Source organism: Erwinia psychrophila (assembly GCF_039023475.1).
GTDB lineage: Bacteria > Pseudomonadota > Gammaproteobacteria > Enterobacterales > Enterobacteriaceae > Erwinia.
Genome location: NZ_JBCHVB010000002.1, coordinates 460824 through 516894, shown reverse-complemented (window position 1 = coordinate 516894; position 56071 = coordinate 460824). Strand labels below are relative to the sequence as shown.

Genomic DNA, 56071 nt, shown 5'->3' with positions numbered 1-56071 from the left:
GCGCCAGCGCCGAGGCCACATAGATAGATGAAATCGTACCGATGGACACACCAATCAGCATGGTCAGCGAGAAGCCTTCCAGCAGTGCCCCACCGAAGATATAGAGCATCAGCACCACAACCAGCGTGGTTGCGGAGGTCATGATGGTACGGCTCAGCGTCTGCGTCAGCGAGACGTTAACGATATCGTAAGGTGTGCCGCGGCGGATTTTGCGGAAGTTCTCACGGATACGATCCGATACCACGATGCTGTCATTTAGCGAGTAGCCGATAACTGACATCAGCGAGGCGACGATGGTCAAATCAATCTCAATATGGAACAGAGAGAGAATGCCCATGGTGATCACCACGTCATGCGCCAGCGCCAGTACTGCGCCCAGCGCCAGGCGCCATTCGAAGCGGAAACCGACGTAGATCAGGATAGCAATCAGCGCCATCAGCAGAGCCATACCGCCAGCCTGCGCCAGATCGCTGCCCACGCTCGGGCCAACGAACTCGATGCGCTTGACGGTGGCGTTCTGCCCGGTCGCCTGGTTGATGATGGTCACCACCTTGTTACCCAGCTCCTGACCCGCATTCCCCTCTTCAGGCGACATACGAACCAGCACGTCACGGCTGCTGCCGAAGTTCTGCACCTGCGGCTCTTTGATGCCGGATTGCTCCAGCGAACTCCGCAGCGTATCCAGCTCCGCCGGCTTTTCGAGCGTAATTTCAATGACCGTACCGCCGGTAAAATCCAGACCCCAGTTAAATCCTTTCACGCCCATGATCGCCAGCGCGGCGACCAGCAGCAGGCCGGAAAAGGTAAAGGCCAGTTTGTCCCAGCGCATAAAGTCATGCACTTTACGCCCGTAGTTTAATTGTTCAACGCTATAGTCCTGTGCCACAACGCACTCCTCAGATAGACAGCTTGTTGATGCGTTTGCCGCCGTACAACAGGTTTACGATGGCGCGGGTACCGACAATGGCGGTAAACATGGATGTCAACACGCCGATAGCCGTCGTGATGGCAAAGCCTTTAATCGATCCTGTGCCCACGGCGTAGAGAATAATCGCGGTAATGAGCGTCGTAACGTTGGCATCGATAATACTGGAGAACGCGCCTTTATACCCTTCATGGATCGCCTGCTGAACGGAACGTCCGTTCTTCAGCTCTTCCTTGATACGCTCGTTAATCAGCACGTTGGCATCGACCGCCACCGCCAGCGTCAGAACGATACCGGCAATACCTGGCATGGTCAGCGTGGCGCCCGGCAGAAGAGACATTATCCCGACGATCATAACCAGGTTAGCCACCAGCGCGGTTGTCGCGATCACGCCGAATTTACGGTAGTAAACCACCATAAAGACGATAGAAGCGATCAGGCCCCAAAGACAGGCTTCCAGCCCCTGGTTGATGTTCTGCTGACCCATGGTTGGGCCGATCGTGCGCTCTTCCACGATCTGAATCGGCGCAATCAGCGCACCGGCACGAAGCAGCAGCGAAAGCTGACGCGCTTCATTCGGGTTGTTGATACCGGTAATGCGGAAGCTGTTACCCAGACGTGACTGAATATTCGCCACGTTGATCACTTCTTCCTGCTTCGCCAGGATGGCGCGACCGTTAGCATCCTTTTTGCCGCTGTCTTTGTATTCCACAAAGAGCGTGGCCATCGGCTTACCAATATTGTCCTTGGTGAAGTTGGACATAATATTGCCGCCCGCGCTGTCCAGGGAGATATTTACCTGAGCCTGGTTATATTCATCCTGGCTGGACGTGGAGTCGGTAATATGGTCACCGGTGAGGATAACGCGTTTATAAAGGGTAATCGGCTGACCGTCGCGGGTATTTTTCACCTCTGAGTCGCCCGGGACGCGGCCATTTGCGGCGGCGGTAGGATCGACAGAAGTATTAACCAGACGGAATTCCAGCGTCGCCGTAGCGCCCAGGATCTCTTTCGCCGTGGCGGTATCCTGAATGCCAGGCAGTTCGACCACAATGCGGTCAGCGCCCTGCCGCTGCACCAGCGGTTCGGCAACGCCGAGCTGGTTAACGCGGTTACGCAGAATATTAATATTTTGCTGAACGGCATATTCGCGGGCTTCGCGCAGACGTTCATCGCTCATGACCGCGCGCAGTACGTTGCTGCCGGAGTTGCTAATGACCAGATCGCGATGGCGGCCCGTCAGATAGCTGGAAGCTTCATTGCGTGCGTCAGCATCGCGGAAGCGAATTTCAAGACCGTAGTTATCGGTTTTGCGTACGTTGGTATAAGGAATGTTTTTATCACGCAGATCGCTTCTGAGGTTATCGATATTCTGCTCCTGGAGCTTGCCCAAGGCGGTATCCATATCGACTTCCATCAGGAAATGCACGCCGCCGCGAAGGTCAAGACCGAGCTTCATCGGCTCAGCGGCAAGCTTTGATAACCAGGTTGGCGTGGCGGGCGCAAGGTTAAGCGCGACCACATAGTCATCGCCAAGCTCGCGACTGATAGCGTCACGGGCGCGCAGCTGCACGTCTCCGTTAGCAAAACGCGCCAGGATGGCGCCATTTTCCAGCGCAATTGATTTGCTCTGAATGTTGTCTTGTTTTAAAGCAGCCTGGATCTGACCCAGCGTTTGCTCACTGGCGGCGCTACCGCGCGCACCAGTGACCTGAACAGCCGGATCCTCACCATAAAGGTTGGGAAGCGCATACAGCAGACCGACGAGTAACACGACGATCAGCATGATGTACTTCCACAGAGGATAACGGTTTAACACGGCAGTTCCCTTAGGGAAAACAAAAAATTAAAGCGCCTTCATCGTACCTTTCGGCAGAACGGCAGCCACGAAATCACGTTTGACCACAACTTCCGTTGTATCGTTCAGCGCGATAGCCACATAGCCGGTTTCAGCCACTTTCGTTACGCGACCCACCAGTCCACCGGTGGTCAGCACTTCGTCACCCTTGGAGATGGAATCCATCAGTTTTTTATGTTCTTTTGCCCGCTTCTGCTGTGGACGCAGGATCATGAAATAGAAAATCAGACCGAAAACCACCAGCATGATAACCAGTGAATAAGGACTTCCCTGTGACGGTGCTCCAGCGGCAGCGACTGCGTCAGAAATGAACAAACTCATTAAATTCCCCTCTTTGTTTAATTATCAGACGTTTAACGGCGGAACCGCCTTGCCCGTCCGGTCATAGAAATCGGTAACAAACTGCGCTAATTTACCCTCTTCAATCGCCTGACGTAAACCCGCCATCAGGCGCTGGTAGTAGCGCAGGTTATGAATCGTGTTCAGTCGCGCGCCCAGAATTTCATTGCAGCGATCGAGGTGATGCAAATAGGCGCGGCTGTAATGGCGACAGGTGTAGCAATCACACTCGGCATCAAGTGACGACACGTCATCTTTATATTTCGCGTTGCGGATTTTCACTACGCCATCGGTCACAAAAAGGTGGCCGTTGCGGGCGTTGCGGGTAGGCATTACGCAGTCAAACATATCGATGCCGCGACGTACGCCTTCAACCAAATCCTCAGGTTTGCCGACGCCCATCAAATAACGGGGTTTATCCTCAGGGATCTGGGGACAAACATGCTCCAGGATGCGGTGCATATCCTCTTTTGGCTCACCCACCGCCAGGCCGCCCACAGCGTAACCATCAAAGCCAATCTCCACCAGCCCTTTTACGGAGACATCTCGTAAATCTTCGTAAACACCGCCCTGGATAATACCGAAAAGCGCGTTTTTATTCTCAAGGGAATCAAAACGATCGCGGCTTCGCTGCGCCCAGCGTAGTGACATCTCCATTGAACGCTTAGCGTAATCCCAGTCGGCCGGATAAGGCGTGCACTCATCAAAGATCATGACGATATCGGAACCGAGATCGAACTGGATCTCCATCGACTTTTCAGGATCCAGGAAGATCGCATCGCCGTTGATAGGGTTTCTGAAATGGACGCCCGCCTCGGTAATTTTACGGATGTCGCCAAGGCTGAACACCTGGAAGCCGCCGGAATCGGTCAGGATAGGCCCTTTCCACTGCATAAAATCGTGCAGATCGCCGTGCAGCTTCATGATCTCCTGGCCGGGACGCAGCCAGAGATGGAAGGTATTGCCGAGGATGATCTGAGCGCCGGTATCCTGAACTTCTTCAGGGGTCATGCCTTTTACCGTGCCGTAGGTGCCCACCGGCATAAAAGCGGGGGTTTCCACCACGCCGCGATCGAAGACCAGACGGCCACGGCGCGCGCGCCCGTCGGTAGTATCTAATTCGAACTTCACGTTGCCTCCACCAGAGAAACAGTCTGATGTGTGATTAAAAGGAGCGCATTCTATCAACCATACAAGCTGCCGCACAAGCCAGCCCGCAAAGTAAGCCTCTATTATGCGTGGTAAGATCATTAATCTGCCAAAGCGCATCACACTGTAAGTAAGATGCGCCCGGAGAATTACTCATAGCGACAGCGCTTGCGGTTAGCTCCGCTATCTATATAGAGAGGCTGCTCTGCCCGTGTTGCGCAGGACTACTTGCCCACCTGCTCATCAATGGCCTGCGGATTGCGTGTAATGAACATCGCATCCCCGTAGCTGAAGAAGCGGTACTGTTCCGCCACCGCCTGCTGATAGGCATGCATGGTGTTGCGATAACCGGCAAACGCCGAAACCAGCATAATCAGCGTCGATTCCGGCAGATGGAAGTTCGTCACCAGTGCATCAATCACCTGATAGCGGTAGCCGGGATAGATAAAAATTTTGGTATCGTCAAAAAACGGCGCGATAAGCGCTTCACCGGCCGCCTGTGCCGCGCTCTCCAGAGAACGAACCGAGGTTGTACCCACGGCGACAACGCGATTGCCCCGCGCCTTACAGGCCAGCACGGCATCCACCACGTCCTGCGGCACCTCGGCATATTCGGCGTGCATGATATGATCTTCAATACTGTCAACGCGAACCGGCTGGAACGTCCCGGCCCCTACATGTAAGGTGACGAAAGCGGTCTCAATCCCTTTCTCACGCAGCGCTGCCAGTAGCGGCTCATCAAAATGCAGCCCGGCGGTGGGCGCAGCTACCGCACCCGGGCGCTGACTGTAGACGGTCTGGTAAAGCTCGCGGTCGGATTCTTCATCCGGGCGATCGATATAGGGTGGCAACGGCATATGGCCGATATCATTCAGAATATCCAGTACCGGTCGGGCATCATCAAAGCGCAGTTCGAACAGCGCATCGTGCCGCGCCACCATGGTCGCTTTGACGCTGTCATCGTCGCCCAGCAGTAATTCTGCACCGGGTTTAGGTGCTTTAGAGGCGCGCACATGGGCCAGCACACGCTGTTCATCCAGCATCCGCTCAACCAGCACTTCAATTTTTCCACCGCTGGCTTTACGGCCAAATATCCGCGCCGGGATCACCCGCGTGTTATTGAACACCAGCAGGTCGCCGGGATTGAGCAAGTCCAGCAAATCGGTAAAGACCCCGTGCGTCAGCTCGCCGTCCGGTCCGTTCAGAGAGAGAAGACGGCATCCGCTGCGCTGAGCCTGCGGATAGTGGGCGATCAAAGATTCGGGCAGTTCAAAGGAAAAATCGGCAACGCGCATGGTCATTCACTGTCAGGGAAATCAGGGCGCATAGTCTAGCTGAAAACCAGCCAATTCTAAACAATCAGCGCAGCCAGGGTGGCATTCCCGTGAGCGACCGCCACTGACAGTGGTCAACATCAGCGTCGATGAGCTTACTTCAGTAAGTGATTCGGGTGAGTGACCGCCGCTAACACAGGTATAACGTCAGAGACGAAGAGGTTCCTCCACAGTATCTGGCGTTATACCAAGGCAGCAAGGGAGGGAATCCCGATGAGCTTACTTCAGTAAGTGATTCGGGTGAGTGACCGCCGCTAACACAGGTATAACGTCAGAGACGAAGGAGGTATACTGATCGCATGAACTTTCTTGCCCACCTCCACCTCGCCTCGCTCTCTGAGAGCTCGCTGCTCGGCAATTTGATGGCCGATTTTGTTCGCGGTAATCCTCGCGACGTCTGGCCTGTTGCCGTTGCTGAGGGCATTTTACTGCATCGCCGCATTGACGTGATGACGGATTCTCTGCCGGAAGTCCGGGCGGCGAAGGCCTTTTTCCGTGATGAAACCCGGCGTGTTTCTCCGATCACGCTGGATGTTATCTGGGATCATTTTCTTTCTCTGCACTGGGATAAACTTCAGCCGGAAATTTCCCTGCCAGCTTTTCTGGCTCATGCCGAATCTGTGATCGCCCCCGAATTGTCCAGCACGCCGGTGCGCTTTCAAAACCTTAATAACTATTTATGGACTGACCGGTGGATGGAGAAATACGCCGACGCTTTTTATCTTCAGGGCGTGCTGAGCGGCATGGCCAGCCGCCGTCCGCGCCTCATCGCGCTGGCGGACTCCTACCATGACTTTATTGATAATTATCAAGTTCTTGAGGATTTCTTCTGGCAGTTTTACCCGCGAATGGTGAAACTGGCTGAACGAAAATCGCTCTGAATAGGCAAAAGGGATTGCCCTTTTGCGGAAAAAGGTTAAGGTAGTGGGCTACCTTGAAAGTTAATCTATTTGATAGGTATAACCTATCTGAATAATCGGCGCTACGCGCTGGTTCCCGGACGGACGCCCCCCGTATACTGCTGGCGATTCGACTTTTTAATCCACTTATCTCTACAGGAGTGAATATGGTCCTGGTAACTCGTCAAGCCCCCGATTTTACTGCCGCAGCCGTGCTGGGCAACGGTGAAATCGTTGATAACTTCAACTTTAAAAAACACACCGCTGGCAAAGCCACCGTTGTGTTCTTTTGGCCAATGGACTTCACGTTCGTTTGTCCTTCAGAACTGATCGCCTTCGACAAGCGTTACGAAGAGTTCCAGAAGCGCGGCGTGGAAGTGGTCGGCGTTTCTTTTGACTCCGAGTTCGTGCACAACGCATGGCGTAAAACGCCAATCGATAAAGGCGGTATTGGCGAAGTGAAATACGCCATGGTTGCTGACATCAAGCGTGAAGTTCAGAAAGCTTACGGTATCGAGCATCCGGACGCAGGCGTTGCGCTGCGCGGCTCTTTCCTGATCGACAAAGCCGGTGTGGTTCGCCACCAGGTTGTTAACGATCTGCCGCTGGGCCGTAACGTTGACGAAATGCTGCGTATGGTTGACGCGCTGCAGTTCCACGAAGAGCATGGCGAAGTGTGCCCGGCTCAGTGGGAAAAAGGAAAAGAAGGTATGGGCGCGTCTCCAGACGGCGTTGCTAAATACCTGTCCGAGAACGCGACCAAGCTGTAATCGTTCGCTTCCCGAAGAAGGCTCGCTCAGGCGGGCCTTTTTTTATGCCTGAAACGCGGTGGCTGGCTGCCGTTTAGCAGCATTAGCTACGGCTCGGCGGACTTAACAAGCCGGCAAAAAGAGCTGAAGGAAAAACAGACTGCCGGAGGGGATCGACGCGGAATGACGGGAAGTCTATGTCTGGCGGGGAAAACCAGACGCATGAACGGTTGGTCAGGCACAGGCAGAAGTTCTTATCCCTAACGTATACGGCGTGCAGCAGCAAAACAGAGCAGTGGGACCGGCAGGGTAAAGAGCAACAGCAGCCACAGCAGCACATAAACGGCATCAATACCGTCGTTTTGCAGATTGTTATAGAGCTGTACCGGCATCCCCTGAGGGAAATAAGCGAATATCATCACGATGCCAAATTCGCCCATAGCGCGTACCCATGCAAGTGCGGTGGCAGAAGCGAGGCCCGCCGCGGAAAGCGGTACCGAGAGCCGCCAGAAGCGCTGCCACGACGAGGCGCCCAGCGTCTGTCCCGCGTCTAACACTTCCTCAGGCACGCCCGCAAAAGCTGAGCGCGCTGTAGTAATAAAGTAAGGGAGCGCGCCGTACCACTGCGCCAGAATAAAAGCGGCAGGATTATTGACCAGCGTCCAGCCAAACCGGCTCAGCATCTCTCCCGGTAGGCTATAGGGCCCGTAAGCGCTCACCAGCAGAATTCCCATCGCCAGCGGTGGCGTCAGCAGCGGGATCAGCACCAGCACTTCAACAATCGCTCTTGCCCGCCCCTTTGCCTGCGACAGCCACCAGGCGACCGGCAGCCCGCTGACAAAAATCAGCAACACCGCTACCGCTCCCAGCCCAAGTGAAGTCCTGATAGCGCTGCCATCGCCCCATGCGAGACGCAGATGCTGCCAGTGCGTCACGCCAATAAGCGTAATAAAAGGCACGGCCAGCAGCATCAGGGCCGGCAGTGAAAGCCAGAGTGAAGTGGCATAGCGTCTTTTCATTGCGAACAGATTACGCCGCCTTTTGGCCCGGCATACCCATACTGCCTGAATATTTTCTGCCCGGCATCACTCTGCATAAAATGGATAAAGGCATTACCCGCCTCCGCACCATGAGGGGCGTTTTTCAGCACGGCTGCATAGTAAACCAGAGGCTGGGCACGTAGAACTTTGTCCTTGCCGGCACTGTCTTTCACGCTGAAGCTGACGGTGTCGTACCATTTTTCCTTCATGGCCGGATTACTCAGGTTGATTTCATCCGGCAGCGCCACGTAGGGCAGATGTGCCGAAATAACCTCGCTTTCATAACCCGCTGCCGCATCAACCTGCCCACTTTCCAGACGCGTCAGCAGACCGCCTTCGAGATGCGTTTGCGCCGGATTCTGGTAGCCGCCCAGGATTTTGTCCGCTATCCCCGGCTCTCCGGCATATTTTTCAGCCAGCAACAGCGTAAAGATAATATTCTGGCCTTTGGGATCGTTAACAGGATCGGTACGGCCAAACCTGACGCCCGGCGTCGCCAGAACTTTTAACCAGCTGGCATCGCTCCCTTTCGCCTGGGCAAACCGCTGAGCGTACTTTCCTTTTGGGCTGTAAGCTACCACCATGCTGGTACTCGCCACCGGCATCGCGCTGTCAATGAGCCCGGCGTCCTTGAGAATTTGCATCGGGCCGGGCGTGATGGAGACAAACACATCCGCCGTAATTTTCCGGCTGGCCAGCAGGCGTGCCATGCCGTAGGCGCCCTGCCCCTGTCCCTGGTAATTTCCTTTCTGCCGATCCGCAAACGCTGGCCCCAGCGCCCGATCCATCACTTTCCCCATCGATCCGGCATAGGTGACGCGAATGTCGCTGGCGTAAGCGTTCAGGTTAAAGCAGGTTCCGGCCGCGATAATCAGCCCAATAAGTGCCCGGTTTTGCATTTCTCTTACCGTTATATAATTAAGTAGATAACGATTATCGGCATTTGCCTGCGCCCGACAAGGGAAAATTTATTGCAAAATATAGCGAAAGCCACCGGCATGGGCTTTAAGAATGGGCGCTTGTCTGCTTCCGGGCCTCATCTGAACCGGGCCGGGCGACGCTGTACTGGCGCCTCTTCCGTAGGTCAGCGGCCCCGTCAGAAGAGAGCGGTATAAAAAAAAGCCCCGTCGCTGCCAGAAAATGTCCTGACGGCGGCGGGGCTTTTGATTCAGGCGCTTATCCGCGCACGCTGACTCTTTTGCGGACAAACAGCCAGCTCACCAGCAGCAGGGCCAGCCAGCCAATACCGACATAGAGTGAGATGCGGGTATCCGGGAAGTAGCCAATCAGGCCAATGATAAAGGCCAGGAAAAGGATCCCCACCAGTGCGGTAAAGCGGCCACCCGGCATGGCGAATTTCAGCGCCTTCGCCTCTTCTTTCGTCAGCGAGCGGCGGAAGCCTATCTGGGCAAACAGGATCATAATCCACACCCAGACGGTGGCAAAAGTAGCCAGCGAAGCGATCACAAGGAAGACTTTTTCCGGCATCAGGTAGTTCAGATAAACCGCCACCAGCATCGCCAGCATCATCACCAGCACCGTCACCCAGGGAATGCCACGGCGGGAGACTGTGGTAAACATCTTCGGCGCATGTCCCTGTTCCGCCATGCCGTGCAGCATACGCCCCACGCCGAAGACGTCGCTGTTAATCGCCGAGAGCGAAGCGGTGATCACCACGAAATTCAGAATGGTCGCCGCGGCCGCAATGCCCAGATGCTGGAAAGTCAACACGAAAGGACTGCCGTTGGTGCCGACCTGGTTCCAGGGGTAGATCGACATAATGACGAACAGCGTGCCGACGTAGAACACCAGAATGCGCAACGGAACGGTGTTGATCGCTTTAGGAATAGAGGTTTCCGGGTCTTTCGCCTCTCCTGCCGTGATGCCGATGATTTCGATGCCGCCATAGGCGAACATTACGATCTGTAGCGACAACACCATACCGATAACGCCGTGGGCAAAGAAGCCGCCGTTGGTCCACAGGTTGTGGATGCCGGTTGGCTCGCCGCCATTACCAATGCCCCAGAAAATGATGCCGATTCCCGCCACGATCATAATAATGATGGTGGCGACTTTGAACAGCGACAGCCAGAATTCCACCTCACCGAACACCTTGACGGTTGCCATATTGATCGCGCCGATAATCAGCACCACGCTCAGCACCCAGATCCAGTGCGGCACGTCCGGAAACCAGACGCTCATATAGATGCCAAAGGCGGTGACGTCGGCAATAGCGACGATCAGGATTTCGAAGCAGTAGGTCCAGCCGGTAATGAAGCCAGCCAGCGGCCCAAGGTAATCCTGAGCGTAACGGGAGAAGGAGCTGGCCTGCGGGTTATTAACGGACATCTCACCCAGGGCGCGCATGATGATGTAAGCGATGGCCCCGCCAATAATATAGGCGAGGATCACGCTTGGGCCGGCCATTTTCATAGCATCAGCAGAACCGTAAAAAAGGCCGGTTCCAATAGCCGACCCCAGGGCCATAAAGCGAATGTGGCGGGTACTCAGTCCCTTTTTGAGCTTGTTCGTGGTCATTTCTTCTTTCCTGTGGTTCCCCTGCTGCCGGAACCACAGGGGTAATAGGTATAGCTTACTGCTGGTGCGCACTTACCTGCTGACGGCCCAGCGCACGATCGTAAAACGCGACCAGGACCAGCATCGCCAGCGAAGGCGGCAGCCAGGAGAGTCCCTGCTCCGCCAGCGGCAGGCGCTGAACGAAACCGGGCAGCAGCGAGGCCAGCGCACTGCCTTTTGCCGCGTCGATGATACCAAACAGCAGGCTGATCAGCATCGTTGGGGCAATAACGCGTGCGCTTTTCTTCCACCATTTTAAGGTGAAGCTAAGTAAAATCAGTACGATACACGGCGGATAGATGGCGGTCAGCACCGGCACGGAGATCTGAATAAGGTGGCTCAGGCCCAGATTTGAGACCAGCATGGAGAACAGGCCCAGAATAAAGACCAGCTGACGATAGCTCAGCGGCAGGTATTGCTCAAAAAATTCCGCACAGGCGCAGGTCAGGCCAACGGCCGTAACCATGCAGGCCACAAAAATCAGCGCGGCCAGGAACAGGCTGCCCGTATTGCCAAAGGTGTGCTGAACATACGCATGCAGAATGGCCGCTCCATTCGCATTCTGATCCACCAGGCTCGCGCTGTCGGAGCCCAGACGGAACAGGCTCAGATAAACCAGCGTCAGGCCGACACCGGCGATCAGTCCCGCCAGAATGGTGTAGCGCGTTAACAGTTTCGCATCGCTAACCCCGCGCGAACGTGCAGCGTTAACGATCACGATGCCAAAGACCAGCGCACCCAGCGTATCCATCGTCAGGTAACCGTTGACGAAACCGCTGGAAAAGGCGGCGTGCTGATAGGCATCGGTGGCGGGTGCCATGCCATCCGCAGGCCACAGCAGAGCGGCCACGCCCAGCACGGCCAGCGCGATGATTTTCAGCGGTGCCAGGAAATGCCCGACCGTATCCAGCAGTTTGCCAGGATAGAGGGAAATCAGGATAACCAGCGCAAAGTAAAGCACGCTATAGATAAACAGCGGCAGCGCACCATCGCCGGTCAGCGGCGCGATGCCGACTTCAAAAGAGACGGTGGCGGTACGCGGTGTGGCAAAGAGCGGGCCCACGGCCAGATAGCAAACGGTCGCCAGTACGATGCCGGCCGCTTTGCCGATAGGCGAACTCAGCGCATCGATACCGCCGCCGACGCGCGCCAGCGCGATAACGGTAATAACGGGAAGCCCCACGGCGGTGATCAGAAAGCCAAGCGCGGCAATCCAGACGTGTTCACCGGACTGAATGCCCACCATAGGCGGGAAAATGATATTGCCGGCTCCCACAAACAGGGCAAACGTCATGAAGCCCAATGCGAGGATATCTCTGGTAGTTAAACGATTAGTCATAGTCAGCGGTATTGCCTGTACTGGTGTGAATGAAGTCGCGATGTTGAGTTAACCACCCTGTCTGCTCTGAAAACGCCGTCATATCAAGCCGGTGCAGGTAAAAATTCTGCCGTGCGGCGGTAAATACAGCGTAATTGGGCGGATTTTAATCTTTTTACAGGGAGGTAACGTAAAAACGGCGCTAAGTAAACCGTTTATAGCGGTGAAAGGCAATACGGGATCGGAAAAGCAGAGCGATATAGCGTAAAAACCGCGGCATACAGCTTTTCGCTTCAGTTTATCGCCAGGATGCCTTACATGATTTGCATTCTTTTTGCTCAGGGCGGGGTTACTTCCTGCACATATGCGGGGAAAGATGCACAAAAGGCGCGATTTCTCGCGCCTTTTTCACATTCTGGCGCAGGATCACCAGATTTCGTTGGCAATATCCACCACCAGACGCAGTTTCGCCCACTGCTCTTCTTCGCTGAGGCTGTTTCCCTCTTCCGTTGAGGCAAAGCCACACTGCGGGCTGAGGCAGATTTGATCCAGGCTGACATAGCGGGACGCTTCTTCAATGCGCTTTTTCACCGTTTCGCGGCTTTCCAGTTCACCATTTTTGGTGGTGATCAGACCCAGCACCACCTGCTGTTTGCCCGGCTTGATAAAACGCAGCGGCTCAAAGCCCCCGGCGCGCTCGTTATCATATTCCAGAAAGAAGGCGTCAACGTTGACGCTGCCGAACAGGATTTCGGCCACTGGCTCATAGCCACCTTCAGAGATCCAGGTGGAGCGGAAGTTACCACGGCAGACATGCAAACCGATCGTCAGGTCGTCCGGCTTCCCCTCAAGCGCCTTGTTCAGTACCTGCGCATAGATCCAGGCCAGCTCTTCCGGATCGTCGCCACGTTCGCGGATCTGCGCTTTCTGATCTTCGGAGCAGAGATAGGCCCAGACGGTATCATCCAGCTGCAAATAGCGGCAGCCCGCATCATAGAAGGCTTTAATCGCATCGCGCCAGGTGACGGCAAGATCGTCAAAATAGGCGTTCAGGTCGGGATAGACGCTGGCATCAATGGCCTTGCGACCGCCGCGGAAGTGCAGCACGCTGGGGCTGGGAATGGTCATTTTCGCCACCGCGTCGCCGCTGATACTTTGCAGATAGCGGAAATCTTCCAGCATCGGATGATTGCCGAAGCCCAGCTTACCCGTTACGCGAACGCTGTGCGCTTTGGTCTGCACGCCGTTAAACTGGATGCCCTGTTCCGCTTCGTACCGCTCCACGCCTTGCAGCCCGTCGAAAAAGTCGAAATGCCACCATGCGCGCCGGAATTCACCGTCGGTAACAATACGCAGTCCGCTTGCCCGCTGATGTGCAACCACATCGCGAATCGCTTCATCTTCAATACGGCGAAGCGCTTCAGGCTCAATTTCGCCTGCCTGAAAACGTTCGCGCGCCTCTTTAATGGCGGCTGGACGAAGAAAGCTGCCGACAACCTCGGCGCGGTACTGGGCGGTATCTCTTTGCATGTTGGGTCACTCCTGGCCTGCGCGACGGGGCGCATAATTTACCGTTGAAATAATTACGTTTCGTTATAAGTAGACTTCTGGATGTCCATATGGCTTAAAGGGAGCATGTCATGAGAAAGATTCAGGTGCAACCGAGGAAAATTCAACAGAGTTGAATAAAATTCATGTTGGGGAAAGGCAAGCCAGCTGCATTGCTCCGGCACCGCAGCTGTCAGCAGGATCAGGAGCGATCAAGCATCGCGAGCGCTGCCGCGCGCTGTGCTTCCGAGAGGGGAAGATAGCCGGCCTGATTGACCAGCGTCTGCCCCTGGGGAGAAAGCGCCAGCTGCAGGAAGGCCGCCGTCAGCGGTTCCAGCGGTTTTCCCGGCGCTTTGTTGATATAGATGTAGAGGGGGCGTGCCCAGGGATAACGCCCGCTGCGGATGTTTTCAGCCGTGGGCATAATAAAATCCTGCTCCTGCCGCGCAACCGGCAGTGTTTTTACGCCGCTAAGGTGAAACCCCATACTGGCGTAGCCGATGCCGTTCAGCGTCGCCGCCACCGCCTGCACCACGGCCGCTGAACCGGGATATTCCCCCACATCGTTACGAAAATCGCCGTTACAGAGCGCCTGCTGCTTGAAAAAACCCCAGGTTCCGGAGGCGGAGTTGCGGCCAAAACGCTGCAGCGGCCGGGCCGGCCAGCCTGGCTGGGTAAGATTTAGATCGCCCCAGTTCGCCACGGCAGAAAGCGCCCCGCAGCGGCGGGTGACAGAAAAAATGGCGTCGAGCTGCTTCACGTTCAGGCCAGGCAGCGGGTTATCCTGATTGACCACCACCACCAGCGCATCCATCGCCACCGGCACCGCGAGGGGCGGATAACCGTAACGGGCTTCGAACCGCTGGCGCTCCTCCGCCTGCATCGGACGGCTCATCGCCCCCAGCTGCGCCGCTCCACCCGCCAGCGCCGTCGGCGCCGTGGAGGAACCGGCCGCCTGGATTTGCACGTTCACGCCCGGAAACTGGCGGTTAAAACGTTCGCCCCATAGCGCCATCAGATTCCCCAGGGTGTCCGAACCCACGCTGGTAAGATTACCGGCTAACATGCCTTCTTTTGCCTGCGCGAGCGTGCTGCACAGCAGCACCGCGACCAGAAACAGCCTTTTCATTTCAGATTACCGCTTTCGATTCCGGAAGCGCATTCTGGGCCAGATCGTTGCTGACAATCAACCGTGGCGGCAGCAGGAAGCTGAAACAGGTCTCTTTACCAGGCTCGCTTGCGATCTCAAGCCTGGCGCTATGGTGGCTGAGCGCGTGCTTAACGATAGCGAGGCCCAGCCCGCTGCCGCCGGTTTGCCGGGAGCGGGCCTTATCAACGCGATAAAAACGCTCCGTCAGGCGGGGAATATGCTCGCTCGCAATACCAGGGCCATTGTCAGAAACGCTGAACAGCGCGCCGTTTGGCGTTTTCTGCCAGCGAATCTCAATGCGCGTTCCGGCTGGGGTATGGTTTACCGCATTATAAACAAGGTTCGATATGGCGCTGCGAAGCTGTTCATCGTTGCCAAAAACCTGCAGATGGGCGTCAATAGTGAAATGAATGTCATGACGCCCCTGGCTGAGCGTTTCCGCCTCGCGCTGGAGAAGATGCAGCATTGCTGGCACGTTGACCTTTTCCTGAAGATCTAAGGCCGGCGCCGCCTCAATACGCGACAGCGTCAGAAGCTGCCCGACCAGCCCCTCCATGCGTCGTGTCTGCTCCTGCATAGTATGCAGTGCTTTATCACGCACCGGGCCTTCCAGCACGGCATCATTCATCATCTCCAGATAGCCCTGCAACACCGTCAGCGGCGTCCGTAACTCATGGCTGACGTTAGCGAAAAAGTTGCGTCGCGCGCCCTCCAGCTGATGCATTTGAGTAACGTCACGCGCAACCATCAGCCACTGCCCTTCGCTGTAAGGCATAACGCGAAATTCAAGATGGCGGTGATTGTTCAGGACCAGCGTCAGTGGCCGTATGAAATCCCGCTGGCGCAGGTAACGGGTGAATTCGGGATAGCGCAGGAGATTGAGGATGTTCTGGCCGTTGTCCTCCGGCCAGCGCAGGCCCAGCATCTGCTGAGCCAGACCGTTACACCAGAAGATGGTGCCCTCTTCGGTGGTCAGGACCACCGCATCAGGAAGGGACTCCGCACCGCTGCGAAAGCGTTTGATCAGATGGCCAAGTTCCCGGCGGCGGCGGCGGTTACGCGCCTGCATCTGATAGAGACCATAAAATAGCGGTTCCCAGCTGCCGCGTCCGGCGGGGGGCGTCATACTACGATCGATCCACAGCCAGTGGGACAAACGTAGCAGGTTATTGAAATGCCACCCCAGTACGCCCAGCATCGACAGCAACAGCAGCCAGGGCAGATAGCCCACCAGTAGCCCAATAATCAGTGCGGGCAGGCTGGCGAGGACCAGCTCAAGCAGTAATCTCTTCCAGGAGAGGCGTTCTAACACGGTTAACACTCCAGTGCGAACGATCAGAAGCGTGCAGAGAAACGATAGCCTGTTCCGCGAACCGTCTGCACCATACGATCGTGCCCGGTGATCTCCAGCGCTTTACGCAAGCGGCGAATATGAACGTCAACGGTACGATCTTCGACGTACACGTTAGTGCCCCAGACGTGATTAAGCAACTGCTCACGGCTGTAAACCCGTTCGGGATGGGTCATAAAGAAGTGCAGCAGCTTATACTCCGTTGGCCCCATTTCCAGCGGCTGGGTTTCCGACATGACGCGGTGCGATGAGGGATCCAGGCTCAGTCCCTGCATCTCAATAACCTCTTCCACCGCCATGGGTGAAATCCGGCGCATCACTGCTTTGATGCGCGCCACCAGCTCTTTGGGCGAAAAAGGCTTGGTAATATAGTCGTCGGCACCCACTTCCAGCCCGCGAACCCGATCTTCTTCTTCGCCCCGCGCGGTCAGCATCATCACCGGGATATCCCGGGTCATCGCTTCCCGCTTCAGGTGTTTGATAAACTGAATGCCTGAACCGCCGGGCAGCATCCAGTCAAGCAGGATCAGATCGGGCCAGGGTTCGATCAGCTGGCCGATGGCGCTGTCATAATCTTCCGCTTCTACGGGTTGATAGTCATTTTGCTCAAGAACGAAACACAACATCTCACGGATCGGGGCTTCATCTTCAACGACCAGAATGCGCTTAGCCATTATTGCTCCTGCTGCTGTGACGGAATGTCACTGGGGTTTGCGGCGACATTATGCGTCAGTTTTATGACAGTTTTATGAAAAAAGCACGAGGTACATCGCCGTTTTATAACACTTTTATTCATCCCGAAACGTCATTCAGACTGGGGTTTTAGCGTTGGCTGTTTATAATCGACGCTTCCGGTATGCATCTTCAAAGGATCCCATGCGACTTATCCATACTTCCGACTGGCACCTGGGCCAATTTTTTTACACCAAAAGCCGGGCGCCCGAGCATCACGCCTTTCTCGACTGGCTGCTGGCGCAGGCTATTGCGCATCAGGTCGATGCCATTATCGTCGCAGGGGATATTTTCGATACGGGATCGCCGCCAAGCTATGCGCGCGAACTCTACAACAGTTTTGTGGTGAAGCTTCAGCAGGCGGGCTGTCAGCTGGTGGTGCTGGGCGGTAATCATGATTCGGTCGCCACGCTGAATGAATCCCGCGAGCTGCTCGCCTGCCTGAATACCCGGGTGATTGCCGCTGCCAGCAGCGATCCGGAGGAGCAGGTGCTGATGCTGAACACCCGTGACGGCAAGCCGGGCGCCCTGCTCTGCGCTATTCCTTTTCTTCGCCCGCGGGATATTACGCTGAGCCGGGCGGGCCAGTCGGGGCGGGAGAAGCAGCAGACGCTACTGGAGGCGATCACCCAGCACTATCAGCGCTGCTGGCAGGCGGCGTTGCGGCAGCGGGACAAGCTCGGCCTGGCGCTGCCAATTATCGCCACCGGCCATCTGACCACCGTGGGCGTAACCAAAAGCGATGCGGTGCGGGATATCTACATTGGTACGCTTGACGCTTTTCCTGCTCAGGCCTTTCCGCCAGCGGATTATATTGCGCTGGGGCATATTCACCGGGCGCAGCGCATCGCCAGCAGCGACCATATTCGCTACAGCGGTTCGCCCATCCCGCTCAGTTTTGATGAACTTGGCAAAGAGAAGAGCGTGTTTTTAGTCGAGTTCAGCGCAGGTAAACTCAGCCAGGTGACGCCGCTGAACGTGCCGCTGTTTCAGCCGATGCAGATGATCAAGGGATCGCTGGAGGAGATTGAGCGGCAGCTTGCCGCTATCCAGCCACGGGAGGACGGCAAACCGGTCTGGCTGGATATTGAGATCGTCACCCAGGCCTGGCTGAACGATATCCAGCGCCGTATCCACGATATCACCGAAGGGCTGCCGGTGGAGGTGGTGCTGCTTCGCCGGAGCCGGGAACAGCGAGAGCAGGTTATTGCCCGTCAGAATAATGAAACCCTCAGCGAGCTGAGCGTTGAGGAAGTTTTCTCCCGGCGGCTGGCGATGGAAGAGGAGTCGCCGGAGCGGCTTGCCCGGGCGACCCTGCTGTTTAAACAGACGCTGAGTGAAATGGATGATGAGGCGCAGCCATGAAAATCCTGACGCTGAGGTTTAAAAACCTCAATTCACTGAAGGGTGAATGGAAGATCGATTTCACCGCTGAACCTTTTGCCAGCAGCGGGTTGTTTGCGATCACCGGCCCCACCGGCGCCGGAAAAACCACGCTGCTGGATGCCATCTGCCTGGCGCTCTACCATGAAACGTCGCGGCTGGGGAAACTCTCACAGTCGCAGAACGATCTGATGACGCGGGACACGGCGGAGTGCCTGGCTGAAGTGGAGTTTGAGGTAAAGGGGGTCGCCTGGCGTGCGTTCTGGAGCCAGAACCGCGCAAGGGGCGCCGCCGACGGCAACCTTCAGGCACCACGGGTAGAGCTGGCCCGCTGTGACGATAACACCATTGTTGCCGATAAGGTGAAAGACAAGCTGGATATGCTTGCCTCCCTCACCGGGCTGGATTTTGAACGTTTCACCAAATCGATGATGCTGTCGCAGGGGCAGTTTGCCGCCTTCCTGAACGCCGACGCCAACAGCCGTGCCGGGCTGCTTGAAGAACTGACCGGCACCGAAATCTACGGGCGTCTCTCCGCCAGCGTCTTTGAACGGCATAAAAATGCCCGTACGGCGCTGGAGACGCTGAGGGCGCAGGCCAGCGGAATGGCCCTGCTTGACGAAGCGCAGCTTCAGCAGCTCGCCTCACAGTTACATCAGCTAACAGAAGAAGAGCAGGTACTCACTTCACATTATCAGCAGCAGCAGCAGAGACTGCACTGGCATCAGCAAAACCAGACGCTGGAGGCGGCCCTGCACGCGGCGCAGACGGCGGCACAGCAGGCAACCGGCGCGTCCCAGCAGGCAGAGCCGGAACTGGCCCGCCTGACGCTGGCCGAACCGGCGGAGAAGCTGCGTCCCGTCTGGCATCAGCGTAATCAGCTCCGGCAGGACTGTGAGACGTCTGCGGCTGCCCTTAATCAGCTTTCCGCCCAGCGGCAGCAGGCGGCAGAGGCACTGGAAGCCAGCACTGCCCGGCTCAATGCTGCCGAAGCCGCCCGTCAGCAGCATGAGGCATTCAGGCAGCAGCAGGAAACGCTGATTGCAGAGAAAGTGGTTCCGCTGGACAACCTTATTGCCACGCTGAGCGCCCAGAGTGACCAGCTCAGCCAGGAAGTTAGTGAGTACAAACACTCTCTGGAGACGCGCCGCCTGACGCAGCAGCAGAAGCAGCAGACGGAGCGGGATAAACAGGCACAGCAGAGCGGACATCAGCGCTGGCAGCAGGAGCATGCTCGCTTTGCCGCCTGGGGCGAATCGTTGCCGCTCTGGCGTATGACCTTTACCCGGCAGCAGGAAAGCGCTCAGGCGCTGGCGGCCCTCCAGCAGCGCATCAACGGGCAGCAGAAAGCGGTCACCGAACTTGAACAAAGCCTCACCCTGCTCGACCAGCAGGCGCGCCCCCAGCAGCAGGCGATGGAAGAAGCCCGGCTACAGGTCACTAAGGCTGAAAGTGAGCTTGCCGCGCTGGAGATGCAGCATCCCGAAGAGAAGGTGCAGGCGGCGTTAACCCGCCTGAACCAGCAGCGTCCCCTGCGCCAGACGCTGGCGCTACTTCTGCCTCAGTGGCAGCAGCTGGCGCAGCGACACCAGAAGCAGCAAGAGAGTCAGCGGGCGTTACAGCAGCAGCTTCAGGCCGCGGAACAGCTGTTGCACAGCCTGCGCGCCAGCTGGAAAGAAAAGCATCAGCACCAGCTCGATCTCGAACAGCGCTGTGAGCTTGAGCGACGCATTGCCAGCCTTGAGCAGCACCGTGCGCAGCTGGAAGCGGGCCAGCCCTGCCCGCTCTGCGGCGCCTGCGAACATCCCGCCGTTGCGGAGTATCAGGCGCTGCAAACGTCAGAAAACCAGAACCGCCTTAAGGCGCTGATATCTGAGGTCCAGACGCTGCACGATCGGGGAACCGCGAAGCGGGAAGAAGTTAAAAATCTGCAGCAGCAGGCGGAAAAACTGAGGTTAGAGCTGGAGGAGACCGGTCGTGAAACCGCTCGCCTGCACGCCCGCTGGCGTGAAACGGTAGAAGCGCTTTCGCTGACGCTGACGCCGGACAACCTGCAACAGGCGGCGGACTGGCTGAGTGAACAGGAGCAGTCAGAAACCGCGCGTCAGGCCGAACTGAGCCGCATGCAGCTTGGCGTCAGGACGCTGCAACAGCATAAAGATACGCTGACCCGGCACCAGCAGGCGCTGACAACACTTCAGCAGCAGCAGGAACTGACCAGTCAGCAATTACTTACTTCAAACCAGACGCTGGCGGAACTTACCCAGCGGCTGGCCGCTGAAAGCCACACGCTGCAAGAGCAGCAGGCGACGCTTGCGGCCAGCCTGCGGACGCTCGGATTATCCCTGCCTGAGACGGCAGAGCATGAAGGCTGGCTGGCGGAGCGTCAGGCTGAATGGCAGCAATGGCTTCAGACCGGACAGGCGCTGGCCGTTCTGGCACCGGAGCTGGCGACGCTGAGCAGCCAGCAGCAGGCGCTTAGCGAAGAGATAGCGAAAGAGCAGGCGCGGCTGGATGCGCTGGAAAGCCGCCTTAACGCTGAGCGGCTTACCCTGCGTGACCAGCAGCAGCAGCGTCTGGCGCTGTTTGGTGAACGACAGACGGCTGAGGTACTCAGTCAGCTGAAAACAGTGACGCAGCAGCATGCCGGTGAAGCGCAGGCGCAGCAGAAGCAGTGGCAACAGCAGCAGGATCGCCTAAATACCCTGACCGGACAGCATAATTCACTTTCTGAACAGTCAGCCATGCTGGCTGAAAGGCTGACGCAGGCGCAGCAAACCCTGCTTACCGCGCTGGCGGCCAGCCATTTCAGCGATGAAGCGGCCTTCACCGCCGCCCTGCTTGATGAGGCGGAGATTGCCCGTCTCACTGCCCTGAAAAAACATCATGAGGAAGCGTGCCAGCAGGCAGCCACGCTGCTGGCACAGGCTGAAAAAAGCCTCAGGATGCATCAGGCTGAGAAGCCTGATGCAATGACGGAGACAGAGGGCGCGCTGGCGGAGAGCGTGACCGATCTCGCCCGGCGACTGAAGGAAAATGCCCAGCGCCAGGGCGAAGCGCGCCAGCAGCTCAACAGCGATGCCGCCCGCCGCACGCAGCAGCAGGCTTTACTGGCCCGGATAGCCGAACATGAACATCAGGCGGAAGACTGGAGCTACCTGAACCAGTTAATTGGCTCAAAGGAAGGGGATAAATTCCGTAAATTCGCCCAGGGGCTGACGCTGGATCATCTGGTCTGGCTGGCGAACAATCAGCTGGATCGGCTGCATGGCCGCTACCTTCTGCAGCGTAAATCGCTGGAAGCGCTTGAGCTGCAGGTGGTGGATACCTGGCAGGCCGACGCGACACGCGACACGCGTACGCTCTCCGGCGGCGAAAGCTTCCTCGTCAGCCTCGCGCTGGCGCTGGCGCTTTCCGATCTGGTCAGCCATAAAACGCAGATTGAATCACTTTTCCTGGATGAGGGGTTCGGGACGCTGGATGCGGAAACGCTCGACAGTGCGCTGGACGCGCTGGATGCGCTGAACGCCAGCGGCAAAACCATTGGCGTAATCAGTCACGTTGAGGCGATGAAGGAACGTATTCCGGTGCAGATTAAGGTGCGTAAGGTTAACGGGCTGGGCTACAGCCGGCTGGAGACGCCGGGCTGATGGCACAGTAATAAACCGGCAGCCCGGAAAGGCGCATGACCCGCAGCCCGCAAAGGGGTCTGCCACGACGCGAGAAACGACGTGCCGCGCAGAAACCTTTGCCACTTTACTGACGGGGAGCGATTCCCCGTCAGAGCAGATTTCACTGCCGTTTTGAAACTCAGATTTTCGTTGCCGATTTAAAGCGAGGGCCGGTCAGCAGGCCGCCGTTATCTCGCGCCGTCAGCAAGCGACTGCTGGTGACGCCGGCAACGTCATGCGCGCCATCCGTGACGGTGCTGTGAATCTGCTTCACCGCAGCCGCAACAAGGATACCAATCACGCCCGGCCCCGAACTATTGTTGTTTTCAGAATCCGAGGCCGTCGCCAGACCGCTCCAGATTTGCTTGCCGCTGCGCAGATCGACCAGTCTGGCGGTAGCCGAAACCCGGGTTTCACTGTCAACGAGCAGATATTTGGTGCCGTAGTCGGTGATATCGACATAAAGCGCCGCGTCAGCGTTAAAGATACCGTGAAGCTTCTCCGCGCTGAGGGAACGGACATCCGCCGCCGTGGTAACACCATTCTGACGGAAAGTCTCTTCCACAACCGCCACCGGGAAAACATAGTAGCCAGACTCCGCCAGCGGCTGAGTCACCAGCGAAATAAAGCTGTGTGCCGCCTTAATATCCGGCGAGTTATTTTCCGCCGGCAGCACCAGAATAGAAGCAGGCTTGCTCTCGCGAAACGCAGTGTAATCGTAAGGCGCTTTTTTCGCACAGCCGCTCAGCACAACTGCCGCCAGCAGCGTCGCCATCATCATCAACTTTTTCATTTTTTCGCTCCCTGCTTATTACGCATCAGGAAATCCATATAGTGAGCCGATTCAGGAAAGGCCGTTTTTTCCGCATTGAACTGTGCGAACGCCAGGTCCGCGCGGCCAGTATCCACATACAGCAACCCGAGCTGGGCGTGCAGGCCTGGCGGTACCGGCTGATTTTTTGCCTTAGCCTGCTCCATCACCAGATTCAGCGTCTCAATCTCTTTTTCCGGCGAGGTGCTGTGCTGGTAATAGTTATAAAGCGAAGGCTGATAGTCGCCCCAGTAATAGGTGGTGACTTTTTTTGGCGCGCAGGCCGCCAGCAGCAGTACCGCAGCGGCTGCCGGAATAAGTTTTAACGTTCTCATTTTTTTATCCTGTTATTTTGCCGCGCGCCAGGCGCCAGATTCAATACCGCTGACCAGATGATTGACCGCTTCGCGAATCGCCAGATCCATCACCTTGCCGTTCAGCGTCGAGTCGTAGCTGGCGGTGCCGCCAAAGCCGATCACTTCCCGGTTGGATAAGGCATATTCGCCTGCGCCCTGTACGGAATAGACCACTTCCGAGGTCGCCACATCAACAATGTTCAGGTTGACCTTAGCGTAAGCGACCTGGGTTTTGCCGCGGCCAAGGATGCCCCAGAGCTGCTGGTCACCCACTTCTTTACGACCAAACTCGGTGATATCGCCGGTAACCACATAGTCCGCGCCTTTGATATTCTGCGCGCTGCGCTTATAGCCCGCTTCCGCTTTCAGTTCCTCAAGGTTTGCGCGATCCAGCACGTTAAAACGTCCGGTCTGCTGAAGGTGCGTAATCAGGATGGTTTTAGACTGGTTGCCCAGGCGGTCGACGCCATCGGAAAAGATGCCGTTCATATAGGCAGAACGGTTATCAAATTTGCCGACGGCAATCGGGCTTTTCACGCCCTGATAAGCGGGCTGAGTGGCGGCAGTAACCTGCGGGGCTTCAATCGCGCGGGAGGATTCTGTCGCACACCCGGTGAGGGTGAGAGTGCTGAACAGCGCCAGGGCTGCAAGGTTATGATGTGATTTCATTTCAGTTCCGTGAATCAATTGAAAAGCAACCAGCAACTTCCCGCGCCTTGCCATTACATCTCCCACAGCGACGTCAGCGAGTTTGCATCATGATGCCTGGTGAATAATCCGTAAATCACCCGGGATGCTGGATTCTTCTGTCAGCGGCATGCTAACAGGCTAAACTATCGGCCTTGATCGAGAAAACTTTACCTGGCAGGGGCATAAAAATGAATTTTTACCGGGGGTTAGGACTGATGATTGCGGGCGTGGTTGCCGCGCTGAGCGGGTGTCAGAGTGCTCGCCATGGCCTGATGACGGCGGAAGAAATGGATACGCTGGCCCGTTCACAATGCGCCAGCGCGCACGACGCGAACCAGCAGGATTGCGTCTATCTTCGCCGGATGAAGTATGGGATTCAGAACAATTTTTTTGATGTTGAACGCTACCGGGGGCGGGAGTGTGACCTGACGATTGAGTATGGCAGAAACCAGCATTACAGCGTGCTGAGAACCACCGGCGATGAGGCGTTATGCATGAAAGCCTGGGGCGTGGTCAGCAGCGCGGCGGATCTGCCGCCGCCGCCGCCGCATTTCCCGGCGAAAATCATTTTAGCCTTCCGACCCGGCTAATTAACAACGCTGCTGAAAGGCGCCTGCCTCCACGTTCAACAGCGTTTTCACAAAGGTATCAGAGCGGCCAGAGCCAGGCCGCGCCGCGTACCCCGCTGGAGTCACCGTGAACCGCCTTGCGGATCGGAGTTTCGCATTCACCGCCAAAAACCCACCCTTTGATCAGCTGCGGCACGGTCTGATAGAGACGATCCACGTTGCTCATCCCGCCGCCCATCACGATCGTTTCCGGATCGTAGATATTGATCACATGCGCCAGCGATTTTGCCAGACGCAGCTCATAGCGGCTCATCGCCAGCTCGGCAACGGGATCCTGCCGCTCCACCAGCTGGATGATCTCCGCGCCCGTAAGCTCTGTTCCGCTTAACCGCGCGTAGTCAGTGGCGAAACCGGTACCGGAGACAAAGGTTTCGATGCAGCCCGACTTGCCACAGTAGCAGGGGACTTCGTCCCGGTAACGCTGCTCATCCTCATCCATCCAGGGAAGCGGATTATGACCCCATTCCCCGGCGTTACCATTACCTCCGGCATGCGCCTGGCCGTTCAGCGCCACGCCGGCGCCACAGCCGGTGCCGATAATAACGGCAAAGACCGTCTGGCAGCCTGCGGCCGCCCCATCCACCGCTTCGGAAACCGCGAGACAGTTTGCATCGTTGGCGATCCGCACTTCCCGTCCCAGCCGCTTATGCAGATCTTGATCCAGAGACTGACCGTTAAGCCAGGTTGAATTGGCATTTTTTACCCGGCGGGTGAAGGGAGAGAGCGTGCCGGGTATCCCGAGTCCTACACTGCCCTGCTCACCCGTTTTCTCTTCTGCCAGCGCAACCAGCCCGGCTATCGCCTCTATCGTCTGCGGATAATCATCCCTGGGCGTGGCCACGCGATGGCGAAACAGCGTCTCGCCCTGTTCGGACAACGCAATCACCTCAATTTTCGTTCCGCCTAAATCAATCCCGATACGCACTTGTTATTCCTCATTATTTGATGCTTCGCCCTTAACCTTAGAAGGGGGCGGGCGGAAAGGCAATGAAACAGCGCCGCCGATTCGCTATCATGCGCCCTGACGTTGAACTAGCGCGCCCGTTGCGCGCACGGAGAGGGAAAGCAGAATGCTGTGGTTTAAGAATTTGATGGTATATCGTCTGAATCGCGAGATCCCACTGGCGGCCGACGAGATGGAAAAACAGCTTGAGCTCTTCTCCTTCACTCCCTGCGGCAGTCAGGATATGGCCAAAACCGGCTGGGTGTCGCCGATGGGCCCGCGCGGCGACGCGCTGACCCACGAGAATAATGGACAGATCCTGATCTGCGCCCGTAAAGAGGAGAAGATCCTGCCTTCGCCGGTGATCAAACAGGCGCTGGAAGCCAAAATCAGCAAGCTGGAAGCCGAGCAGCAGCGCAAGCTGAAAAAAACGGAAAAAGACTCGCTGAAAGATGAGGTGCTGCACAGCCTGCTGCCCCGCGCTTTTAGCCGCTTCAGCCAGACCTTTGTATGGATCGACACGGTCAACAACATGATCATGGTGGACTGCGCCAGCGCCAAAAAAGCGGAAGATACGCTGGCGCTGCTGCGTAAAAGCCTGGGATCGCTGCCGGTGGTGCCGCTGACGCTGGAAAGCCCGATTGAGCTGACGCTGACCGAATGGGTGCGCTCCGGTGATACCCCAGCAGGCTTTGCGCTGATGGATGAAGCAGAGCTGAAGGCCCTGCTGGAAGATGGCGGCGTTATTCGCTGCAAGAAACAGGATCTGGTCTGTGACGAAATCGCTAACCATATCGAAGCGGGCAAGCTGGTGACAAAGCTGGCGCTGGACTGGCAGGAGCGCGTACAGCTGCTGCTTTCGGATGATGGTTCCCTGAAGCGCCTGAAATTCTCAGACACGCTGCGCGAACAGAATGATGATATCGATCGTGAAGATGTTCAGGCGAGGTTTGATGCCGATTTTATTCTGATGACCAGCGAACTGAGCGCCCTTATCAGTAATACCATCGAAGCGTTAGGCGGCGAAGCTCAGCGCTAAGCGCGCATCAGCGCAAAATAAAGGGCAGCCTGCGCTCCCCTTCAGGCCGTTTAGCCGGGCGCCCCCGACTTTCCCGGCAAAGCCCGCGCACTCCGGCGGGCTTGCCTGCTACCGCTGACCGCCCGTCAGGCTTTCAGATAGCGGCAGAGATAGGATGAGGGTTCCGCCACCTGGAGATGAAACTCCGCGTGGCCCGGCACGTTAAACACCTGCCCCGGCTCGTAATGCTGCCATTCCGTTTCGCCCGGCAGTAGCACCTTCAGCGACCCGCTCACGACGGTCATCTCCTCCGGCTGTCCGGTTCCAAAGGTGTATTCCCCCTCCGCCATTACGCCCACGCTGGCACGTCCTGTACTGGCACTGTCGAAACCGATCGATTTCACTTTTCCGTCGAAGTACTCGCTGACGTTGAGCATAGGCACATCCTTAAATTGTAATCATAGACAAGGTAAAATGAAGGTGTTCCACGCCTGAACAGGGCCCGTTACACCAGCAGTTCTGCCGCCAGCTTTGCCATCAGCATATTGGACAGCAGCACGGGGATTCCCAACAGTTTTTGTAAAAAATCACGATGCCGCTGATGATAGCCGAGACAGTCCAGAACCACGACGTCGGCACCCTTTTCCTGAAGCATCAGCGCCGCATCGACCAGATCGTCGTCGCTGTTTTGCCAGGGGCTGGCGACAGCGAATACCGGCGGCTGGCCCAGGCTTTGCCATTTTCTGCGCTGTTCTGCGAGGTGCTCTTCACGCGCGATAACAATTCCGACCTGATGTCCCCCGGTAATCGCATTAACCAGCGGTGGCAGCAGCCGGTAAGGTTCGAGCAGCGTGGCCTGGCTGGCCTGAAGGTGGCTGAACTCCGCGCCGCCAAGCAACAGAATGGTTTCGTAACCCTGCGCTTCCAGCGCAACAATCTTTTCCTGAAGGGCTTCTTCAATCCGCGCGGCGGAGAGCTGCACATCCTTTCCCCCTTCACCACGCGTCATTACCACTTTCTCGCCGCCCACAGGCCCGTAAAGTCGTAAGATCTCCTCTTCCCGCAGGCCATCCAGCAGCGCAACAGAATAGAGTTGATCTTCGGGCAGTTGTTCAAGCAGCAAAGGCCGGATATCGCGGCGGGCATCGCTCCCCAGAGTTAACGTTGCGAGTGTCTGTTTCATCGTTTTACTATCCGCTGTGGTAGCGTTTTCAGCCAGCTGGCTGCCGGCTGTGCCGTAACCGGACGCCACGGATAGAGAAAGCATAGCATCTGCCTTTGAAAGAGGCTCTGCAACAGAAGGTAAGCAGGGATCAATCTGTAAATCAGTCAATGGATCATCCGGTTAAGCGTTAAAACTGACCCGCCAGCGCATTTCCGCACACCCGGGCCCTGAGTAAGGAAAAATAAAGTGATGGCCGGCCAGGGTCAAGGGGAAGGCCCAGGAAATGCGTCTCTGTGTCAGGACGATATCGCAAAAAGCAGGGTAGTGAAAAAGGATTATCGGCGAGAGCCCGGCAATAACCTGCCGGTTTACTTGAATAAGGCTGACAATGCAGCAGAATATGCTGAAATAATCGCAACCGGTGATTGTGCGGCCTGCGCCGTAAAAGGGTTTTCTGTGGCTTCCCTGCCAGCGATGTTTACTCTTTATCCTTATCTTCGTAACGCTCTTTAGCGTCCTGCGCTTCCTGCTCGGTTTCATGTTCGCTGATAAGCGTATCTGGCTTGGGGTGATCGGCCCGCAGCTCATACCAGGTTACGGTATTTCCTGTCGTTCCCTTTTCCACCGGCACGATATGCGCCTCACGCGGGTATGGAGGTCTGCCTGGCATATAACTCTCCTTCTGGACAATGATAAAAAAGCGACTGGGCGGATAGCCGTGCGAAATAACCCGATCGCACTACTGCCTTAAGTATAGACAGTTACTGGCATTTTTTATCATCTGGAGAAGATCACGGGCTTCCCGAAGGCTTAACCGGCCCTGGCGAGCCGGTTTACTACGCGCTCAGCCTGCCCGGGCCAGGCAAAGCAGCGCCATAATCTCATTCACGACCCGATCGGGTGACTGCATGGCGTTGACTACATGGTGCGCCGCTTCACGGTAAAGCCCGTCACGGGAGGCGAGCACCTCAACCATTTCATCCGCAATCGGACGGCCCGTCAGGGTTGGACGCTGCTCCTGTTGGGGGTAGGCTTGAAGACGGGATGCCAGTATCTCTGCGCCAGCCTGCAGGTAAATCACCTGACCCTGTTCGCGCATAAAGTGGCGATTTTCCGCCGCCAGCACCATACCGCCGCCGGTGGCGATCACTCTGGCCGTCGCCGTTACCGCCCGCAGTGACTCGGTTTCACGGCGGCGAAACCCCTCCCAGCCTTCCGCTGCCACGATATCCGCCACGGTGCGTCCTGTCGCCTGCTGAAGATGCAGATCGGTATCCACAAAAGCGTAACCAGATGCCTCGGCCAGCGCCTGACCAACGGTGGTTTTCCCACAACCGCGTGCGCCAATCAGAAAAAGAGGTAATGACATAGCTGGAGCGTCCTGAACTTTTACGTGGCTCGCTGAGGCGCCGCCGTAGAAGTGAAATGGGTTAATTTAGCGTCGCATCATACCGATAATCGCCGGTGGCGACCAGTAGTAACGTTGGCGGGGCAGCAGGAAGAAAATCGCTAACTCCATCATTTTACGCAGATAAAGTCACACACGGAGCATCTCCGTTGCCCGTTTCTCCCGTTATCCGTCACAAAGCGGCGCAATCATCCAAAACGGCAGGGCGGCGCGGGGCAAATCTTCTGTTCCAGAGGGAAGTGGTGGCTATCATCAGGACGTCCACCACAAGGCTGACAATGACGTCAGCAAGCGGGTTAACAGCAAAACAACGTTTCAGGTGATTCTGCGGTCAGAACTGGCCTGACCGCATACGGTCATTTTTGATTTTTTTGCGCCTGTAGCCACTTATCAAGTTCATTCGCGAACTGCTGGCGGTCGCGCTGATTGAGGGTGGCAGGCCCGCCGGTCTGCACGCCGCTGGCGCGCATGGTGTCCATAAAATCGCGCATGGTCAGGCGCTCACGAATGGTGGCATCGCTGTAGCGTTCGCCGCGCGGATTGAGCGCCACAGCCCCCTTCTCCATCACTTCTGCGGCAAGCGGAATGTCCGCTGTCACCACCAGATCGCCCGCTTCCGCCCTGCGTACAATTTCATTATCAGCCACGTCAAACCCGGCCGGTACGCGCAGCGTACGCAGAAACTTTGAGGGCGGAACGCTGAGCGGCTGATTCGCCACCAGGGTTATCATCATCTGCGCCCGATCGGCCGCACGGTACAACACTTCTTTAATCACTTTCGGGCACGCATCGGCATCCACCCAGATTGGCATCGCCATTTCCTTCTATGTTGAGACGGGAATGATGCTGATCTTGCCGTTCTTTTCCAGAATGGCAAATTTAATCTGATCAAAACGTTCGAGGTTATGGCCACGGGGAACAGAATGCCACCAACCCACTGTTCTGCCGGGTAACCCTTAACCCTTCTCACCGGCTTGTGAACACTGTTGATTAATCTGTCCAGCGCCAGGGTATGCAGACAGGCAGTGACGCTGATGCAAGTATCGCGCTGGCATATAGCGACGAATGACGTAAGCTAGACGCAGTGAAAAACCGAATCAAACAGGGAGCCTCATGATGGAAAAGAAAATCGGCTTTATTGGCTGCGGCAATATGTCGAAGGCGATTATCGGCGGCCTGGTCTCGGCCGGTCAGGTAAAAGCAGAAAATATCTGGGTCTATGACCACAAGCCGGAAACCAACCGGGCGATGCAGGAAGAGTATGGCATCACGCCCGGTGGCAGCGCCGAAGAAGTGGCAAAGCAGGCAGATATTCTGTTTGGCGCCGTTAAGCCCAACGTGATTCTGAACGTGCTGAAAGAGGTCTCTGGCAGCCTGAATAATGAGACGGTAGTGGTCTCTATTGCGGCTGGCGTCACGCTGGCGTCGCTGGCTGAAGTGCTGGGTCACGATCGTAAGCTGGTCCGCGTAATGCCAAACACACCCGCGCTGGTGAATGAAGGCATGACGTCCGTCACTCCAAATGTGCTGGTGACGCAAGAGGAGACGGATGAAATCCTCGCTATTTTCAACGGATTCGGTAAAGCAGCGCGGGTACCCGAATCGATGATCCACGCCGTGGTGGGCGTCAGTGGTTCCGCGCCGGCCTATGTGTTTATGTTTATTGAAGCGATGGCGGATGCCGCCGTGCTGGGCGGTATGCCTCGTGCCCAGGCCTATGAATTCGCCGCGCAGGCGGTGAAAGGCTCGGCGCAGATGGTGCTGGAAACGGGTAAACATCCCGGCGAGCTGAAGGATATGGTCTGCTCACCCGGCGGGACAACCATTGAAGCGGTGCGGGTGCTCGAAGAGAAAGGCTTCCGCTCTGCGGTGATCGAAGCGATGCAGAGTTGCATGGCAAAGTCGGCCAGTATGGGTAAATCCTGAGGGAGAGCAGGGGCGTAACTGCCCCTGCCTTTACTTCTCCACGCGCAGCGCTGTCGCGTTTTAACGCTTACTGGTTCAGCGCGGAGACGGCCAGCGCTTCAGCCTCGTCCATCGTCATCGGCTTCTGCATCCGTTGCACCAGATCGGCCGTCAGCGTATACATGCCACAAGAGGCAACCGCCAGCAATTTCCCCTGATGACCGTACAACGCCACGAAGGTTTTCTCCGCTAGCGATCCCAATAGCCGGTAGTCATCCCACTCACTGGCGTGCCCAAGGTATTCGTAACGAGTACCGAACTGCGCGGTCCAGAAAAAGGGAACGCGATCGTAAACGTCCTCTCTTGCCAGCATATTTTTCGCCGCAATCCTGCCCTGCTGCTCGGCAACCCGGAAATGTTCAATTCGCTGGTAGCCCTCTGCCACCGGAAAACTCACAATATCGCCCGCTGCCCAGACGTGGCTGGCCACCTCAAGATGGTCGTTGGCAGTCAGGCTTCCGTCATCCCTCAGCGGAAGATCGTGAATAAAACCGGTTCCGGGTGAAATACCGGTTGCCAGCAGCACGATATCTGCCGGAACGTGGGTGCCGCTTTTGAGCTTGATGCCGGTCACCTTGCCTTCCTCACCGGTAAGCGCCGCCACTTCGCCCTCAATAAATTTCACGCCGTTCTCTTCATGCAGATCGCGGAAAAAGCGGGCCAGCTGTTCACCAAACGGTTTCCTGAACGGCAGCGGATCGCGGGCGATTACCTGCACATCGATCTCACGGCTGCGCAGGGCAGAAGCCAGTTCCATACCAATAAAGCTGTTGCCGACGATGACCAGCCGCTGGGTTTGCTCCACCTCACCGAGCAGGGTCTCCGCCTGTTCGATGCTGCGCAGCACGTGAACGCCGAACAGCGCCTTCCCTTCAAAACCGGGCCGCTGTGGAATGCCGCCGGTCGCAATCAGCAGTTTGTCGTAATTAAGGATAGCGCCGTCGGCGAACCGCAGTTTTTTCTGATGGCTGTCCAGCTGCTCAACCTCGCCATGCATCCGTTCCACGTACTGTGAGAAATCCTCATCCAGCAGTGCCGGGACCTCATCGATTTTCATTTTGCCGGCAGGCACAAATTTAGTGAGAACGGTCCGGTCATAGGGCGCCTCTTCTTCCCGCTCAACCAGCACCAGCCGGCCTTTGAATCCTTCCCGCCTGAGCGTCCACGCGGCCGCGCTGCCCGCCGCGCCCGCACCAAGAATGACAAAAACCGGCGTCTCTTCACCGGCTGAAAAGTGATAAAGCGGCGGCAGCGGCTCAGGATCTATCTGGACCATGCCGTTGAGCACCCGCACGGGATACCGTTTCAGATCGCTGAGGGCCAGGGGTTCACACATGCTGCCATCTTCAAGGCTGAAGTTAGCTTTATGCCACGGGCAGATCAGCCGGCCATCCTGCACGGCCCCCTCCTCCAGAGGTCCTCCTGAATGCGGGCAGTTTGCCTGCCAGGCCTTAACCTCCTCTCCGTCGCGGAACAGAAGAATATCGGTTTCTCCTATGGGCACACGGACAGGCTTCATCTGGGGGAGATCCTGTAACACAAGGGCATTTTGATAGCTCACACAGCACTCCTTTATTATTTTATGTTCCGCTCAGGGATTAAAAATCTGTAATAAGCCTGGCATTAATAAGGGAACGGAAAATATCCGGTAGGGTAAAACGGTAGGGTAAAACAGATAACCACCTGTTATTGCACTGGTTTAAATGTTTAAGAAATTATTAACGTGAAAGCTGTGAGTCAATGCGTGAGTCACAAACGGGGGCTGTTTTAATGTCTGATGGCGAGATACCGTTATCCGGGAAACAGCGGGGATTGTTTCAGCAACCGCGTTAAGCAGGTCAGCGTAACGGAAACGCGCCGTTAACGCGGCAGCCTGAATCAGATTGGGGAGCGGGCGCAGCAGGTTTTAATGGCGGGGGTGCGTAAGCAGACGCTGAATATAGTTCTCCAGCAGCGAGGTATCGCCGGGATCGATCGTCGCATCGTCCGTCGCGGTTTTTAACGCCGAGCTGATACTTTCATTTATCTGCTGCAACTGGTCGCCATCGATTTTACGCAGGAGCGCGGTCACCACAATCTCCAGCGCCTCAACCTGAGCGACCAGCTCCTTTGACGCTTCTTCTTTTTCCGCCAGTTTAACCAACAGTTCTGCGATGAGGTTTTTCATGAGAATGTCTCAGCGAGTTAAAGCATGACGTTAACACTGACCGGAGAAAAACGGAACAGGTAATTGCGGTGCAATTTCAGCAGCTAAGCGAAAGTATGACGTAAATATCACCGCGGGTGAAACCCCGTCAACAGGCGCATATTCTCCCGCCCGGCGCTTGATATATTCTGTCAAAAACGGCCAGCAGAGACGCTTATTCCTTGCTATTTGCCGCTTTACGCCGCCATACCATCATCAGCTGCACGGTGTTTGCCAGCACCACCACCGCCGTGGCCGCAAATACCCAGCGAAAGCCGCCGATGGCCGAAATCCCCGATCCCATCAGCGGGCCGACGACATTGCCAAGATACATAAAGGACTGGTTATAGCCGAATATACGTCCGGTAACACGATCGCTGGAATGGCGCAGCAGCAGCGTTTGCACGGCAGGCATCATCGCCCCTTCCGCAAAGCCCAGCAGAAAGCGAAGCGCGCCCAGCTGAATGGCGCTGTCTGCCCATGACATCGCCATAAACAGAATAAAGGTCAGGATGAGTGCAGCAAAAAGAATGCGCTGGGCCCCTATCCGGTCGCCCAGCTTACCCAGCCGGGGGGCGGAAAGCAGGGCCGAAACGCCCGGAATCGCCGCCACCACGCCGCTGATAAAGGCAATATTCTGCACTTGCGGCTCAAGCTCCCGCACAAACAGCGTCAGAATGGGACTGATCGAGCCGTTGCACAGCTGGATCACCAGCGTGGTCATAAACAGGCTGATAATAAGCCCGGGATGCGCCAGCGAACGGAACACCATCTGGCCGCTGAGATTATCCTCTTTTTTGATCCGGGCCTGCCCGCCCTCTTTAATCAGAAAAAGCGTGATAAGAAAGCTGGTCAACAACAGCGCCGAAGTGATCAGAAATACCGCCCGCAGGCCAACCCAGTCAGCGAGGAAACCGCCCATCAGCGGCCCCATAATCACCCCACAAATCTGGGCGGTCGACACCATGCTCAGCGCCCAGCCGCTGCGATCGCGCGGCACCTGTGCGGCCACGAGCGCCATTGCATTTGGAATATAGCCTGAGGTGAGCCCCATCAGCGCCCGCAGCAGGAACAGCTGCCAGACATTGGTGACAAACGCCTGTAAAAAAATCACCAACCCCATGCCCAGCGAGGCGCGCAGCAGCATCAGCTTACGCCCCTTTCTGTCCGCCAGGCTGCCCCACATGGGTGACACGATGGCAGAAATCATAAAGGTGACGCTGAAAATCAGCCCTGACCAGAGCGTCAGCGATTCATGATCCGTAACGCCCAGCTGTTCCACGTAGAGAGGAAGAAAAGGGATAATCTGACTGATTGCCAGCCCGGTAAACAGACAGCCAAACCAGACTGAAATGAGGTTAACCTTCCAGGATTCCATCGTGCGATGACGAAGCCTTATGACAACTCAGGGAAATCATAGTGTAACAATAGCGGCGCACTAACGGGTAGTGATTGCGGAGATGAGTGAGATTTAGAAAATTTTACCCTGCAGGGGAAAGCTGGGCTTACTGGTTACACTGTATGGAATCTTAATCGGCGCAGGCGGGTCGGAAGCGATGGGTCAGCAGAGGGGGAATCTCAAACGCAAAAAACCCGCCGGTGGCGGGTTTTCTTTCTCAGTGGCGACGGCGTCGGGTTACCCCATTATCCGTCGTCAGCGAGGTTCTCTCAAAAACTTACAGTGCAGTTACGTTAGCTGCAGCTGGGCCTTTCTGGCCGTTTTCGATAGAGAATTCAACTTTCTGACCTTCTTCCAGCGTCTTGAAGCCGCCGTTCTGGATTGCAGAGAAGTGTACGAATACATCTTTGCTGCCGTCAGTTGGAGAAATGAAGCCGAAACCTTTCTCAGCGTTGAACCATTTTACTAAACCAGTCATTTTGTTAGACATTTGTCTTTCCTTCAGTAAGTATTAAGCCACTAAGGGCACGGGGTTTGTCAACAGGGTGGACTTATGAGGCACTTAAGAAGGAAGTCAGGAAGAAGAGATATCTGAGATAACGCTTTAACTGAAAACTGCTTTACTAAAATTGCTCGCATACGTTGTCTGTTTCAAAACCGACGATGCATTTACTCATAACGCCCAGCCTGATACAACCCCCCATGATGAAATAAGTCATATTAAAATATAAACAATTGATTTATATCGATATTTATTTTTGGCTGTTTTTTGTGCAGGACGAATTCATCACCTCTTCCCCGCCTGAGCGTCCGGTTAAGCGTGCCTGAATAAGCCTGGGTCAGGCCAAACAGTCATCTGTTCAGAAATGTTACGGGCATAGATTGTTAGTCTGACCGCCTCTCGCCTTGCTGGGGCGACAAGCAGAAGCGGAAATATTTCCGATTGTTACTGGATTTATCAGCGCTCACATCTACAGTATTTATTATCTCCACCTGTTTATTTTTCACGCAGCACCGCGGCTTGCCACCCTGGCAAACCGGATCGTTTTAAGACCTTATTCCCTGCTGTGCCGGCATGTTGCCGGGTGCAGGGCAAAGCTTTTCTGGAGGGCGATCATGGGGTATTCCGCACCGGGTGCAGGCCGCGCCATTACAGACTATTTTAACAGTCCGGCCTTTCACGGCCCGAAAGAGAGCGAGCTGCTGGCGGCCATTATGACTGAAGTGATGCGCAGCCGCCGGCCCCGCAGCAGTAAGGCGATGATAGCCAGCGTTATTGCCAGACTTGAGGGCGAGGTGGATGCAGTCAGGCTTCAGGGTTACCGTAACTTGCTGACTCAGCTGCTTGAAGAAAATAACGACGCGTAACGCCTGAGCCTTCCATTACCGTCCCGCCAGCGCAGGTGTCCGCCTGCTGAACCATGCTTTGCTGAATAAACGCTAACGCCTGACATCTCCCCTTTTCACTGCGGCATAAAAAAAATCCCGCACGAAGCGGGAATAAGACAAGCACTACGTTGTTGCAGGGACGGGGAGGTCACCTTTGCTACTTCAATAATCTACCCTGCGGCCGTTGCAGTAATGTGACAGTAAATTCGCACGTCTGCGTCAACCTCTGCCTCTTCATGTTCCGGCCAGATAACCGCCTGCTCAGGCATTCGCCGGGAGAGGCAAATGGGTGGCAGGAAGTTGAAAAAGAGGCGCCCACTGACGGAGAGGGAAACTAAGCCAGCCTCTCCGTCAGGGAAAGCGTTACGCTATCAGGCCGGCAGGCTCCGGTCTGGCTTTCAGCCACAGTAGACGCGGGAGATAGTGCCTTGCTGGTCGCCCATAAAATTGAGCCGGTTGAGGTTGAAATCCATCGTGACGGCGGAGTTGTACGGAATGGCACGAATCGGGTGAGTAAACCTCACGCCGTCGATTGAAGACAGCGGTTTACCTACATACTGCTGGTACTGAGATGCGCCACAGCGGTCCATTTCCGGATCAACTGCGGCCTGGGCGTTCTCTTTATGAGACGCTGACTGGCAACCTGCCAGCATCACCAGCGCTGCGACCATCGCGCCCTTGCCATAAAATGTCATTGTTGCTCTCCTCTGCGTTAATTTTCAGCAAATTCCACAAAAGGTTAACAGAATAAGGACATTGAAGAGAACCGCTTTCTGGCCACCCTTTCTTTTTGTGACGCGGGCCGGAAGGGCATGCATTGTTCACTATCTGACCGGTAACGTGCATTATAATCAGGGTGTGTCCCGGAAAAGGAGCGCATTATGGAACTGGCTATCTTTATTGCCTTTGCCGTTATAATGACCCTGGTTGCGGTGAAAGTCCGCTAGCTGCCAGGCCCGTCTGCAACGGGCTTTCAGACTACTGATAAACGTATAAGCGAGGAGAACCGGCACGTTGCCGATAACCTCGCTTTTTGCTGCTTATGACAGGCTCCCCTCTGCGATAACCGGCTTTTCCAGCTGTTGCAGAAAGATGTTCAGCGGCACGGGGCGGCCAAGGTAGTAACCCTGTCCTTCCTGGCAGGCGATAATCTTCAGCTCTTCAAGCTGCTCGCGCGTTTCGATGCCCTCGGCGGTGACGGTCAGCGAGAACGCTTTACCCAGCCCGATGATCCCCTCAACGATAGAGTATGCCTGGCGGCAATGCGGGAAATCATGCATATAGGAGCGATCCAGCTTCATGCCGTCAAACGGGAAGTTTTTCAGGAAGCCCAGCGAGGCGTAACCTGCGCCGAAATCATCTACCGTCAGCTTCACGCCGATTTTTTTCAGTTCCCGCATAATTTCCAGCGCGCTTTGCGGATTTTCCAGCGTGATATTTTCCGTGATCTCCAGTTCAAGGCGGCTCGCTGCCAGGCCGCTTTTCGCCAGCGCATTCGCCACCCGCTTCGCCAGGTTACCGCTACGAAACTCGACGGGTGAGATATTGACGGAGACATACATCGACCCCGGCAAGCTTAACGCATCGGTACAGGCCCGCAGCAGCACCCATTCACTGACGTCGATAATCAGCCCTGTTTCTTCCGCCAGGGGAATAAAGCAGTCCGGCATGATTAACCCGGTCGCCGGATGCTCCCAGCGGATCAGCGCTTCTGCTCCCTCAGCCCGCCCTTTCTGAAGACAGTAACGCGGCTGATAAAAGAGGCGCAGTTCATCACCCGCGATCGCCAGCCGTAAATTCCGCTCCATTTCACGCCGCTTAAACAGATGCTCGGCCATTTCCGGCGTGTACCAGCTCCAGCGGTTACGTCCTTCACGCTTCGATTTAAAGAGCGCGATATCGGCCAGACGCAGCAGCTCATCAGGCTGATTAGCATCTCTTGGGGCCAGCGCAATCCCGATGCTTCCCCCCATAAACAGCTCCTGCTGACCGAAACAGAACGGCAGCGCAAGCGCCTCAAGCAGCGCCTGGCAACAGGCATTTATCTCCGCCTCACAGCTTAAGCCGGAGACGATCAGAATAAACTCGTCGCCGCCCTCCCGTGAAACCAGATCGCCGGCACTCAGCACGCTGCGCAGTCGATGAGAAACATCGTTCAGTACGGCGTCACCCACCGCGTGGCCCCAGGTATCGTTGATCGGCTTGAAATGATCAAGATCGAGACTGATCACCACCAGCGGACGATCCTGCGTGGGCTGCGTCAGCAGCCTGCTTTGCAAAAACTCCCGCATATAATGCCGGTTAGGCAGTCCGGTCAGGGCATCATGCTGCGAAAGGTAATGAATGCGCGCCTGCGCTTCAACCTCCTCGGTAATGTCCGACACCGTGCCGCGGTAGCCAGTCACCTCGCCGTTTTGCACTACCGGGTTGGCCACCAGGCTACAGATACGCTTCATTCCCTGGGCGGAACAGGAGTAGCAGCGTAGCTGCTTGCGCTGCCCTTCGGTCCGCTGACGGAATATCCAGCTGGATACCGGCACCCTGTCGTGCCGGAGGATCTCGTCAATCGACCTGCCCGTAAGCAAGGTGGTTTCAAATCCGGTGACGGCAGCGAAGCGGGCCGACAGATAGGTGATTTTCCCCCGGCTATCAATTTCCCAAATCCAGTCCGAAGAGGCTTCTGCCACGTCACGGAAGCGCGCCTCGCTGGCGGCGAGTTCGCGCTGGCTGTGGGTAAGCTGCGCAAAGCGGCGATCGGAAATCGCGGCATTATGCATGGCATAGCGGGTGAGCCTTCTTGCCACCAGCGCCAGCACGATTGCCGAAATAAACAGCACCGGCAGAAGATAAATCAGCAGGTTTTGGCCGGGCTGGCTGCTATCCCAGCGGATGATCAGCGGCGCAGACTCGGCGATATCCTCCTGCAAATAGGGCTGCGCTTTTTCATCCTGCCCGTTCACCATGATGCGGGCATTTTTTACGCCTACCGAGTCACCAAAGGCTTTCAGCTTTTCAGGGGTGAACCGGTTTACGAAGATCAAAACTGAGGGTGGGCCCGGGATCGTTTTCAGACCGGAAACCTTGCCGTTTGTAATGGGCGCTGCAGCAATAATGGCGGGCGTCGTCCCCACCATCACATTCTGCGTTAACGCATTTTCGTTGCTGGCAAGGGCGCGAACCCGGCGGACAAGCGAGGCGGTTTGCGTCCCAAGCCAGCTTTCCAGCTGGATGTTCTCCAGCTTGCCGTTGATCACCGCGTAGCGTGTGATCCCCCGACCGTCCACCACGAAGACCCCTTCATAATGGTATTCGCTGTACAAACCCGGGCCAAGGTTTTGCTCGTCAAACGCCCAGACGGTATTCACCTTCAGGTGCAGGTTGTTCCACGCTTCGCCCCAGAAAGCATAATCCCGGACGTCGGTCATTATATGCTGACGGCTGTTATTCCAGGCGTTCTCTAACAGGGCACTTTCCTGGCGGACGGCGGCTTTATTCTGTTGCCAGGCGATACCGACGACCATCAGCATCGCCATAGCCATGACGCCGCTCAGCAGCAGCGTCAGAGAGGTCAGCAGGCGCCGGGTAAAAACCGTCGTGTTCTGATCGTCACCGGCTGCCAGGTTACTCAGTTCAGGAGGATGACTCATCTACTTCAAACCTTATCCAGTGGAATGTGCCAGAAATCCTTCTCCACAGGCATTAAATAAAATCGTGCTCCGCTTATTATCCGGGCACGATGGTTATTTCTTTATCGGCTTAAAGGCTGAACAATTTAGAGCCCGCCAGGGGTTTATCCTGCTTATCGACAGCCTGTGGCGAGCTTGTTACCATCCGCTCATTTCCGGCGCAGGGGTTTATGCGATGAACCATCCTTCTGAAAAAGTGAACGCCACCCTGCGCTGCATTGGCATGTTTCTGATCTGGTACTCCCTGACGCGGGTGGTGAGCGCACTGCCGAATTATGCTGAACTGCGGGCGAGCGGCATGCTGATGCCGGTACTTTGCCTACTGGAGTTTGCCGTACTGGTGCCGCTTTATGGCTGGTACTGCCGCCGCTATCAGGATATTCCGCTGGGCGATATCCGGGCTGGCCAGGCGGCGTTGTTCAGCCTGCTGCTGCTGGGGCTGATTTTTTCCCAGTCGTTCTATTTGCAGGAGGAAGCCTGGACCAGCAGCCAGATTGGCGCCGATCGGAGCGGCATGCTGCCGTTTGTCCTTGCGGTGGTGCTACTGGCACCGGTTTACGAAGAAATTCTGTTTCGCGGATTTGTACTACAGGGCCTGCTGACCTGGGCGCCCGACCAGCGTCTGGCCTGCGCGCTTCTGACCTCCATCGCCTTTGCGGCGGTGCACACGCAGTACGCTCACCCGCAAACGCTCATCGCCCTGATGCTGCTCTCCCTACTGCTTTGCTACGCTCGCCTTCTCTCCGGCGGGCTGAAGCTCCCCCTTTTCCTGCATATGCTGAACAACCTTATTGGCGTTTCGCCGTGGCTCTGGCTGACGCTTTCCCACGCATTTTCCTGAGTAGCATATTATAACCAACCCGAACGGCTTATAACCTACAGGAATATCGATAGGGGATAATCTACTATTTCTCCGGCAGTCACCTCAACTACACTCGCGATCACATTTCAAGGTTAAGGAAACGTCATGAAAATTGTAGTTCCGTCAATGCTGGCCGTTGCGCTGGCCGGCGCCGTTACTGCCCACGCCGCCACGCCGCCTGATACGCTGGTGATCGCCCAGTCGATTGACGACGCCAGCAGTTTTGATCCGGCAGAGGGCTTTGAGCTTACCTCGGTGCAGGCGTTTACTAACCTTTATCAGCGTCTGGTACAGTCCGATCCGAATAATCCAACTGACCTCAAGCCTACGCTGGCGAGCGACTGGCAGCCGGGCAGCGACAACCGCAGCCTGACCTTTACGCTGAAAAAGGATGCCCGCTTCGCTTCCGGCAATCCGCTACGGCCGGAAGATGTGATGTTCTCCCTTAGCCGGGTGGTCAAACTCAACCTTGATCCCTCTTTTATTCTGACCCAGCTTGGCTGGTCAAAGGATAATGTCGACGCGCAGCTGGAAAAAATTGACGGGAATCACGTTAAGGTAAGCTGGACGGCCGACGTCAGCCCGACCTATGTACTGAGCCTGCTTGCTGCCCCGGTAGCCTCCATCGTCGATGAAAAGAGCGTTCAGGCGCATGCGCAGAAAGGCGACTTCGGCAACAAGTGGCTCTCCATGCACTCTGCAGGCAGCGGCCCGTTCCAGATCCGCAAATATATTCCGCATGAAGTCCTGCTGCTTTCCGCTAACCCCACCTCGCCGGGCGGCGCGCCTAAGCTGAAAAACGTCCTGATCAAAAACGTTCCTGAACCGGCGACCCGTCGTCTGCTGCTTGAACAGGGCGATGCGGACATTGCGCGTAATCTCGGTGCCGATCAGATGGCGGCGCTAAAAAATACGGCAGGCGTGAAGCCGATGGCGATCCCCATGGCGTCGCTCTATTACATGCAGTTCAATATCGATGCCAAACCGGCGCTGAAAAACCCGGCGTTCTGGGAAGCATCCCGCTATCTGTTTGACTATCACGGTATCGCCGATGATTTGCTGAAAGGCCAGTTCCAGGTGCATCAGTCGTTCCTGCCGGAAGGCTTTCTTGGTGCGCTGAACGAAAACCCCTACCGCTACGATCCGGAAAAAGCGAAGGCGATCCTCAGCAAGGCCGGCCTGACCAATGTCAGTTTTAAGCTGGTGGTCAGCAACCAGCCGCCTTATCTTGATATCGCTCAGGCACTCCAGGCGAGCTTTGCCCGGGGTGGCGTCAAGGTGGAACTGATCCCGGGCATCAGCAGCGAAGTAGCCACGACGGTAAAAGCGCATCAGTATGAAGCCACGCTGAACGCGTGGGGCGCGGATTATTTCGATCCGAACACCAACGCCGCTGCCTTCGCTTACAACCCGGAAAACGGCAGTACCACGCTGGCATGGCGATCAAACTGGCATATTCCGGCGCTGAACAAGCAGACGCTGGCAGCCACTGCCGAGAGCGATAACGCGAAGCGCGTTGCCCTGTATCAGGATTTGCAGCGTGAACTACAGAAAAATTCGCCTTATGTGATCGGGCTTCAGGCGCGCAACCTGATCGCGGTACGCGACAATATTAAAGGCTACGTTCAGGGTATTAACCCCGATATGGTTTATTACGGTCAGGTCAGCAAGTAATGGCGTTGTCTCTTTCTGAAGCCGGGTTCGCCCGGCTGTTCTGGCGGCGAAGCGGCCGCCTGGCGGGGGGTATCCTCTCGCTGGCGGTGACGCTGCTTGGCCTGCTGGCCTTCACCTTCCTGCTTTCGCATCTTTCTCCTGTCGATCCGGTGCTGCAAATTGCCGGCGATCACGCCAGCGCATCGACCTATGCTCAGGTTCGCCATGATTTGGGGCTGGATCAGCCGCTCCTGATGCAGTTCTGGCATTACGTTACCCATCTGCTTAGCGGCGATTTGGGCATTTCGCGCCTGACCAATCAGCCTGTTATCAGCGATCTTCAGCGTACCTTTCCGGCGACGATTGAGCTGGCAACCTGCGCGATGATTTTTGGTTCTTTCTTCGGCATTGTGCTGGCGCTGCTGGCGGCATGGAAGCCAGGTAGCCTGCTCGATAACCTTGCCCGCATGATCTCACTGCTGGGCTATTCCGTGCCGGTGTTCTGGCTGGGGCTGTTGGGTTTGCTGCTGTTCTACGCCGTGCTGCACTGGTCTGCCGGGCCGGGGCGGCTGGATGATATCTGGATTTACACCCTGGAACCGAAAACCGGTCTGGTGCTGATAGACAGCTGGCTTTCCGGCGATGCGGAGATGTTCCGCAACGCGATTGCGCACCTCTGGCTTCCGGTGGTGGTGCTTGGCCTGCTGTCGATGGCCGGGATTACCCGCCTGCTGCGTGCGGCGCTGCTGGAAGAGAGTAATAAAGAATATGTGACCCTGGCGAGAGCCAAAGGCGCGAGCCGTGGCAGGATCCTGCTGCTGCACGTCTTTCCTAACGTGCGCGGCACGCTGATTACCGTCCTGGCCCTCTCCTACGCCACGCTGCTGGAAGGATCAGTCCTGACCGAAACGGTCTTCGCCTGGCCGGGCGTAGGGCGCTATATGACCACAGCCCTGTTTGCCTCCGACACGCCCGCTATCCTGGGATCGACGCTGCTGATTGGCGGCTGCTTTATCGCTCTTAACGCGCTGGCGGATGGCTTAACCTGGCTTACCGATCCGAGAACACGATGACGCAAAATTTAACCGATCTCGCAATCGCGCCGACCCGCCGCCGGCGCGTCACCTCACTGGCCGTCGGCGGTGCGCTGGTGGCGGTGCTGCTGCTGGCCGCGCTGTTCGCTCCGCTGCTTGCGCCTTTTGATCCCAACGCGCAGATGATGTCTGCGCGTCTGCTGCCGCCCTCCTCCCTGCACTGGTTTGGTACCGACGGTTTTGGCCGTGACCTCCTCTCCCGCGTGATTTACGGCACAAGGCCTACCCTGCTGCTGGTTTCGCTGATTCTGGTGCTGACCATTCCTGTGGGACTCCTGATCGGCATCAGCGCGGGCTATCTGGGGGGCTGGACAGAACGGGTTCTGCTGCGCATAACCGATATATTTCTCTCCCTGCCGAATCTGGTTATCGCGCTCGCGCTGGTAGCGATGCTCGGCCCTGGCCTGATAAACGGCGCGCTGGCGCTGGCGCTGACCAGCTGGCCGCCCTTTGCCCGTCAGGCGCGCGCGGAAACGCTGGCGCTGCGGCGCAGCGACTATCTCGCCGCCGCCCGGATGCAGGGCATTAACGGCCTGCGCCTGATGTTCGGCCATATCCTGCCGCTCTGTATGCCCGGTGCCGTGGTGCGCGCCGCGCTGAGTCTGGGCGGCATTATTCTCTCCGCCGCCGGTCTGGGCTTCCTGGGCATGGGCGTGCAGCCGCCAATGGCGGAATGGGGTTCTATGGTAGCTGAAGGCAGCAAGGTGATTTTCGATCAGTGGTGGGTTGCTGCCGCCCCGGGCGGGGCGATCCTGTTTGCCAGCCTGGCCTTTAACCTGACGGGCGATGGCCTGCGTGACCGACTGGATACCCGAAATAATGCATGATTCTTCTCTGCTGGTAGTGGCTGACAAGCTGCGCATCCAGAACAACACCGGCACTACGCTGGTCAACGATATCAGCTTCTCGCTGGGTCGCGAACGCGTGGCGCTGGTTGGCGAATCGGGCTCCGGCAAATCCCTTACCGCCCGCAGCCTGATGGGGCTGCTCGCCCCTTCCCTGCACCTGCACGCCAGTACGCTTACCGTGGCCGGACACGACGCGCTGACGCTGAGCGAACGCCGCTGGAGCCAGCTTCGCGGTAGCCAGCTTGCGATGGTAATGCAGGATCCGAAATATGCGCTTAATCCGCTGCGTACTATTGGCTGGCAGGTGGCGGAACCCCTCAAGCTTCACGCCAGGCTGAGCCGGGCAGAGCGTACGGAAAAGGTCTGCGAGATGCTGGACGCGGTAGGGCTGCCCCAGCCGCGCCAGCTGATGGATCGCTATCCCCATCAGCTTTCCGGCGGCATGGGCCAGCGCGTGATGCTGGCTATTGCGCTGATTGCCGATCCTCAGTTTCTGATCGCCGATGAGCCAACCTCTGCGCTTGACCACGCCATGCGCGATCAGGTCCTGCTGCTTATCCGCCGTCTGGTTGAAGAGCGGAATATGGGATTACTGCTCATCAGCCACGATCTTCAGCAGGTCTCCGAACACTGCGAGCGGGTAATGGTGATGTATCAGGGTGAGATTCTGGATACGCTGCCCGCCGCCGATCTGCCGCGCGCTACTCATCCCTATACGCGTACGCTGTGGTCTTGCCGCCCCAGTAAAGCCACTCACGGCCACCCGCTACCCGTCCTTGACCGTGCAGCGCTGGAGGAGCACTTTCACCATGATTGAACTGACCGACATGAGCGTTTCACACCGCCAGGGCTACGACTTCCGTACGGTGGTCCATGAGGTGTCGCTGAACGTGAAGGCTGGCGAGTGCTTCGGCCTGGTCGGCCCTTCCGGCTGCGGTAAGTCTTCGCTGCTCTGGGTGATGGCGGGCCTTAATCCCCACTGGCAGGGCGGCATGACGCTCGCGGGAGAGACCGTAAAACCGGGCCAGCGTTTTACCGGCCAGCTTCGTCAGAACGTGCAGATGGTATTTCAGGATCCCTACGCCTCGCTGCATCCGCGTCACCGGCTGCGGCGGACGCTATCCGAACCGCTTAAGCTGCTGAAAAAAACGAACGTTAACGATCGGATCGACCGCGGATTCCGCCACGTTGGCCTGGATCCGGCGCTGGCGGATCGCTATCCCCACCAGCTCTCGGGCGGCCAGCGCCAGCGCGTAGCCATCGTGCGGGCGCTGCTGCTGGAACCCAAAGTTTTGCTGCTGGACGAGCCCACCTCCGCGCTGGATATGTCGGTACAGGCGGAGATCCTTAACCTGCTGAACAGGCTAAAGCAGCAGGACAACCTGACGATGGTGCTGGTCAGCCACGATCCGGATGTGATCGATCATATGTGCGACAGCGCCGTCCGGATGGATCAGGGGCGTATTGTGGGGTAATGCGAAACGTAATCTGAGGATAAAGCGCAGAGAAAACGGGCGTGAGGCACCCGTTTTCCTGAGATAAAGCAACCCGCATCCGCCTTTAACCGACGTCTGCGCTTTGCGACGGGAACGTCGCCTGTAGCAATTACGAAATAGCCGAACCGGAGGAGTGCTTCTGCTTATCTGCTTCGAAGTGGGCTTTGAACTGTTCGTAGATAGAGATCATATTTGAGGCGTCGCCCTGAAGCGGACTGAGCTTGCCCGCCCGGACCAGCTCAATCACTAACTGTAACGCAGCCTGCTTTGGGCTGTTGGCCGGATGAGCAATTTCAGAAATCGGAGATGACATAAGCGCTTCCATGATAAAGAGAGAGGAAAGGGTAATTTTAACAAGTTTCACGCTCCTGAGTGAATTATTTCCACTTTGCCTCCCTCCTTTTAATTATTCTGGTGCGGTTTCAGCAGAGGCCTGACCGCCTTACTGAAGGTTGCAGCACCAGGCGCATCATCTCCGTGGATTGACATATCTTTCTGTGCCTCCCCTTTCGGTCCGGTAAGGGTTATCTGCGAGGTCTGTTGATGCGATGTCGCCTCCCTTTTCCGCCAGAAAAAGAAAATCTGCCAGACAAACATTTTCACATTCCCCACTCTTCCCCCCGCTGCGTTAACGTGCCTTTTTTTACGTACAGAGGTACGCCTGCCTGTGGAATATGATACCTTTAGCCCATTGGCAAAAAACTGAATCAGAAGGCCAGTTTATGCTTCATGACAAGGAGTTAGGCGTTGAAGACACTCAATATTAAGCTGTTGACGCTGGTGGCAACCTATCTGGTTATTCTGCTGCATACGGCAGCGACACCCTTCAGCTATTTTCACATAGCGTGGTCCGTTTCTGTTATGTATGAAGTGACAGGCCGTATCGCTTTCCCGCTATTTCTTCTGATTGCGGGTTATATTTCATTAAATAAAAACGAATCATTGCTCAGTACCCTGAAGCACCGCGTGCTGAATTTAGTTATTCCGCTGATTGTCTGGTCCGCGATTTACCTGCTTTATGGCCGGCTGAACGGCATTTCGACGCCGTTCAGTCTGCTCAACCTGCTGAGCATGCCAGCCTGGCCGCATTTGTGGTTTATCTACACCCTGATATTGCTTTATCTTCTTACGCCACTGCTGAATACCTTTATCCAGAACGGCAGCCGGCAGCGGATTAACTATATCGTAACGGTATGGTTCGCGTTAGCCTCAGTCTATATGCTATTTGATAACATGAAGCTCAATTTACTGGAAGGTCATGCGCTCCCGGCCCGCAGTAATATTGACATGGTGGTTTATCTTTCCGGATTTTATATTATCGGTGGCGTTATCCGTCGTTATAACATTAATCCTAAGGTGACGATTTCCGCCATTATTTTTATTCTTTCTGCCGTATTAACGGCGGTGATGAGCTATTCGCTGTCGCTGAGTACCTTTTCGCCGAACGAAATCTTTCTGTTTTATTCTGCTCCCACGCTGGTGGTGGTTTCACTGGCCTTCTTTTTTATGTTACTTAACATTTCCCTTACCTTTTCCAGAAGGACAATTGGCGCGATCCGCACTTTGTCAAAGCTGAGCCTGGGGATATTCTTTGTGCATATGCTTATCCTTGAACTGCTGCTGCGCCTGCTTGATATTAAGTTCGACAGCTACTCGGCCATCGTCACGATGCCGCTAGTGGCGCTGCTCTGCTTTCTGATTTCCGCCGCGATCTGCCTGCTCCTCCAGCGTATCCCGGGGGTCCGGCGTATCGTCTGAATACAAAAACGGCCGCTTCACGAAGCGGCCGTTCATCCGGCATGCGGCGCCGGGCTGTCACACCCTCAAATGTTTGCCGCCGCAAACCGGTGTGGCTCGTTGATGGCCCTGCGGGCAATCCAGTAGAGTAAAATCCTTTCGTCATCACCATCCTGATCCGCCATCGACAGTAGCTTCAGCGCCAGCGTGGCTTTGGTTACCGGCTGCCCGGTAATACTGAGGTCCACTACCGCCTTACCAATAATGTTGCAGACTTCTTCATCGCTTGAGGCCGTCGCCTCGGTTTCGGTGTGCATGTTCTCCTCCCGTTGTCTGGATGAAATTTAAGCATGGCAAAGTGTGGGAAGTTTGCCATCTCATCTTCATCTGAATGTCATGCTCTTAACTTAATCATCTGCCAGCGACACTTTTGCTGACGAACGGCAACGATAGACCCAGGCGGGCGGAAGGTTGCAGAATACCCGGCTCCGCTCCCAGGAAAAGTAACCGGAGAGAAGGGATTCTGATAACGCGGTGTACTGAAACTGTATAAAGATGCCCTGCGGGCGAAGCCGTGCCGCAGCCCGGGCAAGAATGCGATGGCGTACCGGTTCCGGCAGCGACAGGAGCGGCAAACCGGAAAAGATCGCATCATACTCACCGTTCAGCGTTTCGGCTGAAGCGCTGCTAATCTGCAGCCGTTGGTCGTTGATGGCCAGCAGCCGGGGCAGAAAGCGGGGATTAGTTTCAAACGCCAGCAGCTGCGCGTCTGGTCGCATTTTACGCAGCAGATGTCTGGTCAGCACCCCATCCCCCGCCCCCAGTTCGGCGACATTTGCGCAGCTGGTCCAGTCAATAGCCTCCGTCATGGTTCTGCACAGGCTCATTGATGAGGGCGCTATGGTGCCCGTTTTGCGCGGATCGATCAGAAATTCCTGTAAGTAACCCGTCTTGTCTTTTATATAAGAGAAAGCAGTTAACAGCATAATAACGCCAGTCCCGGACGATGATAAGTATGTCATCAGGCCACAACAGGAGAACAAAGTTCTTAAAATTTGAGAAGAGGCGAGTAAACTAAGATTCTTCGTACAGTATCGCCTGCTTTTTCAGAAAAATGCTCACATTCCGCAACAGCCAAACATATCAATACACAATTAGCCTGCAAAAAATATTATTTGACTTAAGGTGAGGTGCCGCCATAAAAAAGGAAAATCTGGTCCGTATTTAATCTGAAAATGAGGTACAGGCTCTTTATTTTTATGGCCCTTATTTATGTCCAGCAGCAGATATGTGACTTAATGGGATTATTCTGCAAGGTCACCTGGAAAATTCTCATTATGCAGGCAATACTATCAGGCCGTACCGGCCTTACAATAGTTCAGGCGTACTGCCCGATCTCTTCCTCTACGAATAATTTCTGATTAATTCTGGCGCTGACAGCAAAAATAATAACTATAAACCCCGCATTTCCCTGCCTCCGGCCCGGTATTCAGGGCTGAAAAATCATTTTATGCTTCCGGCATTAACAGCTTTTCTTTCGTCCGGGGATAAATAAAAAATGAAAAAAACGATCGCTTTAACTCTGTTACTGACCCTCGCCGCCAGCAGCGCTGTTCAGGCAGCCAGCACCACCGGCGCTGCCGCAGGCAGTGAGGCGACGGCCATCTCCAGCGGCAACTCTGATGCGGTGGGTGTGGGTGCCGTGGCGGCGCTGCTTGGCGTTGCGCTGGCCACTATGGGCGGCGACGGTTCCGGCACCGGCAGCACCACAACCACTACGGGCACGGTGACCCGCTGATACGCTTTCCGTTACGTCAGTGAAGCCTTTTCAGAAGAAAAGGCTTCTTCTCTGCCTTCCCCGTCAGCCTCCCTACCGTCAGCCTGTATGATCATGTTTCAGGACGTTTCCCGATCCTTCATCCAGCGTCTCGCCTATACTTATCAACTGGCCCCTTTTTATCTCATGGAGTGAGCTATGATAATCGGATTTGTATTGCTCGTGAGCGCCTGCGGTCATGATGCCTGTGAGGCTCTGCCGGTATCCGAACATCTGTTTCCGTCGCGCTATGTCTGCGAACGTATGGCTGAGCGTGTCCGTGAGCGCCGCCCTGATGCCGTGCTGCTCTGTGGTGAGGTTTTCCGTCATCCCGACACCACTACCACTGAGGCAATTAAGGCCATTAATTGATTGATTTCCTGCACATCGCCCTGCCGCGTCATCGTCGTTTTCCGCCTGTTCCCCTGTCAGCCTGATTAACGAAGCGCTTATCCGCATGCTCTGTTGCGGCCAAAAAAAAGCCGATAACGAGATGTTATCGGCTTTATCTGTTGTCCGGACAGGCTGGGCGTTACGCGTTCAGCAGTTCCTGTGCGGTACGCTCAACCAGCGCCAGCAGGATTTTGATATCTTCCAGGCTGACGGTCGGGTTTAACAGGGTCAGTTTCAGACAGGTGACGCCTGCAAACTCCGTGACGCCCACGTTAGCGCGGCCAGAATCCAGCAGCGCATCGCCAATCTGCTGATTAAGCAGCGCCACTGAGGCGTCGTCTGCCGTCGCCATCTGAGCGGGACGATAACGGAACAGCACGCTTGCCAGCTGAGGCTCCATAACCAGCTCAAAAGCGGCCTGCTCAGTGACATAGTGCGCCACTTCCTGCGCCAGCGTGACGCCATGATCGATAATCTCAGCGTACTGCTTCTGCCCCAGCGCCTCCAGCCCCATCCAGAGTTTCAGCGCATCAAAACGGCGGGTGGTCTGCAATGATTTCGCCACCAGGTTAGGCACACCCTGAGCTTCGTCAAATTCGGAGTTAAGGTAGGCAGCCTGATAGCGCATCAGTTCGTAATGGCGGGCGTCCCTGAGCAGGAAGGCGCCGCAGCTGATGGTCTGGAAGAACTGCTTATGAAAATCCAGGGTGACGGAATCGGCCAGCTCCAGGCCATCCAGATAGTCCCGGTATTTCTCTGACAGCAGCAGCGCACCGCCCCAGGCCGCATCAACGTGCATCCAGATCTGATGCTTCGCCGCCAGGGAGGCGACGGCACGAAGCGGATCGATAGCGCCGGCATCGGTCGTACCCGCCGTCGCCACGATCGCCAGAATCTGCTCGCCGTTCGCTTCCGCCTGCGCCACTTTCTCCGCCAGGTCGTTCATGTCCATACGCGCAAACCGATCGGTTTTGACCAGCGTCACGGACTGATAGCCAAGTCCCAGCAGCGCCATATTCTTCTGTACGGAAAAATGCGCATGCCGTGAGCAGAGCACCTTTATTTTCCGCAAATCGCCGGTCAGTCCATCCTGCTGGATAGAGTGGCCCCGGCGGGCGAAGAACGCATCACGCGCCAGCATCAGCCCCATCAGGTTGCTCTGGGTGCCGCCGCTGGTAAACACGCCAGCATCGCCCGCCGGATAGCCCACCTGGCTACGCAGCCATTCGATCAGCTTGATCTCAATCAGCGTCGCAGAAGGGCTTTGATCCCAGGAGTCCATACTCTGGTTGGTGGCGTTAATCAGCACCTCCGCCGCCTGGCTGATCACCAGGCTCGGGCAGTGAAGATGCGCCACGCACTGCGGGTGATGCACCGACAGGCTGTCTTTCAGAAAATAGTCAATCGCCCGCTCGATGGCCGCCTGGTTGCCCAGTCCCGCAGGATTGAAGTCCAGGGTAATACGCTCACGCAGTTCCGCGACGGTTTTACCCTGATACATCTCCGGCTGCTGTAACCACTGCACAACGGCCTGGCTGCTTTGCGCTATCGCCTGCTGATAGGCTCTAATACTCTGCTCTGAGGAAGCCAGAATCGGATTAGCATCAGACATCACTTTCACTCCGCTGAAACGGGTTTCACGCCGGCGGCTAGCAGGGCGTGTTCAAATTTATCAAGGAAGATCGCCAGTTCATCATTGGTGATCAGCAGCGAAGGCAGCAGGCGCAGCACGCAGCCGTCACGACCGCCGCGCTCCAGAATCAGTCCGGCTTTGAAGCACTCTTTTTGCAGTTGCGCAGAGAGCTGACCGTCGGCAGGGTAGCAACCCATATGATCCTGGGCTTCGTCAGGCTTCACAATTTCAATGCCAATCATCAGCCCACGTCCACGGACATGGCCGATGACGGGATAGCGTTTTTGCAGCGCTGCGAGCTGGCTTTTCAGCCATTCACCCTGGTCGGCGACTTTCGCGGCAACCTGGTTCTCCTGGAGATATTGCAGAGTGGTCAGCCCGGTCGCCATCGCCAGCTGATTGCCGCGGAAGGTGCCGGTATGGTGGCCCGGCTCCCAGGCATCAAATTCTTTTTTGATCCCCAGCACGGCCAGCGGTAAACCGCCACCTACCGCTTTGGACATGACGATAATGTCCGGCTCGATCCCGGCGTGTTCAAAGGCGAAAAGTTTGCCTGTACGGGCAAAGCCGGCCTGAACTTCATCAATAATCAGCAGGATGCCATGCTCCTGCGTCACCTTACGGATGCGCTGCAGCCACTCGGCAGGCGCAGGGTTAACGCCACCCTCGCCCTGCACGGCCTCCAGGATCACCGCGGCAGGCTTGCGCACGCCGCTTTCAACGTCATTGATCAGGTTTTCAAAATAGTAAGTTAACGCCTTAACGCCAGCCTCACCGCCGATGCCCAGCGGGCAGCGGTACTCGTGCGGATAAGGCATAAACTGCACTTCCGGCATCATCCCGTTGATCGCCTCTTTCGGCGACAGGTTGCCTGTTACCGCCAGCGCGCCATGCGTCATGCCGTGATAGCCGCCGGAAAAGCTGATCACCCCGGAACGACCGGTATGTTTTTTCGCCAGCTTCAGCGCCGCCTCAACCGCATCGGCACCGGACGGGCCGCAGAACTGCAGGCAGTACTCTTTGCCCTGTCCCGGAAGAATGGAGAGCAGGTAATCAGAGAAACGATCTTTTAACGGCGTGGTGAGATCGAGCGTGTGTAACGGCAAGCCGCTGGTAATGACATTTTGGATGCTTTGCAGGATAGCCGGATGGTTATGGCCCAGCGCCAGGGTCCCGGCACCAGCCAGGCAGTCCAGATACTGATTCCCTTCGACGTCGGTGATCCAGATACCTTCCGCCTTCGCGATGGCTAGTGGCAGTTTACGGGGATAACTCCGGACGTTTGATTCAAATTCCGCCTGTCTCGCCAGATAGGCTTCATTGTTGCCATTTACAGATTTCGCATCAAAATTATCAATACGGACTTTAGCCGTCATCATATCACTCCTACAACCGGGGACTTTTAAGCCCAGGTTGACTAATTGAATTAAAAAATAACCAGTGTCTGAAAAACGCGGCCAATATAGGGCTTTTCCGCCTGCTTCTCAATCATTAATTATGTCCATTTTTATGATTATATTTCTTATATTAATCAATTGGTTGATTACATATTAACCGCAGTGTTAGCCGATTGTGCGGCAAACTCATTTTTAATTTATCGCTATTAATGACGCAAAACGTCTGCCATAAGGCAAACAGAAGAGATAAGGCGTTATTTCATCCACCAAAAAAGCAGCCGCGATGAGAGTGGTATGCTTCGGCACAGGACAGGATAAACAGGAATTTAAAAAGAAGGCGTTGCGTTACCGGCGTGGCAAAATACCGGAGCCGCTCTTAATCATAAACCCGTAAAAGGGCCACCGGACTGGCCCTTTTACTGAGTCAGAATGCTGAATCATCACATTTGCGCGTCAGCTTCAGTTACTCTCTTCACTTTTAGCGACTTCATCCACGTAGGTTGCCACCGCCAGCAGGCGATTCACGTGGGTTAACAGCAAATCGATATCGGATTGCAGAAACTTTTGTTCGCCGCTGGAGGCGGTCATAATCGCATTCTGAATATTTTCAGAAACGCTCATACTGTCAGAGCCCTTCTTACCGACGGTCAGCAAAAGCGCAGCAAGCAGCAGGGACTGGGCCTCAACCTGAGCCACCAGCTCTTTGGTGTCCACTTCAATTTTGGCCATTTTCATTAAAATATCGATTACTAACTGCTTCATACCCATAACCCTGGTGATTTTTTTCCATGAAATTACCATTGCCGCCCGCGCCGGGCAACGCTGAGTGAAAAAAACAGATCCGCTGCTTTTTGTAAACTTTATCGCTAATCCAAGCACTATCATTCAGTTAGCGTTGAAATTTAGCGCGAAGCGTCTGGAACTTTTCTGAAAATTTGCGTTCCGCTGGCATATGAGCCGATTTCGTCTAAATTAAACTGGCCGCTATTCGATAAAAAAGGGCAGCAGCGTCCCTCTGCTTAACGCACCGCAAACCGCGCCTGCAACGCGCTTAACGGTCGGGTTCCTGAGTAGAGCAACACAGCGATAACACGAAAAACGGAGAGGTTAATCCGTCATGGATAAAACACATTTTTATGAACGCTTAATGCGTTGGCAGCATCTGCACTTTAATGACGTGATCCTTCGGGAACGTCAGGATAACGCCGCCTGGGACAAAAAATACGAAATCTATATTCAGGATAAAACGCGCTCCTGCGCGCAGCTCTACATTCGGACCACCCAGCCCGGTGAAGATATGCTCCAGGTGATGGATGAATATCTCCGCTGGCTGCATGAATATAACGAAGTCAGAACGGATGCACAGGGCGCGGCAGAGCAGAAAAACAGTCCCGCCCAGCGCTCGCTGTTAAATGAAAATCACCATCGGGTTTACGTCAACCCCACGCCTTCCCTGCTCTCTTCTGCCGTCAGGCTGACCCAGAATGCACAACGATAGCTGATGCACTGCCGGAAATCGCTCCGGCAGTGTCTTACTGCCCCGCTTTAACCATTTTTCATCCATTCTCCTTAACGTTGCCTTTCAATGTACTTATTCTGACCAGTTGCACCCCTTTTTCGCCCTGCGCCTGGCAAAATCCCCATCCTGAAGTAGATTTACAATTCATGTGACACAGATCACGTGCAAATCCTCATTTTCGCGATTTCTCAGGGAGTACTTGTGAGCAACCTACCAAACGGCGCTTCAGCCGACGGCGCGGCCAAAACGCCGCAGTCGACCGAACCGCTGGTAAAAGTCATTGCCGTCATCGCCACGCTGGGTGGACTGCTGTTTGGCTACGACACCGGCGTGATTGCCGGCGCGCTACTGTTTATGAAGCAGGACCTGCATCTGACGCCGCTGACCACGGGAATGGTAACCAGCTTTCTGATACTGGGATCGGCCATTGGCGCTATCTTCGCTGGCCGGATTGCGGATCGCGCCGGGCGGAAAAAGATCATTCTGGCGATGGCGCTGATCTTTATGGTGGGATCGCTGGGCTGTGCGATGGCACCGAACGTCGTGCTGATGATCATGTTCCGCTTTATTCTGGGTCTGGCCGTCGGTGGCGCGGCAGCGATCGTACCAATCTATATTGCGGAAATCGTTCCCGCCAACCGGCGCTGGCAGTTTGTCACGCTTCAGGAACTGATGATCGTTTCCGGGCAGCTAATCGCCTATACCAGTAACGCCGCGATCAATGAGCTGTGGGGAGGAGAAACCACCTGGCGATGGATGCTGGGGGTCGCCTGCGTGCCCGCCGTGGTGCTGTGGGTCGGCATGCTGTTTCTGCCCGATACGCCCCGCTGGTATGCCATGCATGGGCGCTACCGGGAGGCGCGAGACGTGCTCGAACGGACCCGTAAGTCGCGGATAGTTGAGAAAGAGCTTAGTGAAATTCGCCAGTCCATGACCTCCAGAAGCGAGAAAAGCGCCCGGCGTCAGAAAAGTATTTCGGTCTGGATGAAGCGGCTGGTGGCGCTGGGCATCGGCATCGCCATGCTGCAACAGCTCTCCGGCGTGAATACCATCATGTTCTATGCGCCAACCATGCTCCAGGCTACAGGGCTAAGCACCAATGCTTCGCTGCTGGCGACCATCGCCAACGGCGTGATTTCGGTGATTATGACCTTTGTGGGCATTATGATGCTCAGCCGCTTCGGCCGGCGCCCGCTGCTGCTCACCGGCCAGATCGGCTGTACCTGTACGCTGCTGGCTATCGGGCTGATAACCTGGCTGATGCCGGAAACCGTTAACGGCCATCCCGATGTGCTGCGCAGCTATCTGGTACTGGCCGGTATGCTGGTATTTCTCTGTTTCCAGCAGGGCGCGCTTTCGCCTGTTACCTGGCTACTGCTTTCTGAAATGTTCCCGATGCGCATTCGCGGCATGGCGAACGGCATTTCTATCTTCGCCATGCAGATGACTAATTTCTCGATCGCTTTTATGTTTCCTGTTCTGCTGGAGACGTTCGGGCTGACGATGACATTTTTCGCGTTTGCCGCCGTGGGCGTGGCGGGCGGGATCTTTGCCATCCTGTTTGCGCCTGAAACCCAGGGGAAATCACTGGAGCAGATTGAAAAGCATTTTAAACAGCATCTTCAGGATGCCCCCGCTTCCCAGACAAGTAGTTAAATGCAGGGCGCCAGAAATGGCGCTTCGCGCTTTCTCATACATCTGATAGCGGGAGCGCCTACATAATGCCAGGCTTAAATCTGTTCATCACCGGAGTCCATTATGTTTCGCTTTCTTATGTCGCTTTTTTCCAGCCCCGATTCCCTGCTACAAGTTATGTCATCGCGTGATATCGAAGAGTCTATCGAAGAGGGTGAGCGCATCCTGATCGATGAGGATGGTAGCGCATCGGTCAACATCAGCAGCGCCGAAGTTCATAGTGACTTTGCCCGTCACGTTAACGCATTAAAGAGGGCTTAA

The 56071-nt window shown here is 56.0% G+C and carries 54 protein-coding genes (1 of these 54 running past the window's edge); 20 read left to right on the top strand and 34 right to left on the bottom strand.

From position 1 onward, the window contains the following. The 5 genes from secF to queA all read right to left on the bottom strand — a co-directional run. Window positions 1-886, bottom strand: the 5' portion of a protein-coding gene (gene secF, locus AAH446_RS08400) for a protein translocase subunit SecF (RefSeq protein ID WP_342906254.1). Its footprint begins 83 nt before the window's first position; only the first 886 of its 969 coding nucleotides appear in the window; its start codon is at window positions 884-886; its stop codon lies beyond the left edge, outside the window. Window positions 887-896: 10 nt separating this feature from the next. Continuing rightward, window positions 897-2744 carry a protein translocase subunit SecD gene (gene secD / locus AAH446_RS08395; RefSeq protein ID WP_342906253.1) on the bottom strand — a complete coding sequence of 616 codons (1848 nt, stop codon included), beginning with the start codon at window positions 2742-2744 and terminating at the stop codon, window positions 897-899. Window positions 2745-2771: 27 nt separating this feature from the next. Continuing rightward, window positions 2772-3104, bottom strand: a complete 333-nt coding sequence (gene yajC / locus AAH446_RS08390) for a preprotein translocase subunit YajC (RefSeq protein WP_024967238.1) — start codon at window positions 3102-3104, stop codon at window positions 2772-2774. Between the two features lie 24 nt (window positions 3105-3128). After that, entirely contained in the window at window positions 3129-4253 is a 1125-nt protein-coding gene (gene tgt / locus AAH446_RS08385) for a tRNA guanosine(34) transglycosylase Tgt (protein WP_342906252.1), read from the bottom strand. A 242-nt stretch (window positions 4254-4495) separates the two neighbouring features. Continuing rightward, a complete protein-coding gene (gene queA / locus AAH446_RS08380) occupies window positions 4496-5566 on the bottom strand; it encodes a tRNA preQ1(34) S-adenosylmethionine ribosyltransferase-isomerase QueA (protein ID WP_342906379.1) in 1071 nt (356 codons plus the stop codon). A gap of 338 nt (window positions 5567-5904) precedes the next feature. Between queA and AAH446_RS08375 the strand changes: the two genes are divergently transcribed. Further along, window positions 5905-6486 carry an ACP phosphodiesterase gene (locus AAH446_RS08375; protein WP_342906251.1) on the top strand — a complete coding sequence of 194 codons (582 nt, stop codon included), beginning with the start codon at window positions 5905-5907 and terminating at the stop codon, window positions 6484-6486. Between the two features lie 185 nt (window positions 6487-6671). After that, window positions 6672-7274, top strand: coding sequence for a peroxiredoxin C (locus AAH446_RS08370; RefSeq protein ID WP_342906250.1), 603 nt, complete (start codon window positions 6672-6674; stop codon window positions 7272-7274). A gap of 239 nt (window positions 7275-7513) precedes the next feature. Here the strand turns inward: AAH446_RS08370 and AAH446_RS08365 are convergent, their stop codons facing one another. From AAH446_RS08365 to phoB, 8 genes are all read right to left on the bottom strand, one after another. Then, window positions 7514-8272: a molybdate ABC transporter permease subunit gene (locus AAH446_RS08365; RefSeq protein ID WP_342906249.1), complete on the bottom strand. Its 759-nt coding sequence runs from the start codon at window positions 8270-8272 to the stop codon at window positions 7514-7516. Next, entirely contained in the window at window positions 8269-9192 is a 924-nt protein-coding gene (locus AAH446_RS08360; protein WP_342906248.1) for an extracellular solute-binding protein, read from the bottom strand. The genes AAH446_RS08365 and AAH446_RS08360 overlap by 4 nt, the downstream gene beginning before the upstream one ends. 277 nt (window positions 9193-9469) lie before the next feature. After that, complete coding sequence (proY, locus tag AAH446_RS08355) at window positions 9470-10831, bottom strand: proline-specific permease ProY (RefSeq protein WP_342906247.1); 1362 nt, start codon at window positions 10829-10831, stop codon at window positions 9470-9472. Window positions 10832-10886: 55 nt separating this feature from the next. Beyond that, window positions 10887-12209, bottom strand: coding sequence for a branched-chain amino acid transporter carrier protein BrnQ (gene brnQ, locus AAH446_RS08350; RefSeq protein WP_342906246.1), 1323 nt, complete (start codon window positions 12207-12209; stop codon window positions 10887-10889). Between the two features lie 405 nt (window positions 12210-12614). After that, a complete protein-coding gene (locus AAH446_RS08345) occupies window positions 12615-13718 on the bottom strand; it encodes a cobalamin-independent methionine synthase II family protein (RefSeq protein ID WP_342906245.1) in 1104 nt (367 codons plus the stop codon). Window positions 13719-13938: 220 nt separating this feature from the next. After that, entirely contained in the window at window positions 13939-14865 is a 927-nt protein-coding gene (locus AAH446_RS08340) for a PstS family phosphate ABC transporter substrate-binding protein (RefSeq protein WP_342906244.1), read from the bottom strand. Window position 14866: 1 nt separating this feature from the next. Further along, on the bottom strand, window positions 14867-16198 hold the full coding sequence (phoR, locus tag AAH446_RS08335) for a phosphate regulon sensor histidine kinase PhoR (protein ID WP_342906243.1): 1332 nt from the start codon (window positions 16196-16198) through the stop codon (window positions 14867-14869). Window positions 16199-16221: 23 nt separating this feature from the next. Then, complete coding sequence (phoB, locus tag AAH446_RS08330) at window positions 16222-16911, bottom strand: phosphate response regulator transcription factor PhoB (protein ID WP_342906242.1); 690 nt, start codon at window positions 16909-16911, stop codon at window positions 16222-16224. 202 nt (window positions 16912-17113) lie between these two features. On the opposite strand from phoB, the gene sbcD reads away from it, so the two are divergent. Both sbcD and AAH446_RS08320 read left to right on the top strand, forming a co-directional pair. Further along, window positions 17114-18334, top strand: coding sequence for an exonuclease subunit SbcD (gene sbcD, locus AAH446_RS08325; RefSeq protein ID WP_342906241.1), 1221 nt, complete (start codon window positions 17114-17116; stop codon window positions 18332-18334). Next, window positions 18331-22002, top strand: coding sequence for an AAA family ATPase (locus AAH446_RS08320; protein WP_342906240.1), 3672 nt, complete (start codon window positions 18331-18333; stop codon window positions 22000-22002). The genes sbcD and AAH446_RS08320 overlap by 4 nt, the downstream gene beginning before the upstream one ends. Window positions 22003-22162: 160 nt before the next feature. Here the strand turns inward: AAH446_RS08320 and AAH446_RS08315 are convergent, their stop codons facing one another. The 3 genes from AAH446_RS08315 to AAH446_RS08305 are packed head-to-tail and all read right to left on the bottom strand — an operon-like array spanning window position 22163 to window position 23859. Further along, entirely contained in the window at window positions 22163-22816 is a 654-nt protein-coding gene (locus tag AAH446_RS08315) for a DUF799 domain-containing protein (RefSeq protein WP_342906239.1), read from the bottom strand. Further along, complete coding sequence (locus tag AAH446_RS08310) at window positions 22813-23169, bottom strand: DUF4810 domain-containing protein (protein ID WP_342906238.1); 357 nt, start codon at window positions 23167-23169, stop codon at window positions 22813-22815. Before AAH446_RS08310 ends, AAH446_RS08315 begins: the two co-directional genes overlap by 4 nt. Before the next feature lie 12 nt (window positions 23170-23181). Then, window positions 23182-23859, bottom strand: a complete 678-nt coding sequence (locus AAH446_RS08305; protein WP_342906237.1) for a CsgG/HfaB family protein — start codon at window positions 23857-23859, stop codon at window positions 23182-23184. Window positions 23860-24068: 209 nt separating this feature from the next. Between AAH446_RS08305 and AAH446_RS08300 the strand changes: the two genes are divergently transcribed. Beyond that, window positions 24069-24470: a cell envelope integrity TolA C-terminal domain-containing protein gene (locus tag AAH446_RS08300; protein WP_342906236.1), complete on the top strand. Its 402-nt coding sequence runs from the start codon at window positions 24069-24071 to the stop codon at window positions 24468-24470. 58 nt (window positions 24471-24528) lie between these two features. On the opposite strand, the gene mak is transcribed toward AAH446_RS08300, so the two are convergent. Next, entirely contained in the window at window positions 24529-25434 is a 906-nt protein-coding gene (gene mak / locus AAH446_RS08295; protein WP_342906235.1) for a fructokinase, read from the bottom strand. Between the two features lie 145 nt (window positions 25435-25579). Between mak and rdgC the strand changes: the two genes are divergently transcribed. Then, entirely contained in the window at window positions 25580-26491 is a 912-nt protein-coding gene (rdgC, locus tag AAH446_RS08290; RefSeq protein WP_342906234.1) for a recombination-associated protein RdgC, read from the top strand. 125 nt (window positions 26492-26616) lie between these two features. Here rdgC and ppnP read toward each other — a convergent pair whose 3' ends face one another. The 5 genes from ppnP to AAH446_RS08265 all read right to left on the bottom strand — a co-directional run bounded on the left by ppnP (window position 26617) and on the right by AAH446_RS08265 (window position 29855). Then, window positions 26617-26907 carry a pyrimidine/purine nucleoside phosphorylase gene (gene ppnP / locus AAH446_RS08285; protein WP_342906233.1) on the bottom strand — a complete coding sequence of 97 codons (291 nt, stop codon included), beginning with the start codon at window positions 26905-26907 and terminating at the stop codon, window positions 26617-26619. Between the two features lie 68 nt (window positions 26908-26975). Continuing rightward, complete coding sequence (locus AAH446_RS08280) at window positions 26976-27653, bottom strand: AroM family protein (RefSeq protein WP_342906378.1); 678 nt, start codon at window positions 27651-27653, stop codon at window positions 26976-26978. A gap of 460 nt (window positions 27654-28113) precedes the next feature. Beyond that, a complete protein-coding gene (locus tag AAH446_RS08275; RefSeq protein ID WP_342906232.1) occupies window positions 28114-28305 on the bottom strand; it encodes a YaiA family protein in 192 nt (63 codons plus the stop codon). Window positions 28306-28479: 174 nt separating this feature from the next. After that, a complete protein-coding gene (aroL, locus tag AAH446_RS08270; RefSeq protein ID WP_342906231.1) occupies window positions 28480-29004 on the bottom strand; it encodes a shikimate kinase AroL in 525 nt (174 codons plus the stop codon). A gap of 395 nt (window positions 29005-29399) precedes the next feature. Next, window positions 29400-29855: a YaiI/YqxD family protein gene (locus AAH446_RS08265; protein ID WP_342906230.1), complete on the bottom strand. Its 456-nt coding sequence runs from the start codon at window positions 29853-29855 to the stop codon at window positions 29400-29402. Window positions 29856-30156: 301 nt separating this feature from the next. Here AAH446_RS08265 and proC point away from each other — a divergent pair, with 301 nt between their 5' ends. Further along, entirely contained in the window at window positions 30157-30969 is an 813-nt protein-coding gene (gene proC, locus AAH446_RS08260) for a pyrroline-5-carboxylate reductase (RefSeq protein ID WP_342906229.1), read from the top strand. Window positions 30970-31036: 67 nt separating this feature from the next. On the opposite strand, the gene AAH446_RS08255 is transcribed toward proC, so the two are convergent. From AAH446_RS08255 to cspE, 4 genes are all read right to left on the bottom strand, one after another. Then, window positions 31037-32569, bottom strand: coding sequence for an FAD-dependent oxidoreductase (locus tag AAH446_RS08255; RefSeq protein WP_342906228.1), 1533 nt, complete (start codon window positions 32567-32569; stop codon window positions 31037-31039). A 345-nt stretch (window positions 32570-32914) separates the two neighbouring features. After that, window positions 32915-33175, bottom strand: a complete 261-nt coding sequence (gene iraP / locus AAH446_RS08250; RefSeq protein ID WP_342906227.1) for an anti-adapter protein IraP — start codon at window positions 33173-33175, stop codon at window positions 32915-32917. 193 nt (window positions 33176-33368) lie between these two features. Then, on the bottom strand, window positions 33369-34571 hold the full coding sequence (locus AAH446_RS08245) for a multidrug efflux MFS transporter (RefSeq protein ID WP_342906226.1): 1203 nt from the start codon (window positions 34569-34571) through the stop codon (window positions 33369-33371). A 298-nt stretch (window positions 34572-34869) separates the two neighbouring features. After that, entirely contained in the window at window positions 34870-35082 is a 213-nt protein-coding gene (gene cspE, locus AAH446_RS08240; RefSeq protein WP_013200976.1) for a transcription antiterminator/RNA stability regulator CspE, read from the bottom strand. Window positions 35083-35708: 626 nt separating this feature from the next. Here cspE and AAH446_RS08235 point away from each other — a divergent pair. After that, window positions 35709-35960: a biofilm development regulator YmgB/AriR family protein gene (locus AAH446_RS08235; protein ID WP_342906225.1), complete on the top strand. Its 252-nt coding sequence runs from the start codon at window positions 35709-35711 to the stop codon at window positions 35958-35960. A 419-nt stretch (window positions 35961-36379) separates the two neighbouring features. Here the strand turns inward: AAH446_RS08235 and AAH446_RS08230 are convergent, their stop codons facing one another. Both AAH446_RS08230 and AAH446_RS08225 read right to left on the bottom strand, forming a co-directional pair. Beyond that, window positions 36380-36676, bottom strand: coding sequence for an I78 family peptidase inhibitor (locus AAH446_RS08230; protein WP_342906224.1), 297 nt, complete (start codon window positions 36674-36676; stop codon window positions 36380-36382). Between the two features lie 345 nt (window positions 36677-37021). Further along, on the bottom strand, window positions 37022-39628 hold the full coding sequence (locus AAH446_RS08225) for a bifunctional diguanylate cyclase/phosphodiesterase (RefSeq protein ID WP_342906223.1): 2607 nt from the start codon (window positions 39626-39628) through the stop codon (window positions 37022-37024). 214 nt (window positions 39629-39842) lie between these two features. Here AAH446_RS08225 and AAH446_RS08220 point away from each other — a divergent pair, with 214 nt between their 5' ends. The 6 genes from AAH446_RS08220 (at window position 39843) to AAH446_RS08195 (ending at window position 45599) form a co-directional block, all read left to right on the top strand. Continuing rightward, window positions 39843-40508: a CPBP family intramembrane glutamic endopeptidase gene (locus tag AAH446_RS08220; protein WP_342906222.1), complete on the top strand. Its 666-nt coding sequence runs from the start codon at window positions 39843-39845 to the stop codon at window positions 40506-40508. Window positions 40509-40634: 126 nt separating this feature from the next. Continuing rightward, window positions 40635-42203, top strand: a complete 1569-nt coding sequence (locus AAH446_RS08215; protein ID WP_342906221.1) for an ABC transporter substrate-binding protein — start codon at window positions 40635-40637, stop codon at window positions 42201-42203. Beyond that, window positions 42203-43255 (top strand): ABC transporter permease, encoded by a 1053-nt coding sequence (locus tag AAH446_RS08210; RefSeq protein WP_342906220.1) that lies wholly within the window; start codon window positions 42203-42205, stop codon window positions 43253-43255. The genes AAH446_RS08215 and AAH446_RS08210 overlap by 1 nt, the downstream gene beginning before the upstream one ends. Then, on the top strand, window positions 43252-44103 hold the full coding sequence (locus AAH446_RS08205) for an ABC transporter permease (protein ID WP_342906219.1): 852 nt from the start codon (window positions 43252-43254) through the stop codon (window positions 44101-44103). Before AAH446_RS08210 ends, AAH446_RS08205 begins: the two co-directional genes overlap by 4 nt. Further along, window positions 44063-44941, top strand: coding sequence for an ABC transporter ATP-binding protein (locus AAH446_RS08200; protein WP_342906218.1), 879 nt, complete (start codon window positions 44063-44065; stop codon window positions 44939-44941). Before AAH446_RS08205 ends, AAH446_RS08200 begins: the two co-directional genes overlap by 41 nt. Then, window positions 44934-45599, top strand: coding sequence for an ABC transporter ATP-binding protein (locus tag AAH446_RS08195; protein ID WP_342906217.1), 666 nt, complete (start codon window positions 44934-44936; stop codon window positions 45597-45599). The genes AAH446_RS08200 and AAH446_RS08195 overlap by 8 nt, the downstream gene beginning before the upstream one ends. Window positions 45600-45729: 130 nt before the next feature. Here the strand turns inward: AAH446_RS08195 and AAH446_RS08190 are convergent, their stop codons facing one another. Beyond that, window positions 45730-45933 (bottom strand): hypothetical protein, encoded by a 204-nt coding sequence (locus AAH446_RS08190; protein ID WP_024967198.1) that lies wholly within the window; start codon window positions 45931-45933, stop codon window positions 45730-45732. 434 nt (window positions 45934-46367) lie between these two features. On the opposite strand from AAH446_RS08190, the gene AAH446_RS08185 reads away from it, so the two are divergent. Then, complete coding sequence (locus tag AAH446_RS08185) at window positions 46368-47378, top strand: acyltransferase (protein ID WP_342906216.1); 1011 nt, start codon at window positions 46368-46370, stop codon at window positions 47376-47378. Window positions 47379-47443: 65 nt separating this feature from the next. Here AAH446_RS08185 and AAH446_RS08180 read toward each other — a convergent pair whose 3' ends face one another. Together AAH446_RS08180 and AAH446_RS08175 are read right to left on the bottom strand one after the other, a co-directional pair. Next, window positions 47444-47674 (bottom strand): hypothetical protein, encoded by a 231-nt coding sequence (locus AAH446_RS08180; protein WP_342906215.1) that lies wholly within the window; start codon window positions 47672-47674, stop codon window positions 47444-47446. Between the two features lie 90 nt (window positions 47675-47764). After that, on the bottom strand, window positions 47765-48343 hold the full coding sequence (locus tag AAH446_RS08175) for a class I SAM-dependent methyltransferase (protein ID WP_342906214.1): 579 nt from the start codon (window positions 48341-48343) through the stop codon (window positions 47765-47767). A 572-nt stretch (window positions 48344-48915) separates the two neighbouring features. Here AAH446_RS08175 and yjbE point away from each other — a divergent pair. Together yjbE and AAH446_RS08165 are read left to right on the top strand one after the other, a co-directional pair. Further along, window positions 48916-49155: an exopolysaccharide production protein YjbE gene (yjbE, locus tag AAH446_RS08170; RefSeq protein WP_342906213.1), complete on the top strand. Its 240-nt coding sequence runs from the start codon at window positions 48916-48918 to the stop codon at window positions 49153-49155. 177 nt (window positions 49156-49332) lie between these two features. After that, window positions 49333-49545: a hypothetical protein gene (locus tag AAH446_RS08165; RefSeq protein ID WP_342906212.1), complete on the top strand. Its 213-nt coding sequence runs from the start codon at window positions 49333-49335 to the stop codon at window positions 49543-49545. A 160-nt stretch (window positions 49546-49705) separates the two neighbouring features. On the opposite strand, the gene AAH446_RS08160 is transcribed toward AAH446_RS08165, so the two are convergent. The 3 genes from AAH446_RS08160 to iraP (AAH446_RS08150) form a co-directional block, all read right to left on the bottom strand. Next, the gene (locus tag AAH446_RS08160) at window positions 49706-51178 is read right to left on the bottom strand and encodes a pyridoxal phosphate-dependent decarboxylase family protein (RefSeq protein WP_342906211.1); all 1473 of its coding nucleotides are present in this window, start codon (window positions 51176-51178) and stop codon (window positions 49706-49708) included. A 5-nt stretch (window positions 51179-51183) separates the two neighbouring features. Beyond that, window positions 51184-52575 carry a diaminobutyrate--2-oxoglutarate transaminase gene (locus AAH446_RS08155; RefSeq protein ID WP_342906377.1) on the bottom strand — a complete coding sequence of 464 codons (1392 nt, stop codon included), beginning with the start codon at window positions 52573-52575 and terminating at the stop codon, window positions 51184-51186. Between the two features lie 480 nt (window positions 52576-53055). Beyond that, complete coding sequence (iraP, locus tag AAH446_RS08150; RefSeq protein WP_342906210.1) at window positions 53056-53358, bottom strand: anti-adapter protein IraP; 303 nt, start codon at window positions 53356-53358, stop codon at window positions 53056-53058. Window positions 53359-53713: 355 nt separating this feature from the next. Here iraP (AAH446_RS08150) and AAH446_RS08145 point away from each other — a divergent pair, with 355 nt between their 5' ends. The 3 genes from AAH446_RS08145 (at window position 53714) to AAH446_RS08135 (ending at window position 56071) form a co-directional block, all read left to right on the top strand. Beyond that, a complete protein-coding gene (locus tag AAH446_RS08145) occupies window positions 53714-54094 on the top strand; it encodes a hypothetical protein (RefSeq protein WP_342906209.1) in 381 nt (126 codons plus the stop codon). Window positions 54095-54316: 222 nt separating this feature from the next. Beyond that, window positions 54317-55771 (top strand): sugar porter family MFS transporter, encoded by a 1455-nt coding sequence (locus tag AAH446_RS08140; protein WP_342906208.1) that lies wholly within the window; start codon window positions 54317-54319, stop codon window positions 55769-55771. Window positions 55772-55873: 102 nt separating this feature from the next. Continuing rightward, on the top strand, window positions 55874-56071 hold the full coding sequence (locus AAH446_RS08135; protein WP_342906207.1) for a hypothetical protein: 198 nt from the start codon (window positions 55874-55876) through the stop codon (window positions 56069-56071).

What these genes read in the sequence shown, in the direction of transcription:
- yajC (WP_024967238.1), bottom strand. Translation starts at nt 3,104, where the DNA reads ATGAGTTTGTTCATTTCTGACGCAGTCGCTGCCGCTGGAGCACCGTCA.
- queA (WP_342906379.1), bottom strand. Translation starts at nt 5,566, where the DNA reads ATGCGCGTTGCCGATTTTTCCTTTGAACTGCCCGAATCTTTGATCGCC.
- AAH446_RS08375 (WP_342906251.1), top strand. Translation starts at nt 5,905, where the DNA reads ATGAACTTTCTTGCCCACCTCCACCTCGCCTCGCTCTCTGAGAGCTCG.
- AAH446_RS08370 (WP_342906250.1), top strand. Translation starts at nt 6,672, where the DNA reads ATGGTCCTGGTAACTCGTCAAGCCCCCGATTTTACTGCCGCAGCCGTG.
- AAH446_RS08365 (WP_342906249.1), bottom strand. Translation starts at nt 8,272, where the DNA reads ATGAAAAGACGCTATGCCACTTCACTCTGGCTTTCACTGCCGGCCCTG.
- AAH446_RS08360 (WP_342906248.1), bottom strand. Translation starts at nt 9,192, where the DNA reads ATGCAAAACCGGGCACTTATTGGGCTGATTATCGCGGCCGGAACCTGC.
- proY (WP_342906247.1), bottom strand. Translation starts at nt 10,831, where the DNA reads ATGACCACGAACAAGCTCAAAAAGGGACTGAGTACCCGCCACATTCGC.
- brnQ (WP_342906246.1), bottom strand. Translation starts at nt 12,209, where the DNA reads ATGACTAATCGTTTAACTACCAGAGATATCCTCGCATTGGGCTTCATG.
- AAH446_RS08345 (WP_342906245.1), bottom strand. Translation starts at nt 13,718, where the DNA reads ATGCAAAGAGATACCGCCCAGTACCGCGCCGAGGTTGTCGGCAGCTTT.
- AAH446_RS08340 (WP_342906244.1), bottom strand. Translation starts at nt 14,865, where the DNA reads ATGAAAAGGCTGTTTCTGGTCGCGGTGCTGCTGTGCAGCACGCTCGCG.
- phoB (WP_342906242.1), bottom strand. Translation starts at nt 16,911, where the DNA reads ATGGCTAAGCGCATTCTGGTCGTTGAAGATGAAGCCCCGATCCGTGAG.
- sbcD (WP_342906241.1), top strand. Translation starts at nt 17,114, where the DNA reads ATGCGACTTATCCATACTTCCGACTGGCACCTGGGCCAATTTTTTTAC.
- AAH446_RS08320 (WP_342906240.1), top strand. Translation starts at nt 18,331, where the DNA reads ATGAAAATCCTGACGCTGAGGTTTAAAAACCTCAATTCACTGAAGGGT.
- AAH446_RS08315 (WP_342906239.1), bottom strand. Translation starts at nt 22,816, where the DNA reads ATGAAAAAGTTGATGATGATGGCGACGCTGCTGGCGGCAGTTGTGCTG.
- AAH446_RS08310 (WP_342906238.1), bottom strand. Translation starts at nt 23,169, where the DNA reads ATGAGAACGTTAAAACTTATTCCGGCAGCCGCTGCGGTACTGCTGCTG.
- AAH446_RS08305 (WP_342906237.1), bottom strand. Translation starts at nt 23,859, where the DNA reads ATGAAATCACATCATAACCTTGCAGCCCTGGCGCTGTTCAGCACTCTC.
- AAH446_RS08300 (WP_342906236.1), top strand. Translation starts at nt 24,069, where the DNA reads ATGAATTTTTACCGGGGGTTAGGACTGATGATTGCGGGCGTGGTTGCC.
- rdgC (WP_342906234.1), top strand. Translation starts at nt 25,580, where the DNA reads ATGCTGTGGTTTAAGAATTTGATGGTATATCGTCTGAATCGCGAGATC.
- ppnP (WP_342906233.1), bottom strand. Translation starts at nt 26,907, where the DNA reads ATGCTCAACGTCAGCGAGTACTTCGACGGAAAAGTGAAATCGATCGGT.
- AAH446_RS08280 (WP_342906378.1), bottom strand. Translation starts at nt 27,653, where the DNA reads ATGAAACAGACACTCGCAACGTTAACTCTGGGGAGCGATGCCCGCCGC.
- AAH446_RS08275 (WP_342906232.1), bottom strand. Translation starts at nt 28,305, where the DNA reads ATGCCAGGCAGACCTCCATACCCGCGTGAGGCGCATATCGTGCCGGTG.
- aroL (WP_342906231.1), bottom strand. Translation starts at nt 29,004, where the DNA reads ATGTCATTACCTCTTTTTCTGATTGGCGCACGCGGTTGTGGGAAAACC.
- AAH446_RS08265 (WP_342906230.1), bottom strand. Translation starts at nt 29,855, where the DNA reads ATGCCAATCTGGGTGGATGCCGATGCGTGCCCGAAAGTGATTAAAGAA.
- proC (WP_342906229.1), top strand. Translation starts at nt 30,157, where the DNA reads ATGATGGAAAAGAAAATCGGCTTTATTGGCTGCGGCAATATGTCGAAG.
- iraP (WP_342906227.1), bottom strand. Translation starts at nt 33,175, where the DNA reads ATGAAAAACCTCATCGCAGAACTGTTGGTTAAACTGGCGGAAAAAGAA.
- AAH446_RS08245 (WP_342906226.1), bottom strand. Translation starts at nt 34,571, where the DNA reads ATGGAATCCTGGAAGGTTAACCTCATTTCAGTCTGGTTTGGCTGTCTG.
- cspE (WP_013200976.1), bottom strand. Translation starts at nt 35,082, where the DNA reads ATGTCTAACAAAATGACTGGTTTAGTAAAATGGTTCAACGCTGAGAAA.
- AAH446_RS08235 (WP_342906225.1), top strand. Translation starts at nt 35,709, where the DNA reads ATGGGGTATTCCGCACCGGGTGCAGGCCGCGCCATTACAGACTATTTT.
- AAH446_RS08230 (WP_342906224.1), bottom strand. Translation starts at nt 36,676, where the DNA reads ATGACATTTTATGGCAAGGGCGCGATGGTCGCAGCGCTGGTGATGCTG.
- AAH446_RS08225 (WP_342906223.1), bottom strand. Translation starts at nt 39,628, where the DNA reads ATGAGTCATCCTCCTGAACTGAGTAACCTGGCAGCCGGTGACGATCAG.
- AAH446_RS08220 (WP_342906222.1), top strand. Translation starts at nt 39,843, where the DNA reads ATGAACCATCCTTCTGAAAAAGTGAACGCCACCCTGCGCTGCATTGGC.
- AAH446_RS08215 (WP_342906221.1), top strand. Translation starts at nt 40,635, where the DNA reads ATGAAAATTGTAGTTCCGTCAATGCTGGCCGTTGCGCTGGCCGGCGCC.
- AAH446_RS08210 (WP_342906220.1), top strand. Translation starts at nt 42,203, where the DNA reads ATGGCGTTGTCTCTTTCTGAAGCCGGGTTCGCCCGGCTGTTCTGGCGG.
- AAH446_RS08205 (WP_342906219.1), top strand. Translation starts at nt 43,252, where the DNA reads ATGACGCAAAATTTAACCGATCTCGCAATCGCGCCGACCCGCCGCCGG.
- AAH446_RS08200 (WP_342906218.1), top strand. Translation starts at nt 44,063, where the DNA reads ATGGCCTGCGTGACCGACTGGATACCCGAAATAATGCATGATTCTTCT.
- AAH446_RS08195 (WP_342906217.1), top strand. Translation starts at nt 44,934, where the DNA reads ATGATTGAACTGACCGACATGAGCGTTTCACACCGCCAGGGCTACGAC.
- AAH446_RS08190 (WP_024967198.1), bottom strand. Translation starts at nt 45,933, where the DNA reads ATGTCATCTCCGATTTCTGAAATTGCTCATCCGGCCAACAGCCCAAAG.
- AAH446_RS08180 (WP_342906215.1), bottom strand. Translation starts at nt 47,674, where the DNA reads ATGCACACCGAAACCGAGGCGACGGCCTCAAGCGATGAAGAAGTCTGC.
- AAH446_RS08175 (WP_342906214.1), bottom strand. Translation starts at nt 48,343, where the DNA reads ATGCTGTTAACTGCTTTCTCTTATATAAAAGACAAGACGGGTTACTTA.
- yjbE (WP_342906213.1), top strand. Translation starts at nt 48,916, where the DNA reads ATGAAAAAAACGATCGCTTTAACTCTGTTACTGACCCTCGCCGCCAGC.
- AAH446_RS08165 (WP_342906212.1), top strand. Translation starts at nt 49,333, where the DNA reads ATGATAATCGGATTTGTATTGCTCGTGAGCGCCTGCGGTCATGATGCC.
- AAH446_RS08160 (WP_342906211.1), bottom strand. Translation starts at nt 51,178, where the DNA reads ATGTCTGATGCTAATCCGATTCTGGCTTCCTCAGAGCAGAGTATTAGA.
- AAH446_RS08155 (WP_342906377.1), bottom strand. Translation starts at nt 52,575, where the DNA reads ATGACGGCTAAAGTCCGTATTGATAATTTTGATGCGAAATCTGTAAAT.
- iraP (WP_342906210.1), bottom strand. Translation starts at nt 53,358, where the DNA reads ATGAAGCAGTTAGTAATCGATATTTTAATGAAAATGGCCAAAATTGAA.
- AAH446_RS08145 (WP_342906209.1), top strand. Translation starts at nt 53,714, where the DNA reads ATGGATAAAACACATTTTTATGAACGCTTAATGCGTTGGCAGCATCTG.
- AAH446_RS08135 (WP_342906207.1), top strand. Translation starts at nt 55,874, where the DNA reads ATGTTTCGCTTTCTTATGTCGCTTTTTTCCAGCCCCGATTCCCTGCTA.